The following is a 48,009-nucleotide window of genomic DNA, read 5'->3' on the forward strand; positions in this document are numbered from 1 at the left end:
GTTTTAATTTCGTCATTTTTTCACCCAAATTTGTATGCTTATTAGCATAACATTTCTTTCTTAATGGGTGGCCAAATTAACTATGCCACTATAACCCAGTTGCGAGGCAGATGACGCAATCATCACCCATCTGCTCGATCAACATTAATAGTGTTTTAAGCCGACTCGGTATCGTCCAATCCAAATTAATTATTCCGCCCTTAACTCCGCCCATTTCGTCTAACGAAATGACTTTTTCTACAGGGTGACTGAAGTTATCTCGAACAAATTCAGAACAAGCATGGAACGAGTTTTCAAAGACAATGAAAACTTTCATGAAAGGTGGGATTTTATTTATTATTTCATTTATTAAAAGCTGTTCCCGTGACCCTGATGTATTGCCAATGATCGTATAACACCTTGCGTTAGAGGGCATTTTTAGATTGTGATCAGGCTCAAGAAATGATTTTAACTCTTTATTCAATTCTTCAATCGATTGTACTGGAAATTGATCTTCTGTCATGGTTCTATCTTATTATTGAAACAACTACAATACAATATTAAACCATTGATTTATAAAGTAAATATACACAATGAGCACCATTTGGCATGTGATGATAGAAGTACAGACATAACTACTTACTTTTATTGCAGAAAATAGAAATTTGACCGAATAAGGTCACTAAAAATAAATTAAAAAAATAAGAATATGGAAGCAATAAACAAACATTAGCTTTGCCGTGGCGTAATTTCATTCCTCAAAACTAATTGATAAGTATTTTTCTTTTAAATGTACTTTTCTTTGTGCAGATAAATCGATTAACACAGCCGACTTTAATGTTGCTTCCGAGCCAATTATTAGGTTTTGTGTCGCAGCTCTTGTCACAGCGGTATAAAGCATTGCCCGGTCTAGATTAGGTGATGGTTCGATAGGGACTATAACTTTTTCAAATTGAGACCCCTGACTCTTATGAATTGTTATTGCATAGGCAAGTTTTAGTGCATCAATCACTTCGATAGTAATATTTCTTTCAACACCATCATCCCAAATAATGGTTCCAAAGCTTTTTACAATTGTTTGTTTTCCACTAATAGAATCTTCTATTTCTCTATAGGGCTTATAACGCTTCTTAATTTTTCCAACAGAACCATTCATGATATTTTGATCATAAAGGTTACTGCAACATATGACCTTGTCATTTACTTTGAAATCGGTCTCAACATACCGCTCCAAGTCATCAGCAAATACCCATATGACTTGTCCTAAATTCTGTTCTTTACATTTATCGTTTATTGCATCAGCCATCCTATTTGTGGCACAAATGATTTGTGTTTCGTCTGGATGAGCTTGATACTTTTCTACTGCTAGATTTTGTATCTTAAATCGTGATGCAATATCAACATGCTGGACATCATCGTGAAACTTTGGAGGAAATAACCCATTTCGAATAGAGTTAGCAACAACAGGAATGTTAGATTCTTCACTCTGCCTTTTAACCTCTGTTAACGTTAGTTTAGGTATCGTTTGAATATCCAACAATTCATGAAAAACACGCCCAAAATCAACTGGCGGAAGCTGACCAGAGTCACCAACCATAATAAACTTTATGCCTTCAGGGATATATTTCAGTAACCTATACATGCTTGGAAGATCTACCATTGAGCTTTCATCAATCACGATAAACAGATTTCTTTTATCGTGTTGCGTGAAATTAAAAACCCTGATAAACCTTGCTATGGTATATGACTCCTTGCCTGTCGCTTCTGACATTCTTTTCGCAGCTTTCCCGGACAAAGCGAGCTGAATTGGGTATAGCCCTTTATCAGCCATTACATTGTATAAAGCATCAAGCACAGTAGTTTTTCCTACTCCTGCGCCTCCATTTATAATAAAAAAATTATGTTTAGTGCTTTGAAGAACTGCCTCTTTCTGCAATTGAGTTAATGGGATTTTATTTCTCGCTCCATAATCAGTCAGCATTTGCAGAACGTCTTGCTCTTCAAACGTTATAGCTGGCACGCTCGATACGAGTTTACGTATCCTATGAGCAACAGTAGCTTCCATATAAAAAGCACCATTACTTTGATAAAAACCATTAGATAACACTTTGTAGTTTTCGCATTCGTGGTCTAATTCTAGGCATGACTCGATAAGCAAATCTTTATTCATGCTGGAATCACATCCTTTTAGTAACTCCACCATAAAAATTCTTAATTCTTCTTTAGATGCAACGGTACTACCTTGCAAAAGTACGTCATACAAGGCTTGTTCTATTATGGCCTTTTTTCTTACTGGTGAGTCAAATGGTAAACGTAGCTTTTCAGCTATGCGGTCACAAGCCATGAAGTTAAGTCCAAATGCCATTAACCTATATGGATCTTCATTGATTTTATCTAGTGTCTTATTTTGATAATAATTTGATACCCTAATTGACATTGAAATAGGTAGATTTAAAAACCCATTACAATACTCTAACTCTTTAATGTATATATAATTATTCCAGTCGAATATTGCATTTTCAGCAGTTGTTTTTGACAGTACTTCTTGTAATTTTTCTATATTGCTTGAATCAAGTACACTAATTAGATCATCACCAAATCTTTCCCAAAGTTTTTTAGCATAACGAGGACCAATGCCTTTGAACTTAGAGTTATTGCTTAACAACTCTATAATAAGTTTTCCTTGTGGCCTGACATACTCAATTTCTTTTGTTGTAATGATATACCTTGTTAAAAAAGGTTCTGCCTTTACTTCATATCGAGCATGGACATAAACAACCAAGATGTCGCCTCGTTTTATCCCTGAAATTAAGACCTCTATATCACTTTCGTCAACTCTTACGATGTAATGAACATTGCTATTAATAACGTTTAACGTTTCTTCACAAACCTCGACACCATTAAAAACTGCGCCTTTTCGCCCCTTATACGCACTTTTGGTAACCCTCAACGTTACAAATGAACGTAGTTTTTTGTCACTCATCGTGGAATACGACCTGTTCTTAGAAGGTGCTTGTCTTGCTCCTCTTTTTGCCAAAGTTTGACTGTCTTTTCTTTCAATTCAGCTTTAAGTTGATCAACTTGCGAAGTCAATTCATTTACCTCTGTTTGTAATCTTTTGATTTCTTTGTCTTTCTCTGCCAACTCCTTATGAGTTGTTGAATATTTATCTGTACTCTTTTTAGGTTGCTTAGAATCTCTCTTCTGATAAGGGAGTTCAATTACCAATTGCTTCTCTAATAACGTTATAGCCTTATTCGTTATATACTTTTTTACATGGGTGTTTTGGTAAATGCTAGAACGAGAAACTTTAGCCTCTTCACCAATTTTCGTTAAATTTAACAGCCCATTATCAATGAAATCTGACCAACCAAAGTCATCTAGAGAACCCAATCGAAGCGCAACTTTTATTAATCTATCTCTAGCTCCGTGCTGCATTTTATCTAGATTAAAATCTCGTAACTCAGATTGTATTAACTGCTCGTCAAATGTCATTCTACACTCTGGATACGTTCTGAAGTTTTCATAGAATGAGGAATAGGCATATTCAGTTGTTCAACTGAAATATTGGCGTTTGTAGCATTGTAAAGCCAGCGAACATACTTCTCATCGTAACGCTTGATAGTCTCATCATATTCTTTATTTTTAGTTTCTAGTTTTTTAACTTTTTCCTCTAATTCCTTGATGCGATCTTCGTCAGTCTTTTTTGTTTTTGTTATACCATTAACGTCCTTATAAGCTTCTGCTATCACCGTATTATTGGACAAAGCAACTCTTGAGAAGCCTGCAACCTCAGCTATCTGTTTCCAAGTAACTTTCCCATTCGTTGAACGGGCGGCTAATATATCGATGCTCCGACATATTTCTATTTCGTCTTCTTTGGTTATTTCTTTCTTTGCCATATTGGTTTACACCCGTTTTCTCCATCAGGAAATATTTGAACTTTATCTCCTGTTTCAATTTCTGCATTATTTTCTATTTCAAGAGCCTTCAAACAGCCTTCGTATAATTCGGTATGAGACAAAAGCCAGTTATTCGAGCCGTGAAACTCTTCATCAACAGCTTCTTTTGCTGCAATTATATGTTTTTCTTGTTGGGCTTTTATTCTTTCAAGCTCTGCTATTTCAGATTTATCACCTTTAGTTCTGTGATATTCAGAACAACCTCTTAGGCAAGCATAATGTTTACCGCAAGGTGAATCATTGTAATCGTGACTACACATTCCAATCGATGTAACAAGAGTTGTTGTTAAGTCAGCCACAGTTTCCAACGCTTCCTCTTTATCAACAAGAGTAAACAATATTGATGCTTCCTTTGCTTGCTCTTCAGATATGCCATGAGACGATATTATGTCTTCAGCAGCATCCATAACCTTTTTGGCTTTGTTAGTATGGTCATATGCTTCATTATCTCCCATGTGTTTTCGGCCAAAGTACCTAGCCACTTCAAGCTCTGAAACTGAATCAGCTAAATCTAGTATGGTATTCAAAAAGTGTCTGAATTGATGAGAAGTCAATCGAATTGGTTTACCTTCGAACATTAAGTTGTATCTCTCAAATACACTTTTAACGCCCATTGAGGGCCTTCCCGCTATATAGTCACTTAGTTGCAAATGAGTAAACGTTGTAAAGCTCCAGTACTCTGTTCTTTTTTCTGAGTGATGACGTAAATTCTGCGTGATAAATAACATATTTTGCAAAGAGGGGGATGCTGTTAGATCTTTTATCTGTGACCATAAGTTACGCGCTGAAACTCTAGCAAAGTTTAAAGTTTTATTTTTTAATTCAATTTGAGAAAAAGTAAACGCTAGCATTCCGCTTTCTGGATGCCTCACTTTATTCAGTTTTATGTCTCTTCTTTTTAAATAAGAAGACATAACTGATCTACTAGGAAAACCGCACATCTCCCAAACATCAGTAACAAATAAATCATTACCTTCGGTTAGACTGGGAAAAAAATCATGCTCTCCTTGCAGGCATTTAACAATTGTATCTCTGACTGGTTGAAGCCCGTTTTTAGCAGTATTAAGCCCCTTCTTCAATATGGGAACAAGTGACTCTGCTATATCTTTTGTACGATAGCCACCTCCTTTTCTCGCCTTATAAGTCAATTCATGAACTTTAAATGTCTGCGTATAACCTGTTAAAACATTTACTTCTTCAACTTCTTTTTCTTTTAGGCAGTCAACCTCCAATGTTATAAGCTCATCAAACCTCAATCCTGTAGCAAACATAATTTCTGCCATTGACTGGAAGATCTCATCATCCTGATTCATCTCTGTATTAGATAATGTAGCTAAAGCTATTAGGCTTTGCTTACTAGGAAGCTTTTTATTTCTGATAGTCACAGATTCTGTATCAATTCTACTGTCACTATTACTATGGTTATCACTTCTTTTGGCTGTTTTTTTATATTTAGTACGTTGATATGTAAACTGCATCTTATACATAAACAGTGATATCAACTCTAGCTTTTGAGCTGCACGGTAGTATGTGGTGTCTTTCAAAGAAGCTCTTGCATTTTGCTCAGCCAGTTTAAATTGATGAACAGTCAAATCTTTAACTTCCATACCCGTTTTTGACATAACATTATCAAGAAACCTGTACGCATTAATTAAAATTTGGTGTACTCCAAAATCTTTGGCCTTTTCGATTTGTGAAGCAGTGATATGGCATTTGGCTACATCTGATAATGAAGGCGTGTGGAAAGCTTCCATATCAGAAGATAAGGTTTTGACGGATTTCCCTTTATTATTATCTCGGTTGAAGTGAATATAATGTCGCTGTGTTGCTTTTCTGGCTGGAGCTTTACAAATTCCTTTTACATCCCAACTTATATCACTCCAATTCCAAGAATGTTTCTTACTAAATGGAGAATATTTTGTATAGAAGGCAATTGCCGTGACTAAATTCTCTTCTGGGTTTAAACCAACTTCTGGTAACAGTCTTACAGTCACAGCTCGCCTCTTTCCAACATTTGTACAAATTTACTTGCAGCTAAATAGTCATCATGTTGTAAAATTTCAATCGCGTGCTGCTCTCCAAATACTCTTTTTGATTCGCTCACAAATGTTTCAACAACCGCCTTATGGTCCGCGTCTTCAAATGCTTCGAGTGATGAACAACCGTAGCAGCTAAGAGGAGGGTTTAAGGCGCACGGAGTTCCACTGCCACAACTTCCAATTAGATGTAAACCTTGCCCCTCAGTTTGTGCAAATATCTCCTGTCCTTTTTGTGAGACTTCTTCTTTAGTGACAATTTTCCCAGCAAATGCATCAATAATGTCATCAGCCTCTCGCTTTAAAACATCATTCAGTTTTTTAGCAACATGGTGGGTGTGCCTGTAGTAAACTTCTAACTGCTGAAGATCTGAATGATCCATCAATTCCGCAACAACTTTTAATGTCGTTCCTTTTGCAATTAACTGGGTACAAAAAGTTTTGCGTAGCCTGCGATTTGTAACTAAAAAGTTTAAACCTAACAATTCTAAAATTGACTTAACTCTAACACGATATCTTTCTGAGGTTACTCTGATCCCTGTAGGTGGAGTTTCACCATCGATAACAGGTTTTGGACGATGATTACAAACAATAAACCAATCTTCAGGAATTTCATTACCTGTCAGAGCTGCATATTTACCCTTTAGTTGGATAATTAGCATTGCAAGGGATTTGGTTATAGGACGCTTCTTTAACACAGCATTGTTTTGACGCCCTCTTTGTTTAGCTCTAGGCACTTCAAGGTAATATGTTCCATCCATTGATTGCTTCAAATGTTTAAATTGAAGCTTGATTACTTGAATGTCTCTAGCTCCTATAACCTGTCCAATCTTTAATCCAATTAACCCTTGCAATTGAAAGCTACTCAAAGTAGGTAGATCAAGCTTAGTAATAGCTTGTTTAAAATCTTTTAATTCACGAAGTGAAAGAGGTCCTCGGTTAGGTATGTCAATAATAACATCTTTACCTTTCCCTTCATCTGAACCAAACTTTTTGACCTCTAAGTAATAATCGTAAAAATCTTCGTCAAAGAATGGCAATTCATGTAATACGCACCAACCGTAAAAAGATCTTAAAAATGACTTTTGAGATGGCCCAATAGAATCTGACTCAACATAGCTCTTGACTAAATCTATAATTTTTCCTTCAATTTCACTGCTGTCACATTCACCGATAATTAGTGTTCTGTTGATAATAGTGAAAACATTGAAAAGAGTTTGGTTGGAGTACTTCTTACAGGCATATGAAATCCATGCTTTTACATGATGAACCATAATAGGGTCAAGCAGAGTGAAATTTATAGATAATCTCTCTGGGTGTAGACTAATTACATCCAAATTTAAATCTAGAATTTGACCTTCTTGAGATTTAGGAGCTAACTCATAAACTACATTTTCTTGGCATTCTTCATATTCAACCAACAAAACATTTTCTGAATTTAAAGATGTATTACTTATCATAGGGAGGAGTTCCTAAAAGGGTATATCTTCTATTTTAAGCCGACCCATTTCGAACTCGGTTTCATAATTCAGCTTGTTTAAAGCGTCATAACATTGTTCTTCGGTTGCTAGCTTTTCATAATTTTCACTCATACGAGAGCTAGGACTCCAACCACCTAATGAGTTTTTGATTTTAATCTTTTGATCATCACTATATCCTTTTCGGTACATCATACGGTCCAAATTTTCAAAAAAAGTATGCCTGAGTCGATGAGGACCTAATGATTTAATATCAGGTAAATGTTCTTTGATAGTTGTAAAAATTCCATTAAGACCACTTACCGATAATGGCTGATTATCGCCTTGGCTAGATAACACAAGAAATGGCAGCTGCCGTTTAGCCGCGTCAGATGAATTACGTATACCCTTATATTCATTTATCAAATCACACAATGACTGTGAAATTGGTACAATTCTATTTCTAGTTTTTTCATGTGGCTTCTTTTTTCTAGGATCTGGATACTTAACGTTTTCCATAGTGTGTATATATGGACGTTCCTTTTTTGATAATTTTGTCGTATGACAGTTTTCAATTGTCAAGGACAATAGCTCTCCTTTACGAATACCCGTTTCATAAAAAAGTCGTATAATCATTTTATTTCGTAAGCGAGTATGTTTGTTCCATCCAAATAAATTTTGCTCATCCAATCCGTTGTATAACGATGCCTGTGCTATGATTGACAAGCCTTTTACTTTGGATACTTTAGAAATAGGTCTCTTTTCTTCTTTGAGTTTTGCGAATAACTTTTCCGCTCTTTTCTGTAAATTTTGTGTATGTAAGGCATCCGCTCGTCTTTTTGATAAAGCTATATTTAAGTAAAACTCAAAATAAGCAATCGTCCTATCAATTCTTTGGTTAAAATATTCTGGCTGAATGATTCGAGGGGTGATTGTAGAAACCTTGCCAGTATCTTCCGAGTACCTTTCTAGGTGGCGCTTAAGAGAGACGTATAACTCTCCATCGGTAAAGCATCCATCTGACATTTGCTCTTCTATCGAAGAATGTTCATCTGCCCATTTTTCTATATGAATTACAGTTCGCGCTATGGATTCTTGATAGTCATCAGATTTCCCGTCATTTTCAATTAAAGTAAATCTACAGAGGCGATCTATTGGAACACCATAATCATCTACTATTAAAAATGCAGTTTCATTGATTCCATCTTTTTCGACACTTCTCAACTTCATAGGCTCTCCTTTACACTTATAAAAAAGTACATTCCGAAAAAGAAAAAGTCAAGCCTAAACAAACTTTACACATCAAAAACAATAAAGCCCTGCATAAACAGGGCTTTAAATAAAATCATCTTTACATTTAAAAAGTTGGAAATTTAGAACGGGATATCGTCGTCAAAATCGATTGGTGGTTCCATTGGGTTTGATGCGCCACCTTGTGGTGCATTTTGTGGCTTAGGAGCAAAACCACCTTGCTGTGGTGCGCTGCTTTGCTGTTGGCCATAACCACCGTATTGGTTGTTATTTTGCTGCGGTGCAGGTGCAGGCTGTTGTTGTGGGCGCTGTTGTTGTGCTGGCGCCGGTGCTGACTGCTGCTGAGGTGCATAGCTGTTGCTTTGCGCTTGCTGCGAACCGCCACCATAGCCGCCACCTTGTTGTTGACCACCTTGGTAACCGCCTTGTGATTGGCCACCTTGATAACCACCACCCTGTTGGTCGCCACCACGGCCACCTAACATTTGCATTTGACCGCCCATGTCTACCACGATTTCAGTGGTAAATTTTTCTTGGCCAGATTGATCAGTCCACTTACGTGTTTGTAAACGACCCTCAATATAAACTTGTGAACCTTTACGAAGGTACTCACCCGCTACTTCAGCTAGCTTGCCAAATAAAACAACACGGTGCCATTCTGTACGCTCTTGCATTTGCCCTGTGTTTTTATCTTTCCAGCTGTCAGTCGTAGCAATGCTGATATTCGCTACACCATTGCCATTAGGCATATAACGTACTTCTGGATCTTGGCCTAAATTACCAACCAAGATTACTTTGTTCACACCGCGTGCCATGGAACTTCTCCTTTAAACGTTAGATTAAACCAGCCGCTTTTCGTGCTTGGTCTAGGTCAAATTCTTTATCATTAATCTTTAAATAGCTGCGATTTTCATCGCAAACAACCGTTGCTTCTATTACGCCCGGTAAAGCAACTAGACGAGAAGCAAGCGCTTGTGCCTGCTGCTCGGAACTTAATTCTGTCATTAAGCTAATAATTTTACTTCTTGGTGGGACTTGCATATTCCAAGCAAGGATAAGCCATATTACCCCAACAAGTGCCGCCGCCGCAAACACTGCTTGCGCACTTAGCGCTTGTGCAACATAGCCCCCCAATAAACCACCTAAAAAGGCACCAAAAAACTGCGTAGACGAAAACACGCCCATGGCAGAGCCTTTCTGGTTTGCAGGGGCAATACGAGACACTAATGCAGGCATAGTGGCTTCTAAAAAATTAAATGCGACAAAGTAAACTAACATACACACACCGATGCCAATCACAGAATCAACCCAGAATGACATCGCCAGCATGCTCAATACTAATAAAGCGATTGAACCAATAAACGCCTGTTTTTCTTTTTCTTTGCGGATAGCCACTATCATCATTGGCGCCATTAAGAAAAACGCTAAAAATAAGACTGGAATATATAAATACCAATGATGATCAGCAATTAATCCATCTTTAATTAACTGACCCGGTAAGGCTACAAACACCGTGGTTAACGTAAGATGAAGTAACATAACCCCAAAATCTAAACGCGCTAATTGCGGATGTTTAATTAATTGTTTTATGTCATCTAAGGTGGCAAGCGTGTCGCCTTTGGGTGCCTTGTTTACTGCATTTGGAACCAAAAACAAGACAATAAAAATACCTAAAATGGCCAACCCAGCTGTTAGCCAAAAAACGCCAGCAACACCCCAAGATGCCGCAACTATTGGCCCTAGTAGCATCGCAACAGCAAAGCTCATACCAATACACATACCAATAACAGCCATCACCTTTGGACGTTGCTCATCTCGGCTTAAATCTGAAGCCAAAGCAAGTAACGCACTGGCAATCGCGCCCATACCTTGTAATGCACGGCCAAACGTCACCATTTGTACCGACTCGGCGGTGGCAGCAATAACGGAACCAAGCGCAAACACGCACAGGCCTCCAATAATCACTTTTTTACGGCCTATTTTATCCGACAACCACCCCATTGGAATTTGTAACACGGCTTGCGTTAAACCATACGCACCGATTGCAAAACCAATCCATAGCGGCGAAAAACCTTCCAATTGCTGACCATAAATAGCCAGAACTGGCATCAACATAAATAGGCCAAGCATACGGAACGCAAACACGCTCGCTAACGAAACGGCAGCGCGTTTTTCTCGGGAGTTGAGTGAAGATGCTGTCATGAATTACTGAATCTTGCTGTCTATTAAAATGTAAGCGTGGATTCTACCACAAGCGAAAAATAAATAATCACCTGTAAGTGAGGATTTTTTCTTTGATCAAGGATTAATCTTGTCGCGTATTGTGAGATACTGAAATAATCACTTGGTAATAAAACGAGATAGCATGGAAAACATTGAAGTCCGAGGCGCCCGTACGCACAATTTAAAAGACATCAGCCTAACCATTCCCCGTGATAAGCTGATAGTTATCACTGGCCTATCTGGTTCAGGGAAATCGTCTTTAGCGTTTGATACATTGTATGCAGAAGGGCAACGTCGTTATGTAGAATCACTCTCAGCCTATGCAAGACAATTTTTATCGTTAATGGAAAAGCCTGATGTTGATCATATCGAAGGTCTTTCACCGGCTATCTCTATTGAACAAAAATCAACCTCGCACAATCCACGTTCGACGGTTGGCACAATCACCGAGATATACGATTACCTGCGTTTACTCTTTGCCCGTGTTGGTGAGCCTCGTTGCCCTACCCACGACCTACCACTGGCAGCACAAACAATTAGCCAAATGGTCGACACGGTTTTAGCTCTGCCAGAGGGCAGCAAACTCATGCTACTCGCCCCCGTGGTTAAAGACCGTAAAGGTGAGCATGTAAAGCTACTTGAGCAACTAGCAAGTCAAGGTTTTATTCGTGCCCGCATAGATGGTGAGGTATGTGACTTATCAGATCCTCCCACGTTAGAGCTGCATAAAAAGCACACGATAGAAGTGGTTGTCGATCGTTTTAAAGTGAAAGATGGTCAGCAGCAGCGCTTAGCCGAGTCATTCGAAACAGCCCTTGATCTTTCAAGTGGTGTTGCGCACGTCGCTGCAATGGATGACTCACTTAGCGAAGACATGCTTTTTTCAGCAAACTTTGCCTGTCCAACATGTGGCTACGCTATGAGCGAGCTTGAGCCTCGCCTTTTCTCGTTTAATAATCCTGCTGGTGCATGTCAAAGCTGTGATGGTTTAGGGGTTCGCCAGTACTTTGATCCCAATCGTGTGGTGCAAAACCCAGAGCTAAGTTTATCGGGCGGTGCGATTAAGGGCTGGGACAAACGCAGCTTTTATTATTTTCAGATGCTGCAAGCAGTGGCTGAACACTATGGCTTTGACCTAGAAGCTCCGTTTCAAGAATTAAGTAAAGATGCCCAAAAAGTCATTCTTGAAGGATCGGGTAAAACCAAAATCGCCTTTAATTATCGAAATGACCGCGGCGACCTTATTACTCGTAATCACGAGTTTGAAGGTGTATTAAATAATATGAACCGCCGCTACCGCGAAACTGAGTCAAACTCAGTTCGCGAAGAGCTAGCAAAATATCAAACCAGCCAAGCATGTCCAAGCTGTCATGGTTCTCGTTTACGCCAAGAGGCTCGTCACGTATTCATAGGTCAAACTAATTTGCCAGCCATCACCACCATGAGTATTGGTGAAAGTATGGCATTTTTTGAAGGCCTAGCGCTTACAGGTCAGCGTGCTCAGATTGCCGATAAAATCTTAAAAGAGATCCGTGATCGCTTATCATTTTTAATAAATGTTGGCTTAAACTACTTATCACTTGAGCGCAGTGCAGACACGCTATCGGGCGGTGAAGCGCAGCGTATTCGCCTTGCAAGCCAAATTGGTGCTGGGCTTGTTGGCGTTATGTATGTACTGGATGAACCGTCAATTGGTTTACACCAACGTGACAACGACCGCTTGCTAAAAACCCTTATTCACCTTCGCGATTTAGGGAATACCGTGATAGTGGTTGAACACGATGAAGATGCAATTCGCGCTGCAGATCACATTATCGATATTGGTCCAGGTGCCGGTGTTCATGGTGGTCATGTTATCGCACAAGGTACGCATGACGATATTTTAGCGAGCAAAGACTCTATCACCGGGCAATACTTATCGGGTGTGAAAAAAATTGAAGTACCAACCACTCGCCATCCAACGAACGACAAATGGCTTGAGCTATTCGGCGCAACGGGTAATAACCTAAAGAATGTTGATTTAAAAATTCCATTCGGTTTGATGACCTGTATCACTGGTGTTTCAGGCTCTGGTAAGTCAACGCTTATCAACGACACCTTATTTAAACTCGCTCACACTGAACTTAATGGTGCAACGACCGCAGAGGCCGCACCGTATAAATCGATTAGTGGTCTTGATCACTTTGATAAAGTAATTGATATTGACCAAAGCCCGATTGGCCGTACGCCACGTTCAAACCCTGCCACATACACCGGTATTTTTACTGGTATTCGTGAACTGTTTGCTGGCACCCAAGAAGCCCGCTCACGAGGTTATAAAGTCGGTCGCTTTAGCTTTAACGTGAAAGGCGGTCGTTGTGAAGCGTGTCAAGGTGATGGCGTAATCAAAGTAGAAATGCACTTTTTACCAGACGTGTATGTGCCGTGTGATGTATGTAAAGGCCAGCGCTACAACCGTGAAACACTTGAAGTACAGTACAAAGGTAAAAATATTCACCAAGTATTAGAAATGACCGTGGAAGATGCGCGCGAGTATTTTGATAAAATTCCCGCGATTGCCCGCAAGCTACAAACCCTAATGGATGTTGGCTTGTCTTATATCCGTTTAGGGCAAGCAGCAACAACCTTATCGGGTGGTGAAGCACAGCGTGTAAAACTGGCACGAGAGCTATCAAAACGCGACACGGGTAAAACACTCTATATACTTGATGAACCTACAACAGGTTTACACTTTGCTGATATTCAGCAATTATTAGTGGTGCTTCACCGTTTACGCGACCATGGCAATACCATTGTAGTGATTGAACACAATCTTGATGTGATCAAAACTGCTGACTGGATTGTCGATTTAGGCCCTGAAGGGGGCTCTGGCGGCGGTGAAATTTTAATTTCGGGTACGCCTGAAGAAGTGGCCGATTGCGAACGTTCACACACAGGCAGATACTTAAAACCACTACTATAAAAAAGGACGTTGGGTGCGTAGGTATTTAAAAATAGCGAAGTGGCGCGCTAATAAACAGTTTCAACAACAGCAGCGCAGCTGGCAACCTCATAAAACAAGGTTGGTTGAACGTATACAAGCCATTTGGTTTAACTTAAGTACCGCACAAAAGCTCTACCTTTTAGCATTAAGCAGCCTGATTGTTCTGCAATCAGGCTGGCTCAGTGCCACCATCACTATCATTGCCCTCGTTATTGAATTTTGGCCTAAGTTTAATCAGCTGTGGCACTCTTTAGCGGGCAAAGCACTCATCTTAATTTTCTATGCCAGTATCGCGAACTTTGTATTAGCTGGGGCCAGTGGCATTGTTAATGACGTTACCCATGTGTCGGCCAACCACTTTAACTATACCCATAACTTTGCCACCTTACTGTATTTACCCCCTTGGGCAATGGGGATCACATTAGGTACCCTGCTGTTGTTTCAACTTTTTTTACCCTTCTATATTTTCATTTTATTATTAATAAAACCGTTTGGCTCAGAGCGGATAAAATTTATTAGTCAAAGTTATTCACCATTATTAACGGCTATAGTGCGCTTTATATTAGCGTCAGTGGTCTTTATTAATCTGACTTCGTTCATTAATGACAAGCCACCTGAAGAGGTGCTTGATAATATTCTTACAAGCTTTGTTGATGGCCAAGCGATAGCAAAAGAGTCACCCACTGAGCAACAAAAAGCCGTTGAAGAACTCAGTGAAAAAATAGAACAACACCTTCCAAAGAGCAGCGCAGAAACGCCCCCATCTAAGCGCAATGTTGAGATAGACAGTGAGGGTGAGAGTGATGGTGAGAGTGATGGTGAGAGTGAAACAGTTGAAAACTTACGTCAATTTTTAAATACCAAGGGCTACTTTGAGCGCAGCAAACGTCTCATTGCCATGTTTGCTTTTAGCTTTGAGGCTGATAGTTACTCTCGTTGCTTAAAAGATGAGAAGAGTAAAGCTGTGGAATTGAATGATTATGAGATTGTTCAAATTACCCCCGATCACAATGCGCCGTATGGCTATCGCTTTTCGGTGATCGCTTGTGATTCGCCTGGCGTTACGCCCGTTAAAAAATAGCGGCTCAAACACGCTACTCACTTAGCTTACTGCGTTTTTTGAAACCAATGGAAGAAAGCGCAGTAAAAGCAAAGCCTACTAAAGCAATAAAAAATACTAAAAAGCACTGATTAAAAGCTTATTTCCTTTCATAAGGTTTAAATATAACCCATTGATAAATAAAAGGTATAAATTAAAAAAACCTTATCAAACAAATTGCTCATATCTTGATAAGCGACATCCCCCCTCTAAGGCCGTTATTGTAGCGCTATCAACAGGTCACCAACCTTTATGCCTGAAGATATACCCAACCAGCTTTGATGAAAATTGAGTCATATTTTAAATGTGATGAGGAACGTAGAATGGAAAAAACAGATAAATATGCTGTGTCACTCATTTGCCTATTTAGCGTCTTAATGGCATTGAGTTTCTGTTAGACGCTTAGATATAAAAATACCGCTTATAAGCGGTATTTTTATATCTTTAAAAGCCGTTGCTATATGACTACGGGCGAGGAATAAAACCCACCGCGTCGTACACTGCTTTTAATGTTTTTTCAGCACGAATACTCGCTTTCTCAGCGCCAGACTTCATGATGCTATTAAGTAACGCTTGATCATCACGAATTTCATGAAAACGCGCTTGGATAGGCTCAATCATGCTAACCACGGCTGCTGCTGTATCCTTTTTCAGGTGACCATACATTTTATCTTCGTACTCAGGCACTAAGTCTTCGATTGAGCGTTTAGTGGCAACTGATAACAAGGTAAGTAAATTAGATACGCCTGGCTTTTCTTCACGGTCGAAGTAAATACGTGCTTGCTCGTCTGAATCAGTAACGGCTTTTTTCAGTTTCTTTTCAATCTTCTTCGGTTCATCTAACAACATGATGTAGCCGTTTGGATTTTCATCTGACTTAGACATTTTCTTTAGTGGGTCTTGCAAGCTCATTACACGTGCACCAAATTCAGGAATGTATGGCTCAGGAAGCTTAAATACGTCTCCGTACAGGTTATTAAAACGCGTCGCAATATCACGAGTAAGCTCTAAATGCTGCTTTTGGTCTTCGCCTACTGGCACTTGATCAGCTTGATACAACAAAATATCAGCGGCTTGTAATACAGGGTATGAAAATAAGCCCACGTTTACGTTATTAGCATGCTTTGATGACTTGTCTTTAAATTGCGTCATACGGTTAAGCTCACCCATTTGCGCATAGCAGTTTAACACCCAACTAAGCTGAGCATGCTCTGGCACTTGAGATTGAACAAATAACGCAGATTTTTCAGGGTCGATACCACACGCCGCATACAATGCAATACCATCTAAAACACGTGAGCGCAGCTGCTCAGGATCTTGACGTACAGTAATGGCATGTAAATCAACCAGCATAAAGAAACTTTCGTGGTCTTCCTGTAGCTTAAGCCACTGGTTAATAGCGCCAACATAGTTGCCTATTGTCATACCACCGGTTGGCTGAATGCCACTTAACACTACTGGTTTACTCATGATGTTCCTTTATTTTACTAAACTAATAAGACTAAATTTAAAATGCACTTACCTTTGCGTAAGAACAGGTATTATATCTAAGAAATTATCACAGAGGTACTCTGGATTGAAATCAGCAAGGTTTTCACCTTGGTTATAACCATAACCGAGCGCGATAACATCAACATTAGCGGCTTTAGCTGCTAATACATCGCTTTTAGAGTCACCGATCATAATGGCTTTTTCTGGGCTTACATTAAGTTGTGTGCAAGCAAATTGTAACGGTTCAGCTGATGGTTTTTTTGTCATATCATCGCCGCAAACAATAAACTGAAAATGATGAGTAAGTGCCAACTTATCAAGTAGTTTTTCAGTAAAGCGGCGTGCTTTGTTGGTTATGATGACTTTGGGTATGCTTGCCAGCGCTGCAAGACCTGTCTCAACGTGCTGATAAAGCGCGCTATAATCACCAACAACCTCATCATAATGCTGATAAAAAAGAGTGATAGCTCGCTGTGCCAACGCATCATCTAAATGCTCGCTTATTTGCATATCACCGCTCAAGCCTCGCTTAACAAGCGTTTCTATGCCATTACCAACCCAACTTTCCACTAATTTTTGTGTGACCACCGGAAACGCTAAATCTGTTAGCGTTAAATTCATGGCAATATACAAATCATAAACACTGTCGACTAATGTGCCGTCGAGGTCAAAAAAGGCAGCATCGTATCTCATGAATTAACGTTTCCTAGCTCTGCACGCATTTTATCGATCACCTCTTTGTAATCAGGTTGGTTGAAAATAGCAGAACCGGCAACAAACATATCGGCTCCTGCCTCAGCGATTTCTGCAATGTTATCCACATTAACACCGCCATCCACTTCAAGGCGAATATTTCGACCTGATTGTTCAATAATTTTACGCGCTTGACGTAACTTGTCTAAGGTATGTGGAATAAAGCTTTGACCGCCAAAACCGGGATTTACCGACATCAATAAGATCACATCAACTTTGTCGAGTACATGCTCAAGGTAGCTCAGGCTGGTTGCAGGATTAAACACCAATCCCGCTTGGCAACCACAATCTTTAATTAGCTGTAAGGTGCGGTCAATATGTTCACTGGCTTCTGGGTGAAAACTAATAATTGATGCCCCAGCTTCAGCAAAATCAGGAATTAAGCGGTCAACCGGCTTCACCATTAAATGCACATCTATCGGTGCGGTAACACCGTAGTCACGTAATGCTTTGCAAATCATGGGGCCAAAGGTCAGGTTTGGCACATAGTGGTTATCCATTACATCAAAATGTACAACATCAGCACCACTGGTTAAGACGCGATCGACATCTTCGCCTAAACGCGCAAAGTCGGCCGATAAAATAGACGGGGCAATTAAATACTTTTGTAATGTTTCCAGCATGAGAGATCCCTTAAAATTTGCTACAGCAATGAAAGTGCGCTTAATGTAACCCAATCGTTAGCTGATTTAAACACCGGCACGAAAGCGCAGCGCCCGACAAAATAATAGAGTCAGTCTTTTAGACTATTGAATCTAGGTAAAAAGAACGAACCCATTGCGTATAACCTCTTTTTTAATAACAACTAAAAACAAACAAAAATTAAACATTTCATTTACTTCAAGCTGCTAATTTTACTAAAAAATCATCTAATTCAGCATTAATTAAGTTTGTTATTTGAACAACTTTTATGTATGCTTGTCTAAATAACACAAACAAAGGTTATTACAATGCGTGCTTTTAAAACTGGGATCTTAATCGCGTCCGCACTTTCAGTTACTGCTTTTGTATCACTTTCTTCAAATGATGAAGATACATTTCTAGCAGCCACATCAGACTGTCAATGCAATACGATTACTGTATCGTCTTCGACTAATCAATGTATTCAAACTAATAAAGAAACGGGTTGGTTTTCGTGGATAACGGGCGATAGCCGTAGTGCTCAATTTCATTACTTAGATTTACTTGAACTGTTAACTAGTAGCGAAGAATCAAAGAAAGTTAGCGGTTTAGGCTCGACGTTCTAAATCGCATGAAAAAATTCTTTAGTGCATTACAAAGTGTCGTTGCGGCATTTTTTGGTGTTCAATCAGAAGACAAACGTCAAGCTGATTTCAAAGAGCATTCACTCAGCTCCCTCGCTGTGATTGCCCTCATCTTATTTATTCTTTTCGTCGCTGCTATCTATTTCACCGTGTCTTTGGTGCTAAGTACATAGCCATTAACTCATTGACTTTATTGCGTGAACCGCCTTTAGGGCTGATTGTTCGCTTAACTTGAATTTCGTCTAATGATGCTTGGCTGTATATTTTACGCGTCCAGACCGTATCATGATTCGAGATAAGCACTGGTGTATTGTTTTCAAAAGCAGCTTGCTCGGCTAAATTTGCTAGGTTTGCTTGATCATCTAAGTTAAACCCCCCTTTAGCATATGACGTAAAAGACGCGGTTTTACTGAGCGGTACATACGGTGGGTCACAGTACACAACAGCGTTTTCAGGAATAAGCTTAAAGACTTCGTCATAGCCTAGGCAGGTAAACGTAGCTTGCTGTGCTTTCTCAGCAAAAAAGCTCATTTCTTTTTCAGGGAAATAGGGACGTTTATATTTTCCAAAGGGGACGTTAAAAATCCCCTTCAAGTTATAACGGCATAGACCATTATAACCATGACGATTCATGTATAAGAATAAAATAGCACGCTCATACACATCGCTACTTTGATTAAACTGCACACGATATTCATAGTAAGCTTCTGGGTGGTTGTTTAATTCAACAAACAACTTTTTAGCGTCGCTAATAAACTCATCTGGCGAGCGCTTTAACTCAGTGTATAAATTGATGAGATCTGCATTGATATCATTCAAAATATAATGCTTAAAATCAGTATTTAAAAACACTGAACCCGCACCAACAAAAGGCTCAACTAAGGTGTCTGCATTCATACTCGCTTGTTTTAAACGGGCGTGAATGTCCTCAACTAGGCTGTATTTTCCGCCTGCCCATTTAAGGAAGGCCCTGGTCTTTTGCTGCATCTGCTCTTAACTTCAATTCAGTGTTGCGCGATTTTACACTAATCAGTTTTAATTTACTGATCTAGTGAAGCGATTTCTTGTTTAATTTTACTTATTTTTTTATAAAAAGGCTGATTTTTACGCACATTTTCAGAAAGTGATAAGGCTGCTTTCTTAGCATCACTTAAGGTCGAAAAACTGCCATAAGTGACAATCCACCATGGCTTGCCACTGCGCATGCTTTTATAAGTATTCACTTGCCCTTGTAAGGTATTTTCAGCGATAAATTTCTCGCTGATCTGTGGGTTCGTGACAGCCAATAGCTGAATAACAAAATTATTGTCTGGCTGTGCTAAATACCAAGCATTACCGCTAAGTCGTGGCGGTTTGTCATTCACAGGCTCTTCTATGAATGAATCAATGTTATCAGTATTTTTCGCATCAGATGTAAGCGCAGCGGCAATTTCATCACTGCTTGGCTTTTCTATTGGCTGTGATGGTTGCTCAATCGTTTTATCTGGCGCGAGGCTATCAACAATTGCAGCAACATTATTTTCATGCTTTTCATTGGGTTGCTTAATAACCTCTGCGGTTTCAACTGTTGGCGATGGCAGCTCAGGTGCTCGTTCTGGTTCTGGCTGCTCAACGGCTTTAAGCTCGATGTCTCTTTGCGAGTTAACAACAGCGTCAGTAGAAAGTGCAGTTTCCACCGGTAAAGCGGTATCTTGTTGATAATGCGCTTTCCACCACTGAGTCATATCAGCTTTGTATAAAAAGCCAATAATCAACAGCATGGTCGTTAACAACAATAAAATGATATACAGCAGCTTATAACTTTTTTCTGGCGCACGAATATCAGCAGTTTGTAGCTCAGGTTGCCATGCAAGTAGCAACGCAGGATTGCCCTGTGCTTCTTGTAAAAAAGTACGAAATACAGGGTCTTCCTCAACAGGTAAGTTATCAAAGAACCAGCGCATTAGCTGCTTACTTTCACTTATGTTCAATGCTTCAAGATGAATTTCAACCGCTTGCGTAAACTGCCCCGATGATTGTGAGGCAAGCAAAATATATAAAGTTGTTGGGCTTTGTTTTGCTAACGTTTCTAACTGTTGGATCATTTCATCTGATAAATGACGGCCGCCATCAATCACCCACAAACAATTACCGCAGGGTTGTTGTTTATAAAGCTGATAAAAGTTTTCAGATAAACTGAGGGTATGATCAATCAGTGGGTTACGAAAGTTTTGTTCGAGTAGCTCAGTGATGAACTGTTGATCAGTCATCTTGCCAGAAAGTTGTACAAATGCTTTGTTGAACTCAAGATATTTGTCGGTAATAAACGTTTCCAACAAATAACTTTTTCCTAATCCTGATGCACCTAATAAGCATATTAGGTTCTGCCCATATTCGAATTGGAGGGCAATACGATCAACTAGCGCTGCACGGCTAGGCAATATTTGTGATTGCATTAGCGCGCTATTAAATCACAGACCTGCTGATCGGTTACATCACTGACCAGCGCACATTGACCAAATTGTGTAGGAAGAATAAAGCGAATGGTGCCTTTTTTATTTTTCTTATCTTTGCGCATATGAATCAGAAACTGCTCACTGGTCATCTCGCTTGGAATATCCACAGGTAGATCATACTGTGATATTAACTGCACAATACGCTCAACCTCAGATGCTGATAAGTCGCCTCGCGTGTGTGCCAGTCGGGCTGCAAGCACCATACCTGCCGCCACGGCTTCTCCATGCAACCAATTACCGTAACCCATTTGTGCTTCAATAGCATGACCAAAAGTATGGCCCAGGTTTAGGAGTGCACGTAAACCGGCTTCTTTTTCATCTTCTGCAACAATAAGTGCTTTGATTTCGCAGCAACGATAAATCACATGCTGAAGCGTTTGCTCGTCAAGTGACTTTAGCTTTGCGATATTTTGCTCAAGATAAGCAAATAGCTCTGTATCGTAGATTAAGCCGTACTTGATTACTTCTGCCATACCGGCTGCAAACTCGCGCTCTGGCAGAGTATGCAATGATTTGGTATCAATAAACACAGCTTGCGGTTGGTAAAAAGCACCAATCATGTTTTTACCCAGCGGATGGTTAACCGCTGTTTTACCGCCTACAGATGAATCTACTTGCGACAACAATGTCGTCGGTATTTGAATAAACGGCACACCACGCTGATAACACGCAGCAACAAAGCCCGTTAAATCACCTACAACCCCCCCGCCTAATGCAATTAAGCAGGTATCACGACCACAGTTATGCTCAAGTAAAAACGCTGAAATCTTTTCAAACCAATCCAGTGATTTAAATTGCTCACCATCAGGAATAACAAAAGATAACGGATTAAGATCAGCCAACGACGTCATTACATCATCTAAATACAAAGGTGCAATGGTGTCGTTGGTGATAATGATAGGTCGACAATCGCCAATGTGCTCGCGGAGTCGACCTGTCTGTTGAAGTGCAGATTGACCAATATAAATAGGATAACTTCGCTCGTCCAAATTAACAGTTAATTCAAGCATCGCTAATTTCCTTTTTATTATTGGTTTTTAAAAATCTAATTTCTCAATGATTTGATTAGCAACAACTTTAGCGCTTTGCTCATCAGTGCGGACAACAAAATCAGCCACTTCTTTGTATAACGGTTCGCGTTCTTCAGCTAAGCGCTCTAATACATCGCGCGGTGCTTCTTCTGTTTGCAATAATGGGCGACGCTTGTCGCGCTGTGTGCGTGCAACCTGCTTTTCGATCGGTGTCTCTAGGTATACAACAATACCTCGAGCAGAAAGCTTATTACGAACTTCTTTACTGATCACAGAACCACCACCAGTAGCAAGGACAATGCCTTGCATCTCAGTTAAGTCTGAAATAACAGTTTCTTCACGAAGTCGGAAGCCCTCTTCACCCTCAAGATCGAATACCCAAGCAATATCTGCTCCTGTACGACGCTCGATCTCTTGATCTGAATCGAAAAATTCAAGGTGTAATTGGTCAGCAATGTGACGACCAATTGTGCTTTTGCCAGCCCCCATAGGGCCCACTAGAAATATATTACGTTTCTCAGCCATATCTTTTTAGTACAAACGAACTCTAAAATTTGAAATAAAACCCCGCCTAACGACCTGGCCCCAAAATTAAGGAGGGGATTATCTCAGTAATTGATTGGTCATTTCAAGTCAATTAGCGTAAAAAGCCTCATAACGAGCAATTAAACCTGCGAATTGCTCGTTGCTTAAGAAAAAAACACTTAATCTATCTGAATTTTTGGTGTTACGAAGATTAGCAACTCTCTTTTTTCATTAAATTCACTCGTACTTCTAAACAGCACACCTAAATATGGAATGTCACCTAGTAGAGGTACTTTCTTTGTTGAGTTCACAATTTGTTGTTGAAAAATACCACCGAGTACGACGGTTTGGCCATTTTCAACCAACACTTGTGTTTGAATCTGTTGCGTATCAATAGCGACTGCAGGGCCCGTTGGAGTCTGTACCGTATCGCCTCGTGTATCTTGAGTGATAATAAGGTCAAGAATCACCTTATTGTCTGGCGTGATATGCGGTGTCACTTCAAGGCTTAATACCGCCTTTTTAAAACTCACCGTTGTTGCACCACTTGAAGCAGCCTCTACATAGGGAATTTCAGTACCTTGCTCAATACGGGCTTTTTGCTGGTTTGCTGTGGTAATACGTGGGCTGGCAATGATTTCACCTTTATTTTCTTCTTCAAGCGCAGTCAGCTCGAGATCAATTAAAGTGCCATTGGCAAGTTTCGCAACATGCATACCAATGCTCCCTGCTGGGTTTGAGATTGGTAAGTTAACATTTAGACGATCAGCGACGTTCGGGATCAAACCATTTGAAATCGTTTCAGCACCTTCAAGTGTTCCCGCTAAGCCATCAGTGCCTTGCTGGTCACTAAAGCCCCAACGCACACCTAAGTCTTCTTGTACGTTATCACGAACCGTCACCATACGAGACTCAATAACAACTTGTCGCACCGCAATATCAAGCGTATCAACCATACGGCGAACACTCTCTATGCTCTTAGCGGTGTCTTTAATTAATAGTGTATTGGTTCGCTTATCAACCGACACGCTGCCACGTGCAGAAATGATGCTGTTAGTGTCGGTCTTTAATAAATCGGCGAACTCTTCCGCTTTCGCGTAGTTCAGACGAATATATTCACTGTATAAAGGCTCTAGGTCTTCAACTTGCTGTTTTGCTTTTAACTCTTTCGCTTCACGAGCAGCCAATTCTTCAGACGGTGCCACCATTAAAATGGTGCCATCCATGCGTTTGTCTAAGCCTTTCACTTTTAACACCACGTCGAGTGCTTGATCCCATGGCACTCCTTCTAGGCGTAATGTGATGTTACCTGACACTGAGTCGCTGGTGACAAGGTTAAACTCGTTATAGCCTGCGATAATTTGCAGCACAGCACGGACCGGAATATCTTGAAAGTTTAAGGTCATTGGGCGACCTTGGTATTCAATACCGCCATCAAGGTATGCGCGTTGTGAGTCATCTTTTTCGACGGTCAAAGTAAAGATATTTTCGATCTGCTGATGCGTAAATTTAAATGCGGCATTAGGTTCAACTACAATGCGCGTCAAATTATCTTCTTTAAACGTTTCTATCGTGCTAACAACAGTGCCAAAATCAAGAACATCTAATTGATATAATAAATCGTCTAAAATGTCTGTATGGTGAAACTCTGCAACAATTTTACCACCGCTTTCATGTACATCGATTGCCGCTTGCGTATCTTGTAAAAACACAAGTAAGCGCGCTTCGCCTTTATCACCGCGACGAAAATCAATTGATTGCACCGTATTAATGTAATTATTTTTTGCTGATAGCGGATCAGCCGACTCATCAGTGGTGATTGGGTTGTCTGATACGTGTAAAGTAACGATGTTATCTTTCGCAGTCGTTTTATAAATTTTTAAACGCTCTAAAGAAACGGTTACTTTCAAGCCTTGTGATGTCATTGTGCTGCTGACATGTTTAATACCCGCCTGATTTATTTCAACATCGCGGACATTGTTATCTACACCGACATCGCTAAATAACATCTCAATGCGTGCAGGCGAATTGTACACTTGCACTTTTGGCTCAAAGGTAAGGGCCTCATCAAACACTAACTGTAATTGCGTTTCGCCTTTCATCAAGGGGTTATAACGCACATCATAGAGAAGAGGAGCAGCAATCGCTGTCTGCGTCATTAAGAGTGCCAATGCCGCCAACATAAATTTGTGCATGTGTACTAACCAAGCCATTCCTTTATGCATCTTATTTTTACCTTTCATACGATTAACTTGCACCATTTGTATCTGCCTCTAACATTTCTAGTTTTGTCAGACGCTCTTTCCAACAACCAGACCCATCAGGAATTAATTCTAATAATTGTATATAATTGTCGTGCACTTCTTTTATTTCACCATGATACAAACCTAGATAATTGCCTTCTGTGACACGATATAGCGTGTCGTCAGCGGCTTTGATCAATGCCCAGGTTCTCCCTTTACTACCGATAGTGCCTTTCATTGACAAATTATCGAGCGGGTATTTTTCAAGTGGTTGACGAACACGATCAGGATCTGGGTGTAAACAGTTTTTAACTTGAACCAAGTTATTTTGAATTATTTCTGGTTTTGGAGCGACAAACGGACTACGTAACTCACCTGCACTGTATTCAAAATATTGAAACTTTGCCATTTGAGGAATAGGCTCAACCTCAGGGGTCGTGCTCGCTTTTACCTGATCAATAAACTCTTTTTGTTCTGAAGTATCATCATTACAGGCGCTGAGAAGCAAGCTCATAACAATAATTAACGGGAGCTTTCTCATTTCTTAGGCCCCCCTTCATAACGGTAGGTTTTTGCCACAACGCTAAAGGTTAATTCATTCTCGTTCGACGTTTGAATGGTAAAATCATGCAAACTCACAATACGTGGTAACTGTGCCACTTTGCCAACAAAGTCACCAAACTCATGATAGGTCCCTATTACCTCAATTTTAATGGGTAATTCGGTGTAAAACTCTTTTTTAATTTCCGGCAACCAGCCAATCTTCAAAAAGGTTAAGCCGCTCGTTGTCCCCACATACGATAAGTCGTCAAGGAGCCCCGGTGTTTCATTCGACGTTGGTAAGCGTTTTAAAAGCTGTGAAAACTTTTCTTCCATGTCGACCATTTGTTGACGATATAACTCTAGTTTACTGGCTAAAGCGTATTTTTGTTTGTACGTATTGCGCAGTTCGGTTTCTTTTGCAACCGCGGCGTGATAGCTGGTTATTTCGTCTGACACTAACAAGCTATAGCTGAAATACAACACGATTGCCGCAACAAACGCACAACACAGTGCTTTTACAGCGATGGGCCAATCGCCCATGTTTTCGAGTTCTATTTCATTCCAATCTATTTCAGTTAACGATTTGATATCAAGGCTCATTAGGTGCTTCTCCTATTTTATCAAACGGTTTAACGTAAAAATCCATATTAAAATCACTCAATAGCCTAGATGTTTGTTCACCTGCAACAATGCCTTGCATTACGGGTCGTTCTAACAAATAAGAGCTTTGCACTTGTCGTAACATCGTCGATAAGCGATTGTTAGATTCAATTTTGGCGCTCAAGCTTGGTAAGATAGACACCCGCTGGCACTATTTTTGCCACTTCATCCATAATCTGCGTACCAAGGTTACGACTACTTTGTAGCTCTTCTATTAAACGCATGCGTTGTTGAAGGCTTTCTTTTTTCTTATCAAGATCATTAATCTCGCGGATACGCTGATTAAGCAAGGCAATTTCTGTATTTAAGAAATCATTTTTTATATTTTGCCCTTCGCGTAAACCGCTATAAAAAGAGCTTAATATATACATACTTAAGAAACTGATAACCACAACTGCAAAAAGTACTGTCACAAATTTATTCTGTGATTCTTTGCGTTGTTGTTCGCGCCAAGGCAGTAGGTTTATATGTGGCATGATGAAAAGCTCCTTAACGCCAACCCAGTAGCTATCGCAAACTGCGTTCGGTGACGCTGCAGTACATTGCGATCAACTCTTGGAGAAATCTCAATGTTTGCGAAAGGATCAGCAACCACAGTATGAATTCCTAATTCTTCAATGAGTAAGCGATCTAACCCTTCAATCATCGCCGTGCCACCGGTTAAAACGATATAGTCAACATGCTCTTTGCCACTTGTGGTTAAGAACATTTGCACCGCACGTCTTACTTGCTGTAGCAACGATGTTTGGAAAGGTGCCAATACTTCAAAGGTGTAATTAGGTGGCAAATCACCGGTTGTTTTGCCGATTTCAGCTTCATCAAAACTTTTGTTGTAGTAAGCAACAATGCTATTTGTATATTGATCACCACCGAACACTTGGTCACGGGTATAAATAGTTTCACCCGCTTGTACCACGCTCACTAACATCAGCACGGCACCAATATCAACCACAGCAACACACTTATTGTACGCATCGCTTGGCAACTGCTGGTAGTACACATCCATCGTTCGACTAAGTGCATAACTTTCTACATCGACCACTTTAGCTTTTAAATTAGCGGTTTCTAAAGCACCAACGCGTGCCTCAACACTTTCTGTACGGGCAGCTGAGAGCAATACATTAACCTTGCTCGGATCGGCCTCATTAATGGCGAGTTTTTCAAAGTCTATATTCACTTCATCAAGTGGGTACGGTATGAGGCTATCTGCCTCAATTGCAATTTGCGACTCTAATTCAGCATCAGTTAATGATACATCCATGAAAATCACTTTGGTGATCACGGTTTGACCAGACACGGCTACTGCCGCAGCCTGAACAGATTTAGGTATTTTCCTTTTTAATTTAGCGATAACATTGCCAATCGCTTCAATGTCTTGAATTGTACGCTCAGACATTGCTCCCTTTGGCATTGGCTCTATAGCTAACGCCTCAAGTCGCAAACCTGTGTCTGTCTCCTGCAACAACACTGCTTTAATGCAGTGCGATCCAATGTCGATCCCTACCATCATAGATGAAGGCTTTTTAAATAGCTGACTTAGCATGTTTGCAACTTGGCCTTTGTTTTAATAATAAACAAGTTATAATTTTTATCTGAAAAAATATTATTCATTTTTTAATCAATATATACTAGCAGTCTCCGATTCTAATTGGGAGTCCATTTAGGGAAAATATAAGTGATTTTATTAAAACGAACTTTACAATTTATTATCATCTGCTCATTTTTAGGACTAATCACTTTAGTCGGTCTATACTATTACGTTAAACCTGATATTCCTAGCGTTCAGGTACTGAAAGACGTTCAATTACAGACACCTATGCAAGTATTTTCTAGAGATGGTTTATTGATTAACCAATTCGGTGAAAAACGCCGCATTCCGGTCACAATCGATGAAATTCCCCAGCCTTTAATCGATGCTATTTTAGCAACTGAAGATAATCGATTTTATGAACATATTGGTATCGACCCTATCGGTATCATCCGCTCAGCCATTGTACTCATATCTACAGGAGAAAAGAAACAAGGCGCAAGTACTATAACAATGCAACTTGCCCGTAACTTCTTCTTAACTCGTGAAAAAGCATACATCCGTAAAGTGAAAGAGATCTTCATTGCTTTGCACATAGAAAGCATATTAAGCAAAGATGAAATTCTCGAATTATATTTAAATAAAATTGAATTAGGTAACCGCGCATTCGGTATAGGTGCTGCTGCACAAGTGTATTACGGTAAAGAACTGAATGAGCTTACACTGCCTCAAATGGCGATGATTGCAGGTCTCCCCAAAGCGCCTTCGGCTTTAAACCCCATTCGTAACCCTGCACGCGCAAAAAGTCGACGAAATGTTGTTCTTGGCCGTATGTTAACCGAAAAATATATTACCCAGAGTGAATACGAAGAAGCCATTAACGCACCAATTACCGCTAAATTTCATGGGGCAGAAATTGAAGTCTATGCACCGTATATCTCCGAAATGGTACGTGCAGAAATGGTGGCCCGTTACGGCCACGAACGTGCATACAACACAGGTTTTAAAGTGTACACCAGTGTTGAGTCTAATATTCAACAAGCAGCCCAAGATGCGCTCGTCGACAATCTACATGCCTACGATATGCGCCATGGATACCGAGGCGCCACCGCACAGCTTTGGGATAGCAATACGGATAGTCCGCTTAGCGAAGACGCTATTTTAGATAAACTAAAAGACGTGAAAGAGTTTGGTCCTTTACGTGCGGGCGTAGTCACTCATGTTGCTGAGCAATCTGCGCAGGTATTACTAAAAAATGGCGAGCATATAACCCTTGAGTGGGATGGCCTAAAATGGGCACGTAAATACATTACCCGTTATCGCCAAGGTTTTGCACCGAAAACGGCCACCGAAATTCTCAATGCTGGCGAACAAATTTGGCTGCGTAAGAATTCAGATGACAGTTATATTTTAAGCCAAGTACCCGAAGCATCAAGCGCCTTAGTATCACTTGACCCTCAAGATGGTCGCATAAAAGCCATTGTGGGAGGGTATAGTTTTGAGCAAAGCCAATATAATCGTGCAGTACAAGCTAAGCGCCAAGTAGGTTCGAATATTAAACCATTTATTTACTCAGCGGCGTTAGAAAATGGCTATACCTTAGCCTCAATCTTAAATGATGCCCCCATTAATCAATGGGACAAGAGCCAAGGTGTTGCATGGCGTCCTAAAAATAGCCCAGCAGTCTACAATGGCCCTATTCGTATTCGTCGTGCTTTAGCACAATCTAAAAACGTTATTTCAGTTCGGTTATTACGCGGTGTTGGTTTAGAGCGCACAGCAGATCATTTATTAAAGTTTGGCTTTTTGAATAGCGACATTAACCGCAGTGAGTCGCTGGCATTAGGGAGTGCCTCTATTACGCCTCTTGAGCTTGCACGCGGCATGAGTGCCTTTGCAAATGGAGGGCACTTAATTACGCCTTATTACATCTCTGAAATTCAAGATTCTGCTGGAACAACTTTATATAAAGCCACACCAGAGCTTGCCTGTGATACCCCAGAGCAAAAGGTCACGCCCGATTTTGCAACACTTGATGATAGCCAACTGGTGGCCACAGAATTAGAACACAATGCTCAGCCTCGCTGCGCGCCTCGTATCATCTCAAAACAAAATGCTTTCTTAATTTCGCAAGCAATGCACAGCGCAATTTGGGGTGGCGGAAGCTGGGCACATAAAACAGGTTGGAGTGGTACTGGCTGGCGTGCACAAGCGCTTGATCGCCGTGATCTAGCAGGTAAAACCGGAACCACGAATGACTCTGTTGATACATGGTTTAGTGGTTTTAATCGCAATGTACTGACCTCTGTGTGGGTTGGCTTTGATAACCCAGGCAACCCACTGGGTCGTTCAACCTACAACAGTAACCTTGATAAGTCACAAATATCAGGGGCTGAATCAGGCGCAAAAACGGCTCAACCAGCTTGGGTTGATTTTATGCGAGTTGCTTTAGATGGTATGCCTGAGGCACCGATTGAGTTTCCAGAAGGCTTAGTGTCTGTGCGCATTGATTTAGCAACAGGGTTACTGAGCCATAAAAATGATTACACTAGTCGCTTTGAGTACTTTATTAAAGGCACCGCTCCGACGAAGTATGTCCTTGAGCAACCGACTAATGTGTTTGAAGAGTCACTTTCTACAGAGGAAGAGCTGTTCTAAACAGTCTTTAACACCTTTATTAGACTAATAAAAAAGCGCCCATTGGGCGCTTTTTGCTTAGCTATTTAAACTAAGATCAGCAAAATTATTTTAAGTTATTCACTAACCAGTAAAGGTCTGAATGAACTCCCGCAGCAGTCACTTCTTTTCCTGCACCAGGGCCTTGAATGACCAGCGCGTTGTCTGTGTACCACTGCGAATTAATCACAAAAATATTATCACCCGGCTTTAAGCTGGCTAATACATCATCGTGTGCAACATTCACTAAGCCAACGGCTGCTTTCGCTTTACCATCAACGAGCGTAATTGCACCGGTGTAGCGAACAACTTTATTTTCGGCCTGTGCAATGGCAGCCTTTTCTTCGATGAATGCATCAAGCAAATGCCTGTTCGCAAGGAAGTCTTGCCAACTTCCTGTTGCCAGTTCTTCAGGCATCAATGGCGTTAATGCAATGTCATCAAGCTCTAAATCCAACCCTAAATCACGGGCTAAAATAAGTAACTTGCGCTGCATATCTCGGCCAGATAAATCTTCACGCGGGTCAGGTTCGGTGTAGCCCATTTGCTGCGCTTGTAGCACAAGTTCAGAAAACGGAACATTACCATCATAGCAACTGCACAACCACGACAGCGTCCCCGAAAAAACCCCTTCTATACGATGAATGCTATCACCACTATTTTGTAAGTCTGCCAACGCAAAGTTAATTGGTAAGCCCGCCCCTACGCTGGTGTTATAACGCCACAACAAATTACGCTCAGCTAAATTAGAGCGCAATGTTTGATACCAATCATTTGCCGCTGTGCCTGCATATTTATTGGCACTAATTAAATGACAATTAAGCTCAACGAGTGCTGGGTATAATTGGCTAAACGCTTCACTGGCAGTGATATCAATCACCACTTTGTGTTCGTAATCAAGTTCGCTAATACGTGTTAGCAGTGTTTCTTTATCGTAGTGTTGGGCTTCACTTTGCCACTGCGCTTGCCACGTTTCTGTGTTCAAGCCACTGGCACTAAATAGCATTTGCTTTGAGCGTAATAATGCCACGACTTTAATCTGGTAATGAGCTGATAACCTAACAAACTGAGCCTGTAACTGTGATAGAAAGACTTCACCAACATTACCCAGCCCAGCCACGATAATAGCCAGTTCTTGACCCTTGTTGACCAATTTATCATGCAACAGGGTCAGTACATCGCTGTCTATAGCTTGATCGTTTAGTAGCAACACATACTGCTGATCTTGTTGTACAAAGCGTGGATGAATACTTTGCTCTTTAAGGAGCGAAATTGCTTGTTCAGCTAACTGGCTCACATCGCTACTTGGTGCCACAACCGCGCAGCCGCTTAAATTAGATTCAACAATATTAGCCCGCCCAGCAAGGTGACTCACCACTTGATGAGTACTGTGCCCTGGTACCAGCAAATAGGTATCACCTTCTTTCACAAAATGATGCAAACTGTGCTGAATTAGCTGACTCAGCTCCCCCACTTCACCTGTGCTTAGCGTATCAACACGCAGTAAATCGATATTATCTAAGGTCGTAATAAAACGCTTCGCCTTGCTATACCCTTCTTTTACAACCTCAGTTGGACTGGCATCACAATCAAAGCTACTTCTTACAACAAGTTTAATGTCGCTGTCTTTAAGCGGTGATAAGGTTTTTGCATGTAAAACAGGGTTACCTAAGCGAGCCAATAAATTAGCTTGCTCTCGGCACACTTTTGCGTATTTAACGGCGTTTTTCACCTTACGAGGGTCTGTACTGAATACACCTTGGGTATCAGTCCAAATAGACACTTGCTTGGCAAAGGTATAGCTTGCTAACAAGGTCGCACTGTAGTCACTGCCATTACGACCCAGTGTTACCGTCTTACCCTGACAATCTGCAGCGATAAAGCCTGTCACCACATTGATCTTTGCTTTACTGATCGCATCGGTGCATTGCTGTTGATTCTTTTGATGCAATAGTTGGCCATCATTTAATGTAAATAACTGCCGTGCATCCACATCCTGTGCTGCCACACCCAGCTGATTTAGATAGCCCGCTAATAAACGCGCAGACCATACTTCTCCATGTGCTAGCAACACGGCTTCTTGTAGTTGCTGTTTTGCAATAAGTGTATTTAATAGCGCCAGCTCATCTTTTAATTGTGCCAATGCCTGCTGCTTGTTTTTTGCTACTAACAGCTGCTCTATTAAGGCGCGCTGATTATTATCAATCAGCAATAAAATATCACTAACCGCTTGGCTATCTTGCTGTTGATAACTTTGCCAAAGTTTTACCAAGGTGTCGGTTGTTTTGCCCGATGCAGACACCACCACACAATCACCTTGCTGCGTATTTGCTAAAACAATATTTGCCACAGCATGATAACGCTCCGCAGAGCTTAAGCTTGAGCCACCAAATTTATGAACAATATTTACCATTTTTCTACCACAATGCCGTATGTGCTGGCGTTAACTTAAAAGTGCTGCTTTGTTGCGTATTGGCTTGCGTGTGCGTTTGCGTCGCGTTGCTCTGAGTGGCTTGCTGCCCCTGACCTGGTTTAACTAAATTGAAAACACGGTCTAAATCGGCAATTAAATCTTTTACATCCTCAATGCCAACAGAGATACGAATTAACGTATCACCCACCCCTGCTTCTAAGCGTGCTTTTGCCTCCATTCCAGCATGAGTCATGGTCGCAGGGTGGCAAATTAAACTCTCAACGCCCCCCAATGATTCGGCTAAGCTAAACTCTTTAAGGCCTGTTAGAAAAGCCGCAGCGTCATTAATGTCGCCTTTAATATCAAAACTCACCATGCCACCAAAACCGCGTTGCTGTGCTTTAGCGAGCGCATGCTGAGGATGAGAAGCGAGACCGGGATAATATACTTGGCTCACAAACGGTGAATCTTCTAAATATTCTGCAATTGCAAACGCATTCTCTTGGTGCTGTTTTAAACGCACATTTAAAGTGCGTAAACCACGCAGAGTAAGATAACTATCAAACGGTGCACCCGTAATACCAATATTGTTTGCCCACCAAGCCAGTTCATCACCCAGCTCTTGCGTTGCTGCAATAACAGCACCGCCAACCACATCAGAGTGACCGTTAATGTATTTAGTCGTTGAATGCACGACTATATCAACACCAAACTCAATCGGGTTTTGCAAGGCCGGCGATAAAAACGTGTTATCAGCCGCAACAAGTGCACCGCATTGTTTAGCAATGGCGGTAATCGCTTTAATATCTGTTAGGCGTAAAATGGGGTTACTGGGTGTTTCAATCCAGATCAGTTTAGGTTTTATCGCTAAGATTTCTTGGTGGTTTTCAGCTTTTGTTAAATCAAGCACTTTTAGTTTCAGTAAACCGCGCTTCTCTAATGAGGTAAATAAACGATAGCTACCGCCGTAACAGTCATGTGGAATAACCAAGGTATCATCGCTATTCAAAAGCTGTGTCGTTAAGTGAACAGCCGCCATGCCTGTCGCAGTAATAATGCCTTTAGCTCCGCCCTCTAGTTCAGCGAGTGTTTCGGCTAAAATATCACGGTTAGGGTTACCACTGCGGCCATAGTCATATTGGCGCTTAGTATCAAAATCAGCGAACGAATAGGTGGTTGATAAGTAAATTGGTGGAACGACTGCACCGTGGTGTTTATCGGCTTCAATGCCATGACGAACAGCAATCGTCGCTTTATTTTTTTCACTCATTTCATCACCTACTTAGAATTGGATGTTTAGACGTCTAAAAGGTTAGATGATCAAATATGAGAAGTCAAAGCATTTATCGCCATTACATAGAAGTTTATACATTTACACGACTAGATGGCTAAATAACTAGTATTTGACTATCTTTTTTAAAGCGATAGAATTTCCGCATCTTGCGCTGTGGATAAGGCGTAAACAACTGACAACCGAGGCAACGAAACAACTTATGGCTAAATGGAACGGTGAATACATTCACCCATATGCAGAACACGGTAAAAAATCAGAGCAAGTAAAAAAAATTACCGTATCAATTCCGCTGAACGTATTAAAAGTATTAACTGATGAGCGCACGCGTCGTCAGATTAATAATCTTCGTCATGCTACTAACAGTGAGCTACTGTGCGAAGCCTTTTTACACGCTTTTACAGGTCAACCATTACCGAATGATGACGACCTTCGTAAAGATAACCCTGAAAAAGTACCTGAAGAAGTAAAAAGAATTATGCAAGAAATGGGGTTAGATATCCCCGTACTTGATTCAGAGTAAATATTTCGGCCATCGGATCGTAGCCGATTTCTCAGACATAAAAAAACTCAGCCTTGGCTGAGTTTTTTATTTGCAGTTAGTAATACCCACCCGCTTAATCAAACGAATAGGTACCTAATTATTTAACGCATGTAGTTTTCTGGCATGTCAATTTGCGCCACACCAGACTCAACAGCTGCTTCTGCAACAGCACGTGCAATACGTGGTAATAAGCGCGGGTCCATTGGTTTTGGAATAATGTACTCAGCACCAAACTCAAGTGAATCAACACCCGACGCCTTAAGCACTTCGTTAGGCACAGGCTCTTTCGCAATACTACGAATAGCATGCACGGCTGCGATTTTCATTTCATCATTGATTGATGTCGCACGCACATCAAGCGCACCGCGGAAAATGAATGGGAAACACAATACATTATTAACCTGATTAGGGTAATCAGAACGCCCTGTTGCCATAATTAAATCATTACGTGCACCGTGTGCAACAGCTGGCGCGATTTCTGGATCAGGGTTTGAACATGCAAAAACCACAGGCTTATCTGCCATCAGTTTTAAATCTTCAGCGGTTAATAAGTTAGGGCCAGATACACCAACAAATACATCAGCATCGGCTATCACATCTTGCAAAGTGCGCTTATCGGTATTGTTAGCAAATAGCAATTTATACTCGTTTAAGTCATCACGACGTGTATGGATCACGCCTTTGCGGTCAAGCATATAAATGTGCTCACGCAATGCGCCACATTTAATAAGTAGTTCCATACATGCAACCGCTGCTGCACCGGCACCTAAACACACGATAATCGCGTCTTCGATATCTTTACCCTGTACTTCAAGCGCATTTAGCATGCCTGCTGCTGTTACGATTGCAGTACCATGTTGGTCATCGTGGAAAACAGGGATGCTACAACGCTCAATCAGTGCTTTTTCAATTTCGAAACACTCTGGTGCTTTAATATCTTCTAGGTTAATACCACCAAACGTATCGGCAATATTTGCAACAGTATTAATGAAGTCTTCTGTCGTGCGGTGTTTTACTTCGATATCTATCGAGTCTAAACCTGCAAACCGTTTAAATAAAAGTGCTTTACCTTCCATCACAGGTTTTGATGCAAGCGGACCTAAATTGCCTAAGCCTAAAATTGCGGTACCGTTTGAAATAACCGCAACCATATTACCTTTACCGGTGTATTTATAGGCATTTGCTGGATCGGCTGCTATCTCACGGACGGGCTCTGCGACACCTGGACTATATGCTAGAGCGAGATCATTAACCGTTTCTGCTGGTTTAGTTAGTTCTACACTAATTTTACCTGGAACGGGGTGAGCGTGGTAATGTAATGCTTGTTCACGAAAATCTGACATAACGCGATAGTATCCTGCAATAAGTTAAAAAGTGAGAGGGCTTGCATCTGTACGATACCTGTAATATATAAAAATTCCAAGTATTATCAGGTCTATCCTGTTATATGCTATATCGCTTAATTTTAAAGGATTTCCCAACAATTTCTGCACATAGTTTTAATTCACAACAGATAAAAATTCATCTATTTGTGGCCATTTAAGCACCTGTTTTTGTATTTTATAGGCACGAACACAGCAAATAACCGAAACTTAGCAAAATGAGCAACTTTAACGAACTTAACAGCATTTATAGGTTAAGTTCATACAAATTGTTACTTTTTACAACTTTTGGAATCATTTATATCATTCAAAATATAGCGAAGGGATCACTATTTGTCTGCATTATTAGCGATATATTGGGCATAACAAGCAGAAATAGTTATGCACATAAAGCGTGTAGGCATGGGATATAAAAAAGAATGGTTCTGAATTACAGGCATAAAAAAAGCACCCAAAGGGTGCTTCTTTCAACTAAACAGCAGATATTACTTCTTGCTGCTAAGTGCACCGAAGCGCTTGTTGAAACGATCAACACGGCCGCCAGTGTCTAAAATCTTTTGCTTACCAGTGTAAAACGGGTGACACTCAGAACATACGTCTAAGTGGATGTCTTTACATAAAGTAGAGCTAGTTTCGAATTTGTTACCACATGAACAAGTTGCAGTGATAGCTTCGTACTTAGGGTGAATACCTTCTTTCATAGGAACCTCTAGTTAAGGCCGCATCGCTCTCCAAACCCGAAGTCTGGCACCATACGTCGTTAATACAATTAATAGGTCGCGTATTTTATAGCTCAAGCAGCCTCTCGACAAGCTTTAAATTCATCTTTAGCTAAAAAAATAAACAAGTCATCAAACGTTCAGTATTTGTTGGTAGGTTTTTAGCACTAATTTTAGTACATTAGCAGCACACGCTATTTTTCTATTCTTAATTCAGTTGAGTTGTTATGCACTTTGTAGAAGTTGCCATAAAAGTCCCTTTACAGCGTACCTTCGATTATAAAGTTGAGCAGCTGCTACATAGCCCTGAGCTGCGAGTAGGCATGCGTGTGCGTGTGCCTTTTGGCTCTCAAAAAAAGATAGCAGTCGTACTGGCAGTCAAAACCAGTACCGATGTACCCGAAGATAAAATTAAAGCCATTATTGATGTTATAGACGATGCCCCTATTTTATCTGAGCAACACTTAGCACTGCTAAAATTTACTGCTCGCTATTACTGCTACCCACTTGGTGAAACAATTCATACAGCGCTTCCAGCGGCACTGCGTCAAGGAGAATGCCCAGACAAAACCAGTATAAATATGGTTGAACTGACCGACAAAGGTGCAAAATTACCTTCACTCAAAGCAAAAACACAACTTAATTTGCTGAAGCAGCTAGCGCAGTCAGGCAAGTCATCCTTAACCGAATTAAAAGCACTCGGCTTTAATAAAAAAACCATTGATAGCTTGCTCGAAAAAGAACTCATTAAACAGTTTATCGAACATGATAACCAATGGCAGCAACGCGCCCCAACAATTGGCAGTAAACCAACCCTAAATAAAGAACAAGCCGTTGCATGCACAACGATTAATCAAGCCAGTGGGTTCACCTGTTTTTTACTTGAAGGCGTTACCGGCAGTGGTAAAACAGAAGTGTATTTACAATGCCTTGAAGAGGTTCTAAAAAAAGGCCAGCAAGCACTGGTGTTAGTGCCCGAAATTGGGCTAACACCACAAACCGTTAATCGTTTTCGCCGTCGCTTTCCCGATACCCCTATTATGCTTTGGCATTCAGCATTAACCGACAACGAGCGCTTGCAAACATGGCGTTTCTGCGAAAAAGGCAGCTGCGCCATTGTTATCGGCACCCGTTCGAGTATTTTCTTACCTTTTTTATCACTTGGTATGATCATTGTTGATGAAGAGCACGACAGCTCGTTTAAGCAACAAGATACGCTACGTTATCATGCTCGCGATTTAGCAGCCTACAGAGCTTATCAACAGCAAATACCCTTGATATTAGGCAGCGCAACTCCCGCTCTCGAAACCTTACATAAAGCAATAAATAACAAGTACCAACTATTGAGCTTAACAGAGCGTGCGCAAACCAGCACTGATAACCAATTTCACTTAATGGATATGAAAGGCCAACCTGAACAAGCCGGTATTGCCCATGCGAGTTTGGCCTATATGCGTCAACATCTTGAGCGCGGAAAGCAAGTCATGGTGTTTTTAAATCGACGCGGCTTTTCTCCCACACTCATATGTCATGAGTGTGGCTGGTTAAGTGAGTGCTCACGTTGCAGTACCAGTGCCACATTCCACAAAGCAATTGGACAAATGATCTGCCATCATTGCTCCGAGCAGCATGCGGTGCCCCATCAATGCCCCGATTGTGGCAGCACACAGATTTTTCCTAATGGTAAAGGCACGGAACAAATTGAAGAGTTTTTAGCAGAAACTTTCCCTGATATACCCATTAGCCGCATTGACCGAGATTCAACTCGTCGTAAAGGCAGCTTAGAAAAAGCCCTCGACGACATAAATCAAGGGGGGGCGCGTATTTTGGTGGGCACGCAAATGCTTGCGAAAGGCCATCATTTTGCCGATGTCAGTTTAGTGCTTATTTTAGATGTTGATAGTGGTTTGTACTCGTGTGATTTTCGCGCTACAGAACATTTAGCACAGCTTGTCACTCAGGTTGCAGGCCGTGCAGGACGCAGTGGTGAACCAGGACAAGTACTGTTACAAACTCACTTTCCTGAGCACCCACTATTGCAAGATTTAGTGAATAATGGCTATCAAGATTTTGCGCGCTATGCCCTTGCAGAACGAGAAGATGCTCAGCTCCCCCCCATAACAAACATGGCAATTGTGCGTGCCGAAGGACATAACATAAATCAAGTCATGGATTTTTTAACTGATTTGGTTCCTGTCCAGAACATATCTGGTATACAATTGCTCGGACCGATCCCTGCGCCATTGGAGCGTGTAGCAGGTAAATATCGGTTTCAGTTACATATTCAAGCGCTGGAGCGCTCCCACTTACACCAATATTTAGCGCAAATGGTTGACTATATAAGCACCAGTAAATTAGCGCAAAAGGTGCGTTGGAGCTTAGACGTTGATCCAATAGATATGATTTAAAGGCCAATAAAAAAGTCATGGCACAACACGATTACATAAATAAAAAACCATCAAATCGAAATAATAAAAAACAAGCCCCGGCAAAAAAGCCGTTCCCTATTGTTCTTGTCTTTGTCGCCCTTATTTTGCTGGGTGGGTTTGGGTATGGTTTATGGTATATCAAACATAATGCCGATCCTGAACTTGTTGAGCAGCAAGCTAATCCAACAAAATCAGAAGAAGAAAAGGTTATTCCAAAACCGAAACCACCCGAGTTTATTAAAGAAATAAAAGAACACGAAATTCAGGTTGAAGTAAAAGAGATTGAGCAAAAAGGCCCTTATGTAATGCAATGCGGCTCTTTTAGAACGCTTGAACAAGCTCAAACCTTAAAAGCGAAGATTGCATTTGCAGGCTTAGTGTCTGAAGTTAAACGCGTAGAAGGCAGTAATGGCATTTGGTATAAAGTGCGTTTAGGCCCTTACGAAACCAAACGTCTGGCAGAAAGCGACAAAAACAAACTCAAGCGCATTAAAATAATGGGCTGTGGAATTTGGCTTTGGACTTGATTTTAGCTCATTCACCCATATAAACACCTCATCAATCGCTTTTTACGAGCGGCTTCGCCGCTCGATGATGAGGAATAATCATGACTACTATTGTAAGTGTTCGCCGCGACGACAAGGTCGTTATTGGTGGCGATGGCCAGGTTTCACTTGGTAACACCGTAATGAAGGGCAACGCCCGCAAAGTTCGACGTCTTTATAATGGCAAAGTAATCGCTGGTTTTGCTGGCGGTACTGCTGATGCCTTCACCCTTTTCGAACGCTTTGAAAGCAAACTAGAAATGCACCAAGGTAACCTCACCAAGGCCGCAGTAGAAATGGCCAAAGATTGGCGAAGTGACCGCGCACTCAGAAAGCTTGAAGCGCTACTGGCCGTTGCTGACGAAACCGCCTCGTTGATCATCACCGGTAATGGTGACGTAGTACAACCAGAGAACGACCTTATCGCCATTGGCAGTGGTGGTAACTTCGCACAATCTGCTGCGACAGCCCTGCTTGAAAATACCGACCTAAGTGCCCGTGAAATTGTAGAGAAAAGCCTAACAATTGCAGGCAACATCTGTGTATTCACGAATAATTTCCAAACTATTGAAGAATTGTAATAGGAACTGCCATGTCTGAGATGACTCCAAGAGAAATCGTTCACGAGCTTGATCAACACATTATTGGCCAAGCAAAAGCTAAAAAAGCAGTTTCAATCGCACTGCGTAATCGCTGGCGTCGTATGCAGCTTAGCGACGAATTACGCGCTGAGGTTACGCCAAAAAATATCTTAATGATTGGCCCTACCGGTGTCGGTAAAACCGAAATTGCACGTCGTCTTGCTAAACTAGCTAATGCGCCTTTCATTAAAGTCGAAGCAACAAAATTCACTGAAGTGGGTTATGTTGGTAAAGAAGTTGAGACAATCATTCGTGATCTAGTTGATATCTCAATCAAAATGACCCGTGAACAACAAACCAAAAAATTCAAGCACCGAGCTGAAGAAGCGGCAGAAGAGCGTATTCTCGATGCCCTACTACCACCAGCACGTGATACGTTTGGTGAATCACGTTCAGATGAAAACTCTTCGACACGTCAGTCGTTCCGTAAAAAATTACGTGAAGGCCAATTAGACGATAAAGAAATCGATATTGATGTTGCACAAGCACAACCTAACGTTGAGATCATGGCTCCGCCTGGAATGGAAGAAATGACTAACCAGTTACAAAGCATGTTCCAAAACATGGGCGGTGATAAGCGCAGTAAGCGCAAGCTGAAAATCAAAGAAGCTTTCAAGCTATTAGTTGAAGAAGAAGCCGCTAAACTTGTTAACCCTGAAGAGTTAAAAGAGCAAGCTATCTTTGCTGTAGAGCAAAACGGCATCGTATTTATCGACGAAATCGATAAAATCTGTAAGCGTGGCGAAGCGTCAGGCCCAGATGTAAGCCGCGAAGGTGTTCAACGCGATTTACTACCATTAATCGAAGGCTCAACAGTGAGCACTAAACACGGTATGGTTAAGACTGACCACATGTTATTTATTGCATCTGGTGCATTCCAAATGGCAAAACCGTCAGACATGATCCCAGAGCTACAAGGTCGTTTACCGATTCGTGTAGAGCTAGAAGCGTTAACCGCCGACGACTTTAAACGTATCCTTACAGAGCCACATGCATCGCTTACAGAGCAGCAACGCGAACTGTTGAAAACAGAGCAGGTTAACGTTGATTTCACTGAAGACGCTATTGAGCGTATTGCTAAAGCCGCATGGCAAGTAAACGAAAAAACCGAAAACATCGGTGCACGTCGCTTACACACTGTGATGGAAAAGCTAATGGAAGAAATTTCATTCGATGCTTCTGAAAAAGCGGGTTCAACGCTCACAATTGATGCCAATTACGTCGAGCAGCACTTAGGTGCATTGGTTGAAGACGAAGATTTAAGTCGCTTTATTCTTTAATCACTAAATTATCGTTATAATTAAAAGCCTCCTGTTGGAGGCTTTTTTGTTAGCTTAAAAATCAATGATAGGGTTTACTATGAAAGAAGTGACGAAAGTGCATTATCACAGCGTAAGCAAAGTACTAGACGTTTACTTTGACGATGAGTCGAGTGCTTGCTTTAGTGCAGAGTTCTTACGTGTTCACTCACCCTCAGCCGAAGTACAAGGCCATGGTAATGAGCCCATGAAGCTGGTACTAAATAAGCACCAAGTAAGCATTAGCAAAATTGAGCCAGTTGGTCATTATGCGCTTCGTTTAGTATTTAGCGATAATCACAACAGCGGCTTATACAGCTGGCATTATTTAGCCGATTTACAGGCTAATAAAGACTCACTTTGGCAACAATACCAAACCCGTGTCCATGAGCACGAAGCGAATAAAGACAGCGTACCAATAAAGTTTGTACCTTAGTTTTATTAGCGCCACCTAAAACAAAAAAGCGCGACAAAATTGCGCGCTTTTAAATTTATCTGTTACTGAATCCCTACACTTTAAACTTATCAATTGCTTGGTACAGCACGCGAGCCTGCTCAGAGACTTCCTCGCTGGTTTGTGCATTAGTGACGGCATGCCCAGAGGCTTGTTGAGCAATATCTCGAATACGCACCACGTTTTTGTTAACCTCAGAGGCCACCTGACTTTGCTCGTCAATCGCCGTCGCAATGTGCGTACTCATATCCATAATCGTTTGCACGTCTTCAGTGATAGAGCGTAGTAACTCACCTGCTTTCGTTGCCTGAGCGGCACTTTCGCCACCTTGATTACGGCACTGCTGCATAATACTGACAACTTCTCGGGTACGCCCTTGCAAGGTCGTAATAATGCTTTCAATTTCTTGAGTTGAGTCTTGTGTACGTTGTGCAAGCGAGCGAACTTCGTCAGCAACCACAGCAAAACCGCGTCCCTGTTCTCCGGCCCGCGCCGCTTCGATTGCAGCATTCAGTGCGAGTAAATTCGTTTGTTCAGCAATGCCACGGATCACATCAAGCACCGAGCCAATCGTTTCGGCATCTTTTTCTAATTGCGACACAACACTCGAGGCATTTCCAAGCGATTCAGATAAATGATTAATCTGTACGACCGTTGACTCAACTTCTGAGCGACCTTGTTGGGCACTTAAATTGGTTGACTCTGCTTTTTTAGCTGCTGCTTCGGTATTATGCGAAATATCTTGAATGGTTGCCTGCATTTCAGTTGCAGCAGTTGCAACCATATCGGCTTCATGCAGTTGCTCTTGCATACCCGAACTGGTTGCTGATGTGGTTTCTGATAAATGTTCAGTCGCGATATTAAGCGTACTCAGTGCCGTGTTAACTTCGTAAATCAGCTTTTTAAAATCACCAATTAAGCTGTTAAAGTCAACCGTCATAATCGTCACTTCGTCTTTGCCCGACTGCTCAATCGAAATACTTAAATCGTTACTACGACGAATCTCATTAATTGTATGGTATACACGCTCAATAGGCTGAATAATTGAACGGCTGGTAAAGTAAACCAAAATCATCACAACAGCACTTGCAATAATAAACACCATTAAAGCAATTAACTGTGCTTGCGATGCGCTTGATTCAACAAATGTTTTTGTCTCATCGGTCAGCTCTGAAACAATGGCATCACTCATCTCAACGCTTTGCTTCATTTTACCCAAGGCACCCGAATCTAAGTCTAGACCGAGTAAGACTTGTGCATCGACGAGTGCTTTAAATTTAGTTTGATAGGTTGTTAAAAGAGCCAGTAATTGACTTTCGTAGTTACCATCAAGCTCAGCTACTTTAATGGCGGACTCAAAATCAGCGACTAATTCATCAAACTTGGTCAGATATTTTGTGTCAAATCGCAGCATAAAATCTTTTTCGGCGCGGCGTAACTGCAACATGTAAGTGAGTAGGCGGTAATCTTCGCGCTCACTTAATAGCGTTTCGACTTGATGCACAGCGTTACGCAAATCACCATAAAGCGCATCTTTTGGGTGTAAACCTATTTGTTTTTGTAACTCTACAACGCTGTTGAAATCATCGTAATACACTTTAGCTAGGCGTCTAAACTCGCCTAACTTATCTGTTTTCATCGATAAATCGTTTAGCAATTCATCTAATCGTGCCATTTTTGTTTTAAGTTGTGTGTACTCATTTTCAAATAAGCTAAGGCTGTTTACATCTTTGTAAAACAGAAAGTTTTTCTCATGCTTACGCATAGAAAGCTCATGAATATCAAGCTCCTCCGCGTTTTGAATTGTCTCATTGAGTTTTAGCATCGTGCGAGACTCAAAGATAATGACACATAGCATCACAATCATTGCAAGACCAACAACTAACGCGTTTAATTGTAAACGACGTTTTATAGTTAAGTTTTGTAATACATTCATTCAGAGCGCCCTATAGATACATGCATATAAGAGTATAGCTAAACTATTTAAAGCAGCTAATAAAAGTAGCTAATGTTGCCGGGCATTGTCGTTGATACGAATGGTTTAAACAATAACTTTTTTTTCAATATCAACCTGTTGCCACAAGTGGTAGTGCAATTTATCTAGTTGTTGCCATTGTCTTTTTTGTAACCAGTCAACCAAAGGAGCCGGATCGCTAGGAAAATTCAGTTTTCTGTTTTGTGCTGATTGCAGCCAGTCATCCATGGCATAGGGATTTAAATAGCTCATGACATGCGCCGCCCCCATTGACAATAAAGTCTGTGCATTTATGCCTTGCTCAAATTGCTTACCAAGCGGCTTTAACAGCAGCTTTTTACCCAATTGCAAGGCCTCGCTGGCCAGTTCAAATCCAGCATTTCCTATCACTCCCCCCGCATTGGCAAGATCATTTAAAAAACCGACGCGTGATGGTGATCTTAAGTGAATATTTCCAATTGATGAGTTTTCTGCATCAGGGTGGTAGCAATAGAATTCGCGCTCGGGAAAGTCTTTTAGGTAGTCGACTACACTGTCTAAGTTTTCGAATGGTAAATAAACTAACACCTTATTTTCAACCATGACAGGATTATTATGCTGATGAGCCGCAATAAACGGAGGAATAATATTTTTTGCATAAGGTTGCCAATGCACACCTAAATAAACATTAGCGGGCGCATAATGACGAATTAACGCTCTTCTGAAAAATGAGCGACCAAACATCGGCACTTTATCTGACAAAAATGCCGCCTGATGACTCATACCAATAACCGGCACCCCCTGCTGTTTAGCCGCCCATGCTGTGATCGGCTCAAAATCATTAAACACCAAATCATAGTGACGTAAATCAAGGCTTTTTATATCTTTGATTAACTGCAATGGCCGAGCATTTTTGAGTGTTTTTAAGCTATCAACTTGCCCCGATTTACTGGTAAACGATAAACCACGAAACGCTCGGTAGTTAGCAAATTCATCCATATCGAAGTAATCGTGCTCACGGCGGCCCGAAAACACATAATCAACATCGACACCTAATGCATTGAATGTTGTTGCCATAACCCGAGCACGTGTTATGTGACCATTCCCTGTACCTTGAATACCGTACAAAATTCTCATATATATTCCACCACCATCACAGCAAGCACAGCACAACTCGACCCTATCACCGCACCAACAATCACATCGGCTGGATAATGCACGCCCACGACAACCCGTGAAGCCGCAACGCCTGCCGCCCAGATAAACCACACAGCCATAAAAGCAGGGAAGTACATCGTTAAAATAGTCGCAACAACAAACGCACCAGCACTGTGCCCCGAGGGCAAACTAAACTTATCACTGGGCACCAGGTAAGCCCCTTGCACTAAACAATCACAAGGCCTGACTCGAGCAATGCGTTTTTTAGCCAAAAAATAAATGGGTCGCTCTATAGCAAAGCCAACCAACAGGCTCAAGGCAAACTGCTGGAAATGTAATTGTTCACTGAACCACCAAAACCCCACAAATAACATCAGGTATAGCCCACCATCGCCGGTTTTTGATAGACCGATTGCTGAGCGTCTAAGCCAATTAGGCGATGCATCGTTAAATACGCTTAAAAACAACTGTTCATCCACTTTTGCTAACTTCGTCAGTATGTTATTTGCCATGGCCAAGCTCCTTGTCATACTTTGTGTCTGTTTTTAATACAAACATGACCTCTTTATAAGAGGGCTACTCATCTCAGCTTAGGTGTTAAAAATAACAATTAGGTGACGCTTTTGAGACACTAATGTTGCGGTGAGTTGATTCCTTTGATTTAAAGTAATAAACACGTATTAAGTCGTTGTTATTGAGTTGTATCAGGGTATACTGAGTACTAAACAGACAGTCTCTTTAGAGGATGAAAAAATGGATTACAGCACTTCTGATTTATGCGACCACTTTGCCGATGTGGTTGATGTGCTCGAACCTATGTTTATCAATTTTGGTGGACGCCCAAGTTTCAGTGGTCGAGTTAGAACCGTAAAATGTTTTGAGAACAATGAGCTGATCCGCGAAATATTATCAACAGATGGTACCGACAGTGTACTGTTAATTGATGGTGGTGGTTCAACCCGCCGCGCACTAATTGATATTGAGCTGGCTGAAATCGCATTAGAAAATAACTGGCAAGGTATTATTGTATATGGTGCTATTCGCCATGTTGATGACCTTGAAGAATTAGATTTAGGCATTCAAGCAATTGCGTCTATTCCTGTTGCTGCCGACAGTGAAGGAGCCGGTGAAGACGGTATTGGCGTTAACTTTGCGGGTGTCTCATTCTTTGATGGTGACTTTGTTTACGCTGATAGCACCGGCATTATATTATCTGCTGATGAATTAGAGTTCGACGTAATAGAAGAAGACTAAACTCGGTGACTGACTACCTTAAAATTTATGATGAAGCGGCGGTTAAACATTTATGTGTCCGCCGCGCCAACGAACAGAAAGCGTGGCAAGCCCTCGCCCTCCTCGATACACACACAAACGCACCTCAAGCCCTTATCGATGCAAAACAATTCGGCATTCGCTATGTACTCGTTGGCGTGTGTGAAGATATTGGTCCCCGTGCTAATTTAGGCAATGGCGGTTCGCATCAAGCATGGCAAGCTTTTTTAAAGCGCTTTCTTAATCAAACTCATAATCAATTTCTAAATCATGAACGCGTGTTATTACTCGGCGAAGTGGAACTTGATGATATAAACCAGCAAGCCGCTCACCTCGATAACAAAAACGACGCTGACTTAGCTCAGCTGCGCCAACTTTGCGCAGATATCGACACCCGCGTTGAGCGCGTACTGGCGATGATCTTTGCTGCAGGTTTAGAACCTATTGTCATTGGTGGGGGCCATAATAACTGCTTAGGAATTTTACGTGCGTTAAGTAAACAGCACGCTAAGCCTGTTAATGCCATTAATTTAGACCCACATGCAGATTTTAGAGAGTGTGAAGGTCGCCACAGTGGTAACGGCTTCAGGTACGCCTATTCCGAAAGTCACCTTGCGCAATATCATGTAATCGGTTTGCACGAGTTTAAAAATAACCAAGCAATTCTGAATGCTCTCAAAGACGCGAACTTCTTGTTTGATAGCTACCAAGATATTCAAGTGCGTCGCACTATCGACCTTTCAACGGCCTGCAAACAGGCGCTTGCTCGCTTTGACAGCGCCCCCCTTGGCGTGGAAGTAGACCTTGATAGTATTTCACTCATGCCGGTAAGCGCCTACACAAACTGTGGTTTTAGTGTCAGTGATGCTGAGCATTTTGTGCATTTAGCTGCTAGGCATGTTCATGCCAGCTACCTGCATTTATGTGAAGGTGCACCATCGCAACACCCAGTAGGGTTAGAGGCAGGAATAAACGATGCTGGGCAAATCATTACCGCATTAGTTAATGCTTACTTGCAAGCAAGAGAAAGCCTGTAATAAAACGCGCCAAAAGCCGGGTGAGTAACCTCGTTTTTAGGCGCCATGCTTGCATGGCGCGTTTGCGCGAAATGAATTTAACGCCTACATTAAACCGTAGGCGTTATGCTTGCATGGCGCGTTTGCGCAGCAACATCTTTTATAAGATTCACGGCTAAAGCCCTTCCTACAAGTGATACACTTCACACGTAGGAGGCGTTTTAACGCCGAAAAAGCAAACCCATTCAGCGATATTAAACAACCTTATCGATTTAGCTGTACTAGCTCGCATCTCGATTTTCGTAACTCGTTGCTTACACCCCTTTCACGCCTACATTAAACCGTAGGCGTTATGCTTGCATGGCGCGTTTGCGCAGCAACATCTTTTATAAGATTCACGGCTAAAGCCCTTCCTACAAGAGATACACACTTCACACGTAGGAGGTGTTTTAACACCGAAAAAGCAAACCTATTCAGCGGCATTAAACAACCTTCTCGATTTAGCTGTACTAGCTCGCATCTCGCTTTTCGTAACTCGTTGCTTGTACCCCTTTCACGGCTAAAGCCACTCCTACAAAAGATACACACTTCACACGTGGGAGGTGTTTTAACACCGAAAAAGCAAACCTATTCAGCGGCATTAAACAACCTTCTCGATTTAGCTGTACTAGCTCGCATCTCGCTTTTCGTAAC

At 41.2% G+C, this 48,009-nt stretch carries 41 protein-coding genes and 1 pseudogene; 13 read left to right on the top strand and 29 right to left on the bottom strand.

The features are described 5' to 3' along the window. Nucleotides 1-88 precede the first annotated feature (88 nt). The 9 genes from ACSSVW_RS19200 to ACSSVW_RS19240 all read right to left on the bottom strand — a co-directional run bounded on the left by ACSSVW_RS19200 (nt 89) and on the right by ACSSVW_RS19240 (nt 10,887). The gene (locus tag ACSSVW_RS19200) at nt 89-502 is read right to left on the bottom strand and encodes a hypothetical protein (RefSeq protein ID WP_454179946.1); all 414 of its coding nucleotides are present in this window, start codon (nt 500-502) and stop codon (nt 89-91) included. 228 nt (nt 503-730) lie between these two features. Then, nucleotides 731-2,962 (bottom strand): AAA family ATPase, encoded by a 2,232-nt coding sequence (locus tag ACSSVW_RS19205; protein ID WP_454179948.1) that lies wholly within the window; start codon nt 2,960-2,962, stop codon nt 731-733. Next, entirely contained in the window at nt 2,959-3,474 is a 516-nt protein-coding gene (locus ACSSVW_RS19210) for a hypothetical protein (protein ID WP_454179949.1), read from the bottom strand. Before ACSSVW_RS19210 ends, ACSSVW_RS19205 begins: the two co-directional genes overlap by 4 nt. Further along, the gene (locus ACSSVW_RS19215; protein WP_454179951.1) at nt 3,471-3,881 is read right to left on the bottom strand and encodes a hypothetical protein; all 411 of its coding nucleotides are present in this window, start codon (nt 3,879-3,881) and stop codon (nt 3,471-3,473) included. The genes ACSSVW_RS19210 and ACSSVW_RS19215 overlap by 4 nt, the downstream gene beginning before the upstream one ends. Then, nucleotides 3,863-5,935 (bottom strand): hypothetical protein, encoded by a 2,073-nt coding sequence (locus tag ACSSVW_RS19220; protein ID WP_454179952.1) that lies wholly within the window; start codon nt 5,933-5,935, stop codon nt 3,863-3,865. The genes ACSSVW_RS19215 and ACSSVW_RS19220 overlap by 19 nt, the downstream gene beginning before the upstream one ends. Then, nucleotides 5,932-7,437 (bottom strand): tyrosine-type recombinase/integrase, encoded by a 1,506-nt coding sequence (locus ACSSVW_RS19225; protein ID WP_454179953.1) that lies wholly within the window; start codon nt 7,435-7,437, stop codon nt 5,932-5,934. Before ACSSVW_RS19225 ends, ACSSVW_RS19220 begins: the two co-directional genes overlap by 4 nt. A gap of 12 nt (nt 7,438-7,449) precedes the next feature. Continuing rightward, nucleotides 7,450-8,664 (bottom strand): tyrosine-type recombinase/integrase, encoded by a 1,215-nt coding sequence (locus tag ACSSVW_RS19230; RefSeq protein WP_454179955.1) that lies wholly within the window; start codon nt 8,662-8,664, stop codon nt 7,450-7,452. 143 nt (nt 8,665-8,807) lie between these two features. Further along, nucleotides 8,808-9,500 (bottom strand): single-stranded DNA-binding protein, encoded by a 693-nt coding sequence (ssb, locus tag ACSSVW_RS19235; RefSeq protein ID WP_065978307.1) that lies wholly within the window; start codon nt 9,498-9,500, stop codon nt 8,808-8,810. 19 nt (nt 9,501-9,519) lie between these two features. Continuing rightward, nucleotides 9,520-10,887, bottom strand: coding sequence for an MFS transporter (locus tag ACSSVW_RS19240; protein WP_036973178.1), 1,368 nt, complete (start codon nt 10,885-10,887; stop codon nt 9,520-9,522). Between the two features lie 163 nt (nt 10,888-11,050). Here ACSSVW_RS19240 and uvrA point away from each other — a divergent pair, with 163 nt between their 5' ends. Then, nucleotides 11,051-13,870: an excinuclease ABC subunit UvrA gene (gene uvrA, locus ACSSVW_RS19245; protein ID WP_421418964.1), complete on the top strand. Its 2,820-nt coding sequence runs from the start codon at nt 11,051-11,053 to the stop codon at nt 13,868-13,870. Between the two features lie 13 nt (nt 13,871-13,883). Next, nucleotides 13,884-14,972 carry a hypothetical protein gene (locus ACSSVW_RS19250; protein WP_454179957.1) on the top strand — a complete coding sequence of 363 codons (1,089 nt, stop codon included), beginning with the start codon at nt 13,884-13,886 and terminating at the stop codon, nt 14,970-14,972. A 483-nt stretch (nt 14,973-15,455) separates the two neighbouring features. Here ACSSVW_RS19250 and trpS read toward each other — a convergent pair whose 3' ends face one another. Genes trpS through rpe form a run of 3 tightly spaced genes read right to left on the bottom strand, consistent with a single transcriptional unit; the run spans nt 15,456 to nt 17,857 of the window. Beyond that, the gene (gene trpS, locus ACSSVW_RS19255) at nt 15,456-16,460 is read right to left on the bottom strand and encodes a tryptophan--tRNA ligase (protein ID WP_036973183.1); all 1,005 of its coding nucleotides are present in this window, start codon (nt 16,458-16,460) and stop codon (nt 15,456-15,458) included. 48 nt (nt 16,461-16,508) lie between these two features. Continuing rightward, a complete protein-coding gene (locus ACSSVW_RS19260; RefSeq protein WP_454179959.1) occupies nt 16,509-17,174 on the bottom strand; it encodes an HAD-IA family hydrolase in 666 nt (221 codons plus the stop codon). Further along, complete coding sequence (rpe, locus tag ACSSVW_RS19265; protein ID WP_036973185.1) at nt 17,171-17,857, bottom strand: ribulose-phosphate 3-epimerase; 687 nt, start codon at nt 17,855-17,857, stop codon at nt 17,171-17,173. Before rpe ends, ACSSVW_RS19260 begins: the two co-directional genes overlap by 4 nt. Nucleotides 17,858-18,184: 327 nt before the next feature. Between rpe and ACSSVW_RS19270 the strand changes: the two genes are divergently transcribed. Together ACSSVW_RS19270 and ACSSVW_RS19275 are read left to right on the top strand one after the other, a co-directional pair. Further along, nucleotides 18,185-18,481 carry a hypothetical protein gene (locus tag ACSSVW_RS19270; protein ID WP_036973186.1) on the top strand — a complete coding sequence of 99 codons (297 nt, stop codon included), beginning with the start codon at nt 18,185-18,187 and terminating at the stop codon, nt 18,479-18,481. Nucleotides 18,482-18,486: 5 nt separating this feature from the next. Then, nucleotides 18,487-18,672, top strand: a complete 186-nt coding sequence (locus tag ACSSVW_RS19275; protein ID WP_036973187.1) for a DUF2970 domain-containing protein — start codon at nt 18,487-18,489, stop codon at nt 18,670-18,672. Here ACSSVW_RS19275 and ACSSVW_RS19280 read toward each other — a convergent pair. The 9 genes and pseudogenes from ACSSVW_RS19280 to ACSSVW_RS19320 form a co-directional block, all read right to left on the bottom strand. After that, the gene (locus ACSSVW_RS19280; protein WP_036973188.1) at nt 18,644-19,486 is read right to left on the bottom strand and encodes a Dam family site-specific DNA-(adenine-N6)-methyltransferase; all 843 of its coding nucleotides are present in this window, start codon (nt 19,484-19,486) and stop codon (nt 18,644-18,646) included. The two genes, ACSSVW_RS19275 and ACSSVW_RS19280, sit on opposite strands and share 29 nt — an antisense overlap. A 53-nt stretch (nt 19,487-19,539) precedes the next feature. Next, the gene (locus ACSSVW_RS19285; RefSeq protein ID WP_454179962.1) at nt 19,540-20,934 is read right to left on the bottom strand and encodes an AAA family ATPase; all 1,395 of its coding nucleotides are present in this window, start codon (nt 20,932-20,934) and stop codon (nt 19,540-19,542) included. Then, nucleotides 20,934-22,004 (bottom strand): 3-dehydroquinate synthase, encoded by a 1,071-nt coding sequence (gene aroB, locus ACSSVW_RS19290; protein ID WP_036973191.1) that lies wholly within the window; start codon nt 22,002-22,004, stop codon nt 20,934-20,936. Before aroB ends, ACSSVW_RS19285 begins: the two co-directional genes overlap by 1 nt. A 27-nt stretch (nt 22,005-22,031) precedes the next feature. Then, nucleotides 22,032-22,550, bottom strand: coding sequence for a shikimate kinase AroK (aroK, locus tag ACSSVW_RS19295; protein ID WP_036973192.1), 519 nt, complete (start codon nt 22,548-22,550; stop codon nt 22,032-22,034). A gap of 179 nt (nt 22,551-22,729) precedes the next feature. Then, a complete protein-coding gene (locus ACSSVW_RS19300; RefSeq protein ID WP_036973193.1) occupies nt 22,730-24,811 on the bottom strand; it encodes a type IV pilus secretin PilQ in 2,082 nt (693 codons plus the stop codon). Then, entirely contained in the window at nt 24,798-25,334 is a 537-nt protein-coding gene (locus ACSSVW_RS19305; RefSeq protein WP_454179964.1) for a pilus assembly protein PilP, read from the bottom strand. Before ACSSVW_RS19305 ends, ACSSVW_RS19300 begins: the two co-directional genes overlap by 14 nt. After that, on the bottom strand, nt 25,331-25,936 hold the full coding sequence (pilO, locus tag ACSSVW_RS19310; protein WP_036973195.1) for a type IV pilus inner membrane component PilO: 606 nt from the start codon (nt 25,934-25,936) through the stop codon (nt 25,331-25,333). The genes ACSSVW_RS19305 and pilO overlap by 4 nt, the downstream gene beginning before the upstream one ends. Beyond that, nucleotides 25,926-26,472: pseudogene (locus tag ACSSVW_RS19315) on the bottom strand (PilN domain-containing protein). The gene pilO and the pseudogene ACSSVW_RS19315 overlap by 11 nt, the downstream one beginning before the upstream one ends. After that, entirely contained in the window at nt 26,460-27,539 is a 1,080-nt protein-coding gene (locus tag ACSSVW_RS19320) for a pilus assembly protein PilM (protein WP_304634799.1), read from the bottom strand. The pseudogene ACSSVW_RS19315 and the gene ACSSVW_RS19320 overlap by 13 nt, the downstream one beginning before the upstream one ends. Nucleotides 27,540-27,671: 132 nt before the next feature. On the opposite strand from ACSSVW_RS19320, the gene ACSSVW_RS19325 reads away from it, so the two are divergent. Then, nucleotides 27,672-30,182, top strand: a complete 2,511-nt coding sequence (locus tag ACSSVW_RS19325; protein ID WP_454179965.1) for a penicillin-binding protein 1A — start codon at nt 27,672-27,674, stop codon at nt 30,180-30,182. Between the two features lie 85 nt (nt 30,183-30,267). Here ACSSVW_RS19325 and metL read toward each other — a convergent pair whose 3' ends face one another. Both metL and metB read right to left on the bottom strand, forming a co-directional pair. Further along, complete coding sequence (gene metL / locus ACSSVW_RS19330) at nt 30,268-32,613, bottom strand: bifunctional aspartate kinase/homoserine dehydrogenase II (protein WP_304634795.1); 2,346 nt, start codon at nt 32,611-32,613, stop codon at nt 30,268-30,270. A 4-nt stretch (nt 32,614-32,617) separates the two neighbouring features. Further along, complete coding sequence (gene metB / locus ACSSVW_RS19335; RefSeq protein WP_036973200.1) at nt 32,618-33,883, bottom strand: cystathionine gamma-synthase; 1,266 nt, start codon at nt 33,881-33,883, stop codon at nt 32,618-32,620. A 223-nt stretch (nt 33,884-34,106) separates the two neighbouring features. Between metB and metJ the strand changes: the two genes are divergently transcribed. Then, nucleotides 34,107-34,427, top strand: coding sequence for a met regulon transcriptional regulator MetJ (gene metJ / locus ACSSVW_RS19340; protein WP_036973203.1), 321 nt, complete (start codon nt 34,107-34,109; stop codon nt 34,425-34,427). Nucleotides 34,428-34,549: 122 nt separating this feature from the next. On the opposite strand, the gene ACSSVW_RS19345 is transcribed toward metJ, so the two are convergent. Together ACSSVW_RS19345 and rpmE are read right to left on the bottom strand one after the other, a co-directional pair. Then, entirely contained in the window at nt 34,550-35,791 is a 1,242-nt protein-coding gene (locus ACSSVW_RS19345) for a malic enzyme-like NAD(P)-binding protein (protein WP_065978294.1), read from the bottom strand. 524 nt (nt 35,792-36,315) lie between these two features. Continuing rightward, a complete protein-coding gene (gene rpmE / locus ACSSVW_RS19350; protein ID WP_036973208.1) occupies nt 36,316-36,531 on the bottom strand; it encodes a 50S ribosomal protein L31 in 216 nt (71 codons plus the stop codon). A gap of 245 nt (nt 36,532-36,776) precedes the next feature. Here rpmE and priA point away from each other — a divergent pair, with 245 nt between their 5' ends. The 5 genes from priA (at nt 36,777) to ACSSVW_RS19375 (ending at nt 41,898) form a co-directional block, all read left to right on the top strand. After that, nucleotides 36,777-38,957, top strand: a complete 2,181-nt coding sequence (gene priA / locus ACSSVW_RS19355) for a primosomal protein N' (RefSeq protein ID WP_036973209.1) — start codon at nt 36,777-36,779, stop codon at nt 38,955-38,957. 17 nt (nt 38,958-38,974) lie between these two features. Then, nucleotides 38,975-39,505, top strand: a complete 531-nt coding sequence (locus tag ACSSVW_RS19360) for an SPOR domain-containing protein (protein ID WP_065978292.1) — start codon at nt 38,975-38,977, stop codon at nt 39,503-39,505. An 80-nt stretch (nt 39,506-39,585) separates the two neighbouring features. Next, nucleotides 39,586-40,104: an ATP-dependent protease subunit HslV gene (hslV, locus tag ACSSVW_RS19365; RefSeq protein WP_008115012.1), complete on the top strand. Its 519-nt coding sequence runs from the start codon at nt 39,586-39,588 to the stop codon at nt 40,102-40,104. An 11-nt stretch (nt 40,105-40,115) separates the two neighbouring features. Further along, nucleotides 40,116-41,444, top strand: coding sequence for an HslU--HslV peptidase ATPase subunit (hslU, locus tag ACSSVW_RS19370; RefSeq protein ID WP_036973213.1), 1,329 nt, complete (start codon nt 40,116-40,118; stop codon nt 41,442-41,444). Between the two features lie 79 nt (nt 41,445-41,523). Then, nucleotides 41,524-41,898 carry a gamma-butyrobetaine hydroxylase-like domain-containing protein gene (locus ACSSVW_RS19375; protein WP_074989335.1) on the top strand — a complete coding sequence of 125 codons (375 nt, stop codon included), beginning with the start codon at nt 41,524-41,526 and terminating at the stop codon, nt 41,896-41,898. Nucleotides 41,899-41,971: 73 nt separating this feature from the next. Here ACSSVW_RS19375 and ACSSVW_RS19380 read toward each other — a convergent pair whose 3' ends face one another. The 3 genes from ACSSVW_RS19380 to ACSSVW_RS19390 all read right to left on the bottom strand — a co-directional run bounded on the left by ACSSVW_RS19380 (nt 41,972) and on the right by ACSSVW_RS19390 (nt 45,540). Next, the gene (locus tag ACSSVW_RS19380; protein ID WP_304634770.1) at nt 41,972-43,852 is read right to left on the bottom strand and encodes a methyl-accepting chemotaxis protein; all 1,881 of its coding nucleotides are present in this window, start codon (nt 43,850-43,852) and stop codon (nt 41,972-41,974) included. A 105-nt stretch (nt 43,853-43,957) separates the two neighbouring features. Further along, nucleotides 43,958-45,007 carry an MJ1255/VC2487 family glycosyltransferase gene (locus tag ACSSVW_RS19385; protein ID WP_036973219.1) on the bottom strand — a complete coding sequence of 350 codons (1,050 nt, stop codon included), beginning with the start codon at nt 45,005-45,007 and terminating at the stop codon, nt 43,958-43,960. Then, the gene (locus tag ACSSVW_RS19390; RefSeq protein WP_065978289.1) at nt 45,004-45,540 is read right to left on the bottom strand and encodes a phosphatase PAP2 family protein; all 537 of its coding nucleotides are present in this window, start codon (nt 45,538-45,540) and stop codon (nt 45,004-45,006) included. Before ACSSVW_RS19390 ends, ACSSVW_RS19385 begins: the two co-directional genes overlap by 4 nt. A gap of 241 nt (nt 45,541-45,781) precedes the next feature. Here ACSSVW_RS19390 and rraA point away from each other — a divergent pair, with 241 nt between their 5' ends. Continuing rightward, complete coding sequence (gene rraA / locus ACSSVW_RS19395) at nt 45,782-46,282, top strand: ribonuclease E activity regulator RraA (RefSeq protein WP_036973221.1); 501 nt, start codon at nt 45,782-45,784, stop codon at nt 46,280-46,282. 5 nt (nt 46,283-46,287) lie between these two features. Next, nucleotides 46,288-47,337 carry a formimidoylglutamase gene (locus ACSSVW_RS19400; RefSeq protein ID WP_036973222.1) on the top strand — a complete coding sequence of 350 codons (1,050 nt, stop codon included), beginning with the start codon at nt 46,288-46,290 and terminating at the stop codon, nt 47,335-47,337. A 488-nt stretch (nt 47,338-47,825) separates the two neighbouring features. Here ACSSVW_RS19400 and ACSSVW_RS19405 read toward each other — a convergent pair. Then, nucleotides 47,826-48,009: hypothetical protein (locus tag ACSSVW_RS19405; RefSeq protein WP_454179970.1), on the bottom strand; the 184-nt coding region annotated here is incomplete at its 5' end.

It is taken from the genome of Pseudoalteromonas sp. MBR-15 (genome assembly GCF_053628915.1).

What these genes read in the sequence shown, in the direction of transcription:
- ACSSVW_RS19200 (WP_454179946.1), bottom strand. Translation starts at nt 502, where the DNA reads ATGACAGAAGATCAATTTCCAGTACAATCGATTGAAGAATTGAATAAA.
- ACSSVW_RS19205 (WP_454179948.1), bottom strand. Translation starts at nt 2,962, where the DNA reads ATGAGTGACAAAAAACTACGTTCATTTGTAACGTTGAGGGTTACCAAA.
- ACSSVW_RS19210 (WP_454179949.1), bottom strand. Translation starts at nt 3,474, where the DNA reads ATGACATTTGACGAGCAGTTAATACAATCTGAGTTACGAGATTTTAAT.
- ACSSVW_RS19215 (WP_454179951.1), bottom strand. Translation starts at nt 3,881, where the DNA reads ATGGCAAAGAAAGAAATAACCAAAGAAGACGAAATAGAAATATGTCGG.
- ACSSVW_RS19225 (WP_454179953.1), bottom strand. Translation starts at nt 7,437, where the DNA reads ATGATAAGTAATACATCTTTAAATTCAGAAAATGTTTTGTTGGTTGAA.
- ACSSVW_RS19230 (WP_454179955.1), bottom strand. Translation starts at nt 8,664, where the DNA reads ATGAAGTTGAGAAGTGTCGAAAAAGATGGAATCAATGAAACTGCATTT.
- ssb (WP_065978307.1), bottom strand. Translation starts at nt 9,500, where the DNA reads ATGGCACGCGGTGTGAACAAAGTAATCTTGGTTGGTAATTTAGGCCAA.
- ACSSVW_RS19240 (WP_036973178.1), bottom strand. Translation starts at nt 10,887, where the DNA reads ATGACAGCATCTTCACTCAACTCCCGAGAAAAACGCGCTGCCGTTTCG.
- uvrA (WP_421418964.1), top strand. Translation starts at nt 11,051, where the DNA reads ATGGAAAACATTGAAGTCCGAGGCGCCCGTACGCACAATTTAAAAGAC.
- trpS (WP_036973183.1), bottom strand. Translation starts at nt 16,460, where the DNA reads ATGAGTAAACCAGTAGTGTTAAGTGGCATTCAGCCAACCGGTGGTATG.
- ACSSVW_RS19260 (WP_454179959.1), bottom strand. Translation starts at nt 17,174, where the DNA reads ATGAGATACGATGCTGCCTTTTTTGACCTCGACGGCACATTAGTCGAC.
- rpe (WP_036973185.1), bottom strand. Translation starts at nt 17,857, where the DNA reads ATGCTGGAAACATTACAAAAGTATTTAATTGCCCCGTCTATTTTATCG.
- ACSSVW_RS19270 (WP_036973186.1), top strand. Translation starts at nt 18,185, where the DNA reads ATGCGTGCTTTTAAAACTGGGATCTTAATCGCGTCCGCACTTTCAGTT.
- ACSSVW_RS19275 (WP_036973187.1), top strand. Translation starts at nt 18,487, where the DNA reads ATGAAAAAATTCTTTAGTGCATTACAAAGTGTCGTTGCGGCATTTTTT.
- ACSSVW_RS19280 (WP_036973188.1), bottom strand. Translation starts at nt 19,486, where the DNA reads ATGCAGCAAAAGACCAGGGCCTTCCTTAAATGGGCAGGCGGAAAATAC.
- ACSSVW_RS19285 (WP_454179962.1), bottom strand. Translation starts at nt 20,934, where the DNA reads ATGCAATCACAAATATTGCCTAGCCGTGCAGCGCTAGTTGATCGTATT.
- aroB (WP_036973191.1), bottom strand. Translation starts at nt 22,004, where the DNA reads ATGCTTGAATTAACTGTTAATTTGGACGAGCGAAGTTATCCTATTTAT.
- aroK (WP_036973192.1), bottom strand. Translation starts at nt 22,550, where the DNA reads ATGGCTGAGAAACGTAATATATTTCTAGTGGGCCCTATGGGGGCTGGC.
- ACSSVW_RS19300 (WP_036973193.1), bottom strand. Translation starts at nt 24,811, where the DNA reads ATGGTGCAAGTTAATCGTATGAAAGGTAAAAATAAGATGCATAAAGGA.
- ACSSVW_RS19305 (WP_454179964.1), bottom strand. Translation starts at nt 25,334, where the DNA reads ATGAGAAAGCTCCCGTTAATTATTGTTATGAGCTTGCTTCTCAGCGCC.
- pilO (WP_036973195.1), bottom strand. Translation starts at nt 25,936, where the DNA reads ATGAGCCTTGATATCAAATCGTTAACTGAAATAGATTGGAATGAAATA.
- ACSSVW_RS19320 (WP_304634799.1), bottom strand. Translation starts at nt 27,539, where the DNA reads ATGCTAAGTCAGCTATTTAAAAAGCCTTCATCTATGATGGTAGGGATC.
- metL (WP_304634795.1), bottom strand. Translation starts at nt 32,613, where the DNA reads ATGGTAAATATTGTTCATAAATTTGGTGGCTCAAGCTTAAGCTCTGCG.
- metB (WP_036973200.1), bottom strand. Translation starts at nt 33,883, where the DNA reads ATGAGTGAAAAAAATAAAGCGACGATTGCTGTTCGTCATGGCATTGAA.
- metJ (WP_036973203.1), top strand. Translation starts at nt 34,107, where the DNA reads ATGGCTAAATGGAACGGTGAATACATTCACCCATATGCAGAACACGGT.
- ACSSVW_RS19345 (WP_065978294.1), bottom strand. Translation starts at nt 35,791, where the DNA reads ATGTCAGATTTTCGTGAACAAGCATTACATTACCACGCTCACCCCGTT.
- rpmE (WP_036973208.1), bottom strand. Translation starts at nt 36,531, where the DNA reads ATGAAAGAAGGTATTCACCCTAAGTACGAAGCTATCACTGCAACTTGT.
- priA (WP_036973209.1), top strand. Translation starts at nt 36,777, where the DNA reads ATGCACTTTGTAGAAGTTGCCATAAAAGTCCCTTTACAGCGTACCTTC.
- ACSSVW_RS19360 (WP_065978292.1), top strand. Translation starts at nt 38,975, where the DNA reads ATGGCACAACACGATTACATAAATAAAAAACCATCAAATCGAAATAAT.
- hslV (WP_008115012.1), top strand. Translation starts at nt 39,586, where the DNA reads ATGACTACTATTGTAAGTGTTCGCCGCGACGACAAGGTCGTTATTGGT.
- hslU (WP_036973213.1), top strand. Translation starts at nt 40,116, where the DNA reads ATGTCTGAGATGACTCCAAGAGAAATCGTTCACGAGCTTGATCAACAC.
- ACSSVW_RS19375 (WP_074989335.1), top strand. Translation starts at nt 41,524, where the DNA reads ATGAAAGAAGTGACGAAAGTGCATTATCACAGCGTAAGCAAAGTACTA.
- ACSSVW_RS19380 (WP_304634770.1), bottom strand. Translation starts at nt 43,852, where the DNA reads ATGAATGTATTACAAAACTTAACTATAAAACGTCGTTTACAATTAAAC.
- ACSSVW_RS19385 (WP_036973219.1), bottom strand. Translation starts at nt 45,007, where the DNA reads ATGAGAATTTTGTACGGTATTCAAGGTACAGGGAATGGTCACATAACA.
- ACSSVW_RS19390 (WP_065978289.1), bottom strand. Translation starts at nt 45,540, where the DNA reads ATGGCAAATAACATACTGACGAAGTTAGCAAAAGTGGATGAACAGTTG.
- rraA (WP_036973221.1), top strand. Translation starts at nt 45,782, where the DNA reads ATGGATTACAGCACTTCTGATTTATGCGACCACTTTGCCGATGTGGTT.